The organism is Tropicimonas sediminicola (genome assembly GCF_900188335.1).
GTDB classification, from domain to species: Bacteria; Pseudomonadota; Alphaproteobacteria; order Rhodobacterales; family Rhodobacteraceae; genus Tropicimonas; species Tropicimonas sediminicola.
The window spans coordinates 1-57256 of sequence record NZ_FZOY01000004.1 but is presented as its reverse complement, the minus strand read 5'-3'; the positions used below and the strand labels follow the sequence as shown (position 1 = coordinate 57256).

52 protein-coding genes and 1 pseudogene (1 of these 53 cut by a window edge) are annotated in these 57256 nt (G+C 64.2%); 30 read left to right on the top strand and 23 right to left on the bottom strand.

Translation table 11 applies throughout. The features are described 5' to 3' along the window. A protein-coding gene (locus CHB86_RS11250; RefSeq protein WP_245837916.1) for a LysR substrate-binding domain-containing protein crosses the window boundary here: on the top strand, positions 1-488 show its 3' portion. The gene continues 400 nt to the left of window position 1, outside the view; 488 of the gene's 888 nt are visible here — the last part of the coding sequence; its start codon lies beyond the left edge, outside the window; its stop codon occupies positions 486-488. A gap of 13 nt (positions 489-501) precedes the next feature. Here the strand turns inward: CHB86_RS11250 and CHB86_RS11245 are convergent, their stop codons facing one another. From CHB86_RS11245 to CHB86_RS11225, 5 genes are read right to left on the bottom strand one after another with little or no spacing between them, the layout of a single operon-like run. Beyond that, positions 502-1389 carry an SMP-30/gluconolactonase/LRE family protein gene (locus CHB86_RS11245; protein WP_089233154.1) on the bottom strand — a complete coding sequence of 296 codons (888 nt, stop codon included), beginning with the start codon at positions 1387-1389 and terminating at the stop codon, positions 502-504. Positions 1390-1395: 6 nt separating this feature from the next. Next, entirely contained in the window at positions 1396-2895 is a 1500-nt protein-coding gene (locus tag CHB86_RS11240) for a tripartite tricarboxylate transporter permease (RefSeq protein ID WP_089233153.1), read from the bottom strand. Position 2896: 1 nt separating this feature from the next. Further along, entirely contained in the window at positions 2897-3433 is a 537-nt protein-coding gene (locus CHB86_RS11235) for a tripartite tricarboxylate transporter TctB family protein (RefSeq protein WP_089233152.1), read from the bottom strand. Between the two features lie 29 nt (positions 3434-3462). Then, complete coding sequence (locus CHB86_RS11230) at positions 3463-4461, bottom strand: Bug family tripartite tricarboxylate transporter substrate binding protein (RefSeq protein WP_089233151.1); 999 nt, start codon at positions 4459-4461, stop codon at positions 3463-3465. 51 nt (positions 4462-4512) lie between these two features. After that, complete coding sequence (locus CHB86_RS11225) at positions 4513-6093, bottom strand: sulfatase (protein WP_089233150.1); 1581 nt, start codon at positions 6091-6093, stop codon at positions 4513-4515. A 137-nt stretch (positions 6094-6230) separates the two neighbouring features. Here CHB86_RS11225 and CHB86_RS11220 point away from each other — a divergent pair, with 137 nt between their 5' ends. Further along, complete coding sequence (locus CHB86_RS11220; RefSeq protein ID WP_089233149.1) at positions 6231-7154, top strand: LysR family transcriptional regulator; 924 nt, start codon at positions 6231-6233, stop codon at positions 7152-7154. Positions 7155-7179: 25 nt separating this feature from the next. Here the strand turns inward: CHB86_RS11220 and proC are convergent, their stop codons facing one another. From proC to CHB86_RS11190, 6 genes are all read right to left on the bottom strand, one after another. After that, the gene (proC, locus tag CHB86_RS11215) at positions 7180-7992 is read right to left on the bottom strand and encodes a pyrroline-5-carboxylate reductase (protein ID WP_425445420.1); all 813 of its coding nucleotides are present in this window, start codon (positions 7990-7992) and stop codon (positions 7180-7182) included. A 2-nt stretch (positions 7993-7994) separates the two neighbouring features. Next, positions 7995-8924 carry an aminotransferase class IV gene (locus CHB86_RS11210; protein ID WP_089233148.1) on the bottom strand — a complete coding sequence of 310 codons (930 nt, stop codon included), beginning with the start codon at positions 8922-8924 and terminating at the stop codon, positions 7995-7997. A gap of 2 nt (positions 8925-8926) precedes the next feature. After that, the gene (locus CHB86_RS11205; RefSeq protein WP_089233147.1) at positions 8927-9673 is read right to left on the bottom strand and encodes an amino acid ABC transporter ATP-binding protein; all 747 of its coding nucleotides are present in this window, start codon (positions 9671-9673) and stop codon (positions 8927-8929) included. A gap of 10 nt (positions 9674-9683) precedes the next feature. Continuing rightward, entirely contained in the window at positions 9684-10754 is a 1071-nt protein-coding gene (locus tag CHB86_RS11200; protein ID WP_089233146.1) for an amino acid ABC transporter permease, read from the bottom strand. Positions 10755-10763: 9 nt separating this feature from the next. Beyond that, entirely contained in the window at positions 10764-11933 is a 1170-nt protein-coding gene (locus tag CHB86_RS11195; RefSeq protein ID WP_089233145.1) for an amino acid ABC transporter permease, read from the bottom strand. 74 nt (positions 11934-12007) lie between these two features. Next, the gene (locus CHB86_RS11190) at positions 12008-13021 is read right to left on the bottom strand and encodes a transporter substrate-binding domain-containing protein (RefSeq protein WP_089233144.1); all 1014 of its coding nucleotides are present in this window, start codon (positions 13019-13021) and stop codon (positions 12008-12010) included. A 158-nt stretch (positions 13022-13179) separates the two neighbouring features. Between CHB86_RS11190 and CHB86_RS11185 the strand changes: the two genes are divergently transcribed. Next, entirely contained in the window at positions 13180-13914 is a 735-nt protein-coding gene (locus CHB86_RS11185) for a GntR family transcriptional regulator (RefSeq protein WP_089233143.1), read from the top strand. 22 nt (positions 13915-13936) lie between these two features. Here CHB86_RS11185 and CHB86_RS11180 read toward each other — a convergent pair whose 3' ends face one another. Both CHB86_RS11180 and CHB86_RS11175 read right to left on the bottom strand, forming a co-directional pair. After that, complete coding sequence (locus tag CHB86_RS11180) at positions 13937-14974, bottom strand: Ldh family oxidoreductase (RefSeq protein WP_089233142.1); 1038 nt, start codon at positions 14972-14974, stop codon at positions 13937-13939. Positions 14975-14981: 7 nt separating this feature from the next. Beyond that, positions 14982-15617 (bottom strand): helix-turn-helix domain-containing protein, encoded by a 636-nt coding sequence (locus CHB86_RS11175; RefSeq protein ID WP_089233141.1) that lies wholly within the window; start codon positions 15615-15617, stop codon positions 14982-14984. A 123-nt stretch (positions 15618-15740) separates the two neighbouring features. Here CHB86_RS11175 and lhpI point away from each other — a divergent pair, with 123 nt between their 5' ends. Further along, positions 15741-17435, top strand: a complete 1695-nt coding sequence (gene lhpI / locus CHB86_RS11170; RefSeq protein WP_089233140.1) for a cis-3-hydroxy-L-proline dehydratase — start codon at positions 15741-15743, stop codon at positions 17433-17435. Positions 17436-17577: 142 nt separating this feature from the next. Here the strand turns inward: lhpI and CHB86_RS11165 are convergent, their stop codons facing one another. Next, entirely contained in the window at positions 17578-19680 is a 2103-nt protein-coding gene (locus CHB86_RS11165) for a bifunctional rhamnulose-1-phosphate aldolase/short-chain dehydrogenase (RefSeq protein ID WP_089233139.1), read from the bottom strand. 186 nt (positions 19681-19866) lie between these two features. Here CHB86_RS11165 and CHB86_RS11160 point away from each other — a divergent pair, with 186 nt between their 5' ends. The 9 genes from CHB86_RS11160 (at position 19867) to rhaD (ending at position 29144) form a co-directional block, all read left to right on the top strand. After that, a complete protein-coding gene (locus CHB86_RS11160) occupies positions 19867-20673 on the top strand; it encodes a DeoR/GlpR family DNA-binding transcription regulator (RefSeq protein WP_089233138.1) in 807 nt (268 codons plus the stop codon). Between the two features lie 49 nt (positions 20674-20722). Beyond that, the gene (rhaS, locus tag CHB86_RS11155) at positions 20723-21715 is read left to right on the top strand and encodes a rhamnose ABC transporter substrate-binding protein (RefSeq protein WP_089233137.1); all 993 of its coding nucleotides are present in this window, start codon (positions 20723-20725) and stop codon (positions 21713-21715) included. Between the two features lie 117 nt (positions 21716-21832). After that, positions 21833-23335: a sugar ABC transporter ATP-binding protein gene (locus CHB86_RS11150; protein ID WP_245837915.1), complete on the top strand. Its 1503-nt coding sequence runs from the start codon at positions 21833-21835 to the stop codon at positions 23333-23335. Further along, complete coding sequence (locus CHB86_RS11145) at positions 23332-24315, top strand: ABC transporter permease (RefSeq protein WP_176442846.1); 984 nt, start codon at positions 23332-23334, stop codon at positions 24313-24315. Before CHB86_RS11150 ends, CHB86_RS11145 begins: the two co-directional genes overlap by 4 nt. Continuing rightward, positions 24312-25307: an ABC transporter permease gene (locus CHB86_RS11140; RefSeq protein WP_089233135.1), complete on the top strand. Its 996-nt coding sequence runs from the start codon at positions 24312-24314 to the stop codon at positions 25305-25307. The genes CHB86_RS11145 and CHB86_RS11140 overlap by 4 nt, the downstream gene beginning before the upstream one ends. Before the next feature lie 3 nt (positions 25308-25310). Then, positions 25311-25625: an L-rhamnose mutarotase gene (gene rhaM / locus CHB86_RS11135; RefSeq protein ID WP_245837914.1), complete on the top strand. Its 315-nt coding sequence runs from the start codon at positions 25311-25313 to the stop codon at positions 25623-25625. Beyond that, positions 25622-27028: an FGGY-family carbohydrate kinase gene (locus CHB86_RS11130; protein WP_089233134.1), complete on the top strand. Its 1407-nt coding sequence runs from the start codon at positions 25622-25624 to the stop codon at positions 27026-27028. The genes rhaM and CHB86_RS11130 overlap by 4 nt, the downstream gene beginning before the upstream one ends. 18 nt (positions 27029-27046) lie before the next feature. Next, on the top strand, positions 27047-28294 hold the full coding sequence (locus tag CHB86_RS11125; protein WP_089233133.1) for an L-rhamnose isomerase: 1248 nt from the start codon (positions 27047-27049) through the stop codon (positions 28292-28294). 10 nt (positions 28295-28304) lie between these two features. Then, positions 28305-29144 carry a rhamnulose-1-phosphate aldolase gene (gene rhaD, locus CHB86_RS11120; RefSeq protein ID WP_089233132.1) on the top strand — a complete coding sequence of 280 codons (840 nt, stop codon included), beginning with the start codon at positions 28305-28307 and terminating at the stop codon, positions 29142-29144. Between the two features lie 81 nt (positions 29145-29225). Here the strand turns inward: rhaD and kduD are convergent, their stop codons facing one another. Genes kduD through CHB86_RS11105 form a run of 3 tightly spaced genes read right to left on the bottom strand, consistent with a single transcriptional unit; the run spans position 29226 to position 31110 of the window. Then, positions 29226-29954 (bottom strand): 2-dehydro-3-deoxy-D-gluconate 5-dehydrogenase KduD, encoded by a 729-nt coding sequence (kduD, locus tag CHB86_RS11115; RefSeq protein WP_089233131.1) that lies wholly within the window; start codon positions 29952-29954, stop codon positions 29226-29228. Continuing rightward, positions 29951-30775: a 5-dehydro-4-deoxy-D-glucuronate isomerase gene (gene kduI, locus CHB86_RS11110; RefSeq protein WP_089233130.1), complete on the bottom strand. Its 825-nt coding sequence runs from the start codon at positions 30773-30775 to the stop codon at positions 29951-29953. The genes kduD and kduI overlap by 4 nt, the downstream gene beginning before the upstream one ends. Positions 30776-30786: 11 nt before the next feature. After that, positions 30787-31110: a cupin domain-containing protein gene (locus CHB86_RS11105; RefSeq protein ID WP_089233129.1), complete on the bottom strand. Its 324-nt coding sequence runs from the start codon at positions 31108-31110 to the stop codon at positions 30787-30789. Positions 31111-31222: 112 nt separating this feature from the next. Here CHB86_RS11105 and CHB86_RS11100 point away from each other — a divergent pair, with 112 nt between their 5' ends. From CHB86_RS11100 to CHB86_RS24180, 7 genes are all read left to right on the top strand, one after another. After that, positions 31223-31933 (top strand): GntR family transcriptional regulator, encoded by a 711-nt coding sequence (locus CHB86_RS11100; protein ID WP_089233128.1) that lies wholly within the window; start codon positions 31223-31225, stop codon positions 31931-31933. Positions 31934-31958: 25 nt separating this feature from the next. After that, complete coding sequence (locus tag CHB86_RS11095; protein ID WP_089233127.1) at positions 31959-33065, top strand: ABC transporter ATP-binding protein; 1107 nt, start codon at positions 31959-31961, stop codon at positions 33063-33065. Then, complete coding sequence (locus CHB86_RS11090; RefSeq protein WP_089233126.1) at positions 33062-34051, top strand: ABC transporter permease; 990 nt, start codon at positions 33062-33064, stop codon at positions 34049-34051. The genes CHB86_RS11095 and CHB86_RS11090 overlap by 4 nt, the downstream gene beginning before the upstream one ends. 10 nt (positions 34052-34061) lie before the next feature. Then, a complete protein-coding gene (locus CHB86_RS11085; RefSeq protein ID WP_089233125.1) occupies positions 34062-34955 on the top strand; it encodes a carbohydrate ABC transporter permease in 894 nt (297 codons plus the stop codon). Positions 34956-35028: 73 nt separating this feature from the next. After that, positions 35029-36597, top strand: a complete 1569-nt coding sequence (locus CHB86_RS11080) for an extracellular solute-binding protein (RefSeq protein ID WP_245837912.1) — start codon at positions 35029-35031, stop codon at positions 36595-36597. Positions 36598-36673: 76 nt separating this feature from the next. Continuing rightward, a complete protein-coding gene (locus tag CHB86_RS11075; protein WP_176442845.1) occupies positions 36674-39004 on the top strand; it encodes a heparinase II/III domain-containing protein in 2331 nt (776 codons plus the stop codon). Positions 39005-39345: 341 nt separating this feature from the next. Then, positions 39346-39582: a hypothetical protein gene (locus CHB86_RS24180; protein WP_141134876.1), complete on the top strand. Its 237-nt coding sequence runs from the start codon at positions 39346-39348 to the stop codon at positions 39580-39582. Between the two features lie 156 nt (positions 39583-39738). Here CHB86_RS24180 and CHB86_RS11070 read toward each other — a convergent pair whose 3' ends face one another. Next, entirely contained in the window at positions 39739-40353 is a 615-nt protein-coding gene (locus tag CHB86_RS11070; protein ID WP_089233565.1) for a TetR/AcrR family transcriptional regulator, read from the bottom strand. Positions 40354-40451: 98 nt separating this feature from the next. On the opposite strand from CHB86_RS11070, the gene CHB86_RS11065 reads away from it, so the two are divergent. From CHB86_RS11065 to CHB86_RS11030, 8 genes are all read left to right on the top strand, one after another. Further along, positions 40452-41624: an efflux RND transporter periplasmic adaptor subunit gene (locus CHB86_RS11065; RefSeq protein WP_089233123.1), complete on the top strand. Its 1173-nt coding sequence runs from the start codon at positions 40452-40454 to the stop codon at positions 41622-41624. A 1-nt stretch (position 41625) separates the two neighbouring features. Next, positions 41626-44766, top strand: coding sequence for an efflux RND transporter permease subunit (locus CHB86_RS11060; RefSeq protein ID WP_089233122.1), 3141 nt, complete (start codon positions 41626-41628; stop codon positions 44764-44766). 641 nt (positions 44767-45407) lie between these two features. Next, entirely contained in the window at positions 45408-46667 is a 1260-nt protein-coding gene (locus CHB86_RS11055; RefSeq protein WP_089233121.1) for an ABC transporter substrate-binding protein, read from the top strand. Between the two features lie 90 nt (positions 46668-46757). After that, the gene (locus CHB86_RS11050; protein ID WP_089233120.1) at positions 46758-47627 is read left to right on the top strand and encodes a carbohydrate ABC transporter permease; all 870 of its coding nucleotides are present in this window, start codon (positions 46758-46760) and stop codon (positions 47625-47627) included. Next, the gene (locus tag CHB86_RS11045; protein WP_089233119.1) at positions 47617-48441 is read left to right on the top strand and encodes a carbohydrate ABC transporter permease; all 825 of its coding nucleotides are present in this window, start codon (positions 47617-47619) and stop codon (positions 48439-48441) included. The genes CHB86_RS11050 and CHB86_RS11045 overlap by 11 nt, the downstream gene beginning before the upstream one ends. Before the next feature lie 35 nt (positions 48442-48476). Beyond that, positions 48477-49244 (top strand): glycerophosphodiester phosphodiesterase family protein, encoded by a 768-nt coding sequence (locus tag CHB86_RS11040; protein WP_089233118.1) that lies wholly within the window; start codon positions 48477-48479, stop codon positions 49242-49244. Continuing rightward, positions 49241-50263, top strand: coding sequence for an ABC transporter ATP-binding protein (locus tag CHB86_RS11035; RefSeq protein WP_089233117.1), 1023 nt, complete (start codon positions 49241-49243; stop codon positions 50261-50263). Before CHB86_RS11040 ends, CHB86_RS11035 begins: the two co-directional genes overlap by 4 nt. Before the next feature lie 55 nt (positions 50264-50318). Continuing rightward, positions 50319-51188 (top strand): MurR/RpiR family transcriptional regulator, encoded by an 870-nt coding sequence (locus CHB86_RS11030; RefSeq protein WP_089233116.1) that lies wholly within the window; start codon positions 50319-50321, stop codon positions 51186-51188. Between the two features lie 491 nt (positions 51189-51679). Here the strand turns inward: CHB86_RS11030 and trpS are convergent, their stop codons facing one another. The 5 genes and pseudogenes from trpS to CHB86_RS11005 all read right to left on the bottom strand — a co-directional run. Then, on the bottom strand, positions 51680-52681 hold the full coding sequence (gene trpS / locus CHB86_RS11025) for a tryptophan--tRNA ligase (RefSeq protein WP_089233115.1): 1002 nt from the start codon (positions 52679-52681) through the stop codon (positions 51680-51682). Between the two features lie 443 nt (positions 52682-53124). Beyond that, positions 53125-53589, bottom strand: a complete 465-nt coding sequence (locus CHB86_RS11020; protein ID WP_089233114.1) for a hypothetical protein — start codon at positions 53587-53589, stop codon at positions 53125-53127. A 250-nt stretch (positions 53590-53839) separates the two neighbouring features. Next, a complete protein-coding gene (locus tag CHB86_RS11015) occupies positions 53840-54625 on the bottom strand; it encodes a GNAT family N-acetyltransferase (protein WP_089233113.1) in 786 nt (261 codons plus the stop codon). Positions 54626-54920: 295 nt separating this feature from the next. After that, the gene (locus CHB86_RS24620) at positions 54921-55295 is read right to left on the bottom strand and encodes a hypothetical protein (protein WP_176442843.1); all 375 of its coding nucleotides are present in this window, start codon (positions 55293-55295) and stop codon (positions 54921-54923) included. Positions 55296-55324: 29 nt separating this feature from the next. Next, positions 55325-55591, bottom strand: a pseudogene (locus CHB86_RS11005) (MarC family protein); the annotation flags it as partial. A gap of 236 nt (positions 55592-55827) precedes the next feature. On the opposite strand from CHB86_RS11005, the gene CHB86_RS11000 reads away from it, so the two are divergent. Both CHB86_RS11000 and CHB86_RS10995 read left to right on the top strand, forming a co-directional pair. After that, positions 55828-56637 carry a MarR family transcriptional regulator gene (locus CHB86_RS11000; RefSeq protein WP_089233111.1) on the top strand — a complete coding sequence of 270 codons (810 nt, stop codon included), beginning with the start codon at positions 55828-55830 and terminating at the stop codon, positions 56635-56637. Positions 56638-56717: 80 nt separating this feature from the next. Further along, entirely contained in the window at positions 56718-57164 is a 447-nt protein-coding gene (locus CHB86_RS10995; protein WP_089233110.1) for a tripartite tricarboxylate transporter TctB family protein, read from the top strand. Positions 57165-57256: the final 92 nt, after the last annotated feature.

Here is a 57256-nt window from a genome sequence, read left to right as displayed (position 1 = left end):
ATATCCGTTACGGCACCGGGCATTGGGACGAGCGCGACATCTGGCAACTCGGGCACGAGTTCGCCACCGTGGTCTGCCACCCAGACCATGCGCACGCCTTTGGCGATCCGCCGCGGATCCACGACCTGCTGGGCGCGGGCGTCGTGCCGGTTTTGGGGTCCGAGGTCGAATGGGGCCGGCTGTCGGATCATTTCGGGCTGGAGTTGCCGGCGCCGCCGGTCTGGATCACGGCCGATTCCTCGCTGATCGCGCTGCAGACGATCTCGGCGGGGTTCGGGGCGGCGCTGATCCACGAGAGCTTTTCACAGTCGTTCCTGGATCGTGGCCTCCTCGTCTCGCCCTTCGAATACCGTCTGCCAATCCGCGAGGCCTATTTCCTGGTGGCGCGCGAAGGGCTGAGGGAGCGTGAAGAGGTGGAAGCGTTCCGAAACTGGATCGTCGGGCCCGATCCGGTCGAACCCGACATGGAGCAGGCTCCGGCCAGCTGAGCCCCGGGATGCCCTACAATCCGCCGACGCGGTGCACCGGGCTCGCCCGGACGCCGAGCTGGATCGCGTGCAGCCCGCCGGCTCCGGAGTGCCGGGCAAGCTCAGACGGCGGCAGAAAGCGACGCTGATCCGTGACAAAGAGGGTCCGGTCATCCGGCCCGCCGATGACGACCGAGGTCGGCCGCGTGACCGGCGTCCGGAGCCGTTGCAGGCAGCGGCCGGAGGGGCTGATGCGGAGGACCTCGCCAGGTCCGACGATAGCCACCCAGAAATTGCCGTCGGCATCCATGCAGGCGCCGTCGGGGTTGCTCCCGTCCGGTATGCGCAGGATCTCCCGCGTGCCGGTGATGTCGCCGCTGCGCGGATCGGTGTCGATCAGCTCGATGCGCCGGCGCGCCGTGTCGGTGAAGAGCAGCGAGCGGCCGTTGCCGCAGGGCACGATCGCGTTGGGGATCGCGACCCCTTCGCGCATCGCCGTGACCTCGCCGCCGGGATCGCGCCGGTAGAGGCGGCCGATGGCCTTGCCGGTGTGGGTCATGTCCATCGAGCCGAACCAGAGGCGCCCGCGCGAATCCGGCTTGCCGTCGTTGAGGCGCACCGTGGGCCGGTCGGCCTCCGTCTCGCTGACCTGCTCCCAGGCGGCGCTTTCGGGCGCGTAGGTCCAGAGCCCGTTCTCCAACCCGAGCACCAGCCGGCCACTGTCGGCCAGCGCCACGAACCCCGGCTGGGAGGGTACCGGGATGGCGGTCGTCTCGCCGCTCTCGCGCGTTCTCAGAAGGCGCTGTGCCTGGATGTCGATCCACCAGAGGCAGCCGCGCGTCTCATCCCAGAGCGGCGATTTGCCGGTGATCGCCATCGGCTGGGCGATGCGCCTGAACCCTGTGTCGGCCTTCTGAAGCATGGCGGATCACCCGGCGCGGGAAGGCACCAGGCGGCCCTTCACGCGGCGCGGCAGGAGTACCCAGAGGATGACCAGCAGGTCGATGGCGAGGATGGTCAGCGCGATGGGCCTTTCGGCAAAGATCGACAGACCGTCCTGGCTCAGAAGCAGCGAGCGGCGCAGGTTGCCCTCGGCGATCGGCCCGAGGATGATCCCGATCACGATTGGCGACAGCGGATAGTCGAACTTGCGCAGCACGTAGCCGACGATCCCGAAGATGAAGGCGAACCAGAGGTCGTAGACCGAGGACTGGATCGCATAGACGCCGATCATCGACAGCAGCAGGACGCTCGGCACGAGGTACTGCTTGCGCAGCTTCAGCACCGAGACAAAGACCGGCGTCAGCAGGATGCCGAGCACGAAGAGGAATACGTTCGCCAGCAGGTAGGCGAGGAACACGCCGCCCACGATATCGCCGGAGAACGTGAAGAGCTGCGGGCCGGGCTGCAGGCCAAGCAGCAGGAGCGCCCCCATGAGCACCGCGCAGGCGGCGTCGCCGGGGATGGCGAGCGCGAGCGTCGGGATCAGCGCACCGCCGCAGCAGGCGTTGTTGGCCGATTCCGTGGCCACCACCCCGCCGACGGCGCCCTTGCCGTAGTTCTCTTCCGGCCGGGCCTGCGCCTTGGCGATGGCATAGGCGGTGAAGGAGGCGATGATGCCGGAGGCCCCCGGCAGGGCGCCGAAGAAGGTGCCGATGGTCGAGGAGCGCAGCAGGTTCCAGCGGTGGCGCAGGGTCAGGAACAGCGAACGGAAGGAGACCTTCACGTTCAGCACGTCCGGGCGGGCGTCGAGCTTGCCTTCCTCGATCTGGAACGCGGCCTCGGAAAGGGCGAAGAGCCCGACCACCACCGCCACGATGTGAATGCCACCGAACAGGTTGTGGTTGTCGAAGGTGAAACGCATCGCGTTCGACATCGTATCCGTGCCGACCGCGGCGATCAGGATGCCGAGGCAGCCGGTCATCAGGCCCTTCACCGTGCTCTCGGAGGAGACGACGGCGATGGACATGAGGCCCGTGACGGCAAGCGCGAAGTACTCCGGCGGGCCGAAGTTGACCGCGATCTGGGCCAGCATCGGGGCGAAGAGGATCAGGATGATGCCGCCGAACATGCCGCCGATGGCCGAGGCGGCGATGGCCACGCCGATCGCGTCGCCGGCGCGGCCGGCCTTTGCCATCGGGTAGCCGTCGAGCAGGGTGGCGGCGGCCAGGGGCGTTCCGGGAATGCGCAGCAGGATCGCCGAGATGGCGCCGCCGCACGAGCCGCCGACATAGATGGCGATCAGCATGCCCATACCGGCGACGGGCGGCAGGTAGAAGGCGGCGGGCAGCAGCAGGATGATCCCCATGAGCGGCCCGAGCCCGGGCAGGGCGCCCACGAGCAACCCGCCGGTGCAGCCAAGCGCCACGAGGATGATCACGAGGGGCGAGGCGATCAGGCCGGCGCCGGAGATCAGCAGGTCGAACATGTCAGAGCCCCAGCAGGTGGTAGGGAGGGGTGAAGCCGAGGAAGCCCACCGGCAGGATCACCTTGAGCAGCCCCTCGAAGACGAAGGAGGCGGCGAGCGTCAGCGCGGCGCTGGCGGCGACCGCGCGCCAGACCGGGCGGGCATCGAGCACGAGGAACATCGCGCCGATGACCAGGAACGTGGTGAGGTGGAAGCCCACCGGCTCCAGCATCAGGAGGTAGATCAGGGTCAGCCCGGCGATGGCGATCTCCTGCAGGCGCAGGCGGGAGCGCGGCTCGGGCGGGCAATCCTCGGCCTCCGCCGCGCTCTCGCCCTTCGGATACCGGCCCATCAGCATCTGCCCGGCCACGATCAGCCCGAGCCCCGCGATGGTGATGGCCACCCAGCGGGGAAACAGGGCGGCGTTGGACAGCGCGTCACCGGAGGCGGCGCGCTGATCGGTCAGCGAGGTTGCGATCTGCTGGAAGACGAGGGCGACGATGCCGAACATGGCGCCGAGTACGAGCCAGTGGCCCAGGGCATTCGGTTTCCTGTCCATCGTCGTCGCCTCCCGCGTTCCCAATCAGATCACTTGCCGGCGATCTTGTCGGCTTCCCAGGCAATCGCCTCCTTGGCGGAGATCAGCTGCTCGCCAACGGTGCCCACGATCTCGTCGTACTGGTCGGGCGAATACATCGTCGGCACGAAACCCGTCGCCTTCAGCTTCTCCTGGATATCGTCGCGGTCAAGCGCGGCCTTCATGGCGGTGCGGAGCGTCTCGACCACGTCGTCCGGCGTACCGGGTTTCACGACGTACCAGTGCCATCCGGTCGGCGAAAGGCCGGTAAGGCCCATGTCGGTGCCGAAGTCACCAACCAGCGGGGCGCCGTCAAACATTTCCCTGTCTGCCTCGTTCTCGGTCATGATCGCGAGCACCTGGAAGGCGTCGGAATTCGAACGGTAGGTGGTCGGGTTGTTGAAGGTGAAGTCCAGCAGCCCGCCGCGCAGATCCTTGAAGGCGTCGCCGTCCTGCGGATAGGGGATGTTGCGGGCGTAGACGTCGTTGGCCTGCATGACCTTGGCCATCACCATGTGGGGGATGTTGCCGATGGAGCCGGAGGAATAGCGCAGCTCGCCCGGATGCTCCTTCATGTAGGCGATGAGGGAGGGGAAGTCGCTCCAGCGCGTCTCGTCCTTGCGGGACACGATGGCGAAGGGAACAGCCGTGGCCGACCAGAGGGGGACGAAGTCCTCGTGCGTCCAGTCGGCATTTCCGACCAGCGGCTGCAGCACCAGCGGCGCCACCCAGCCGTCGATGAAGGTGTAGCCGTCGGCGGGCTTGTCCAGCGCCGTCTCGAAGCTCTTCACGCCGGCGGCGCCGGGGGTCGAGACAACGGTGATGTTCACGCCAAGCTCCTGCGCCATCGCCTCGGAGATGATCTGCGTCACCGCCATGGCCGAGCCCGGTCCCCAGGGAAAGATGTTCTGGATGTTCCGTTCCGGATATTCCGCGCTGGCGGGCATCGACAGGGCGGCCAGCGCCGCGCCGGCGATCACGGCCGATTTCAGGTGGTTGAAAGGTTTCATGGATTCCTCCGTTGGAAATGGCCGCCTCCTCGCGGCCGTATGGCTCCGGTTTCAGGCGACCGCTTCCGCGGCGCGCCGCTCCAGCCCGTAGAGATCGAAGATCTCCGAAGGCGCGTCGTGACGTTTCATGTGTACGGCGATCTCGGCACGCAGACGGGCGAGCACCTCCGCATCCTCGATCGGCGTCTTCTGTCCGGGGTCGGCGGCAAGATCGAACAGCTGGATCCGGTCCGGCCGGTTGCGGACCGCCTCGAGCCCCGCCTCGCCGTTGTCCGGCGCCATCGGCACGCGCAGAACCGGCGCGCCATGGGTGAAGTCGAACCCTTCGACCAACTCGGCCTGGGCCAGTTCCTCGGCGTTGAACATCCGCACCATGTGCGAGGGCGCCAGCGTATAGAGGTTGAACCCCTCGCCGTCGGCCTTGACCGGGTAGTGGTAATAGACGTGGCTGCCGTCCGCGATTCCGATCGGTCCGGCGAACATGCCGAAGATGACCGAACGATAGTCGTCCTCGCGCTCGCCGCGCAGCGCCGGCAGCAGCGATTGCCCGGTGGCCTCGTCCGGGGTGGGCAGCCCGAAGAGGTCGAGGAACGTCGCGGCAAGATCGGGGGTCTGGGTCACCGCGCGACGGCGCTCGCCGCCCATGTCGGCGCACTCCGGATGCCAGACCAGGAGGGGGATATGCGAGATCTCCTCGTAATAGGGCATCTTGTTCTTGCCCCACCACTCATGCTCGCCCAGCAGGAAGCCATGGTCGGTCGTGACGATCAGGCAGGTGTCGCCCCAGGCGTCGTTGTCGTCCATCCAGTCGAGCAGTCGGCCGAGGTAGTAATCGCATTCGGCAACCGAGGCGGCATAGTTCGCACGTATCTCGGCCATGTCCTCCGGGCTGTCGGTCGCCTTTTCGTAGGAGGGCCAGTCCAGAACGCCGCCGTTGCGGCCGGTGGCGTATTCCTTGTGGAACCGCTCGGGCGCGCAGAAGGGCTCGTGCGGGTCGAAGCTCTCGATCTGCAGGAAGAAATCCGTGGACGCCTTGTTCATCTCCAGGAACTCGAGGGCGCTGGCAAAGACTCTGGGCGTTGGGAAATCCTCTTCTTCCTTGACGAAAAGCGTGTTCACCGCGTGCCGCATCCGCCGCCAGGCGATGATGTCCGAGGTCTGCAGCGTCGCCGGCCGGTCGCTCGGCAGCTTGTCGAGCGGATAGTGCCGCGGGTCGAACTGCGCCGCCAGCGCGTCCAGCGGCGGCTGGACGAGCGCCTTGGCCGTGTCGTGCTCCTGCCCGCGCACGACCTCCCAGCTTTCGAACTGGGTGCAGTATCCGGTGCCGCCGTTCTCGATGTAATGCATGTGGTCGGTGACGAGGTGCGAGTAGATGCCCGCCTCGCCCATGCTTCGGGCGAAGGAATTGTCGAAGGGTTCCAGCGGGCCCCAGGGGCGGTGCATGAAGTTAAGCCGCCCGGTGTGAATGTCGCGCCGCGCCGGCATGCAGGGCATGGAGCCGCAGTAATGGTTGTCGAAGGTCACCGCGCGGTCTGCCAGTCGCTGGAAGTTCGGAGTGCGGATCGCGGTGCCGCCATAGGCCTCGAGGGCCTCGCGGTTGAGCGAATCGAACATCACGAAAATGGTGCGCATGGCGGCTTTTCCTCCTTGAAGCGGTGCAGCGGCCCTCATCTCCTCCCGAGACCCGGTGCTGCCAAGCTCCTTGACCCAATCGCTACCAACCGCCAGAAATAAAGAAAAATAGAAAATTAGCGCATTGGATATTCCAAATGGCTATGGATAAGAACCTCGTCGCCTTTCTCGTCGTGGCCGAGACGGGCAACCTGACGGAGGCTGCCAAGCGCCTCGGGCTCGCCCAGCCATCGCTCACCAAGCGATTGAAACTGCTGGAAGATGAGTATGGAACGCGGCTGTTCGACCGGCAGCCGAGGGGTATGTTCCTGACACCGATCGGGCGGGAATTGCTCGACCACGCCAAGCGGATCGAGCAGCGCTACGTGCAGGCCCGCGAGGCCATCGAAGCCGAGAAATCGAACCGGCTCGACGTGCTTCGCGTCGGTGCGGGGCCGCTGTTCCGGCGCGCCTTCTTGGTGCCGGCCTTCGAACGGTTGCGGCAGGAGCACCCGGAAACCCGGCTGGAGATTCGCGCCGACGTTCACCTGCAGAACCTGCCGCATCTCCGGCACGGCGAGCTCGACATCGTCTTCGGGGCGCTCGCCTCCGATATCGACGAGGAGGACATCGACACGGTGGAGATCGTCTCGGCGCATCTGGGCGCGCTGGCGAGCGTCGATCATCCGCTCCACCGAAAGGACCGGGTGAGCGCCGGGGATCTGGCCGGGATTCCCTGGGTCCTCTACTCGAACGACGCGGAGACGACGGCCATGGTGCGGGGCTTCTTCGTGCGCAATGCACTGAACCCGCCGGAATTCGCGGTGACGACCAGCTCCTACGAGTTCGGGCTCGATCTCGTCGCCACCGGGAAGTTCATCATGCCGGCGCCGATGGAGCTCGACCCCAACCTGAGCGCCCTGGGCATGCGTTCCCTGCCGCTTGCCGACCCTATCGACAGCTTCCTCGCCGGGGCCTACGTCCGCCGTTCGTCGCTGTCCTACCCGGTCGTGCGCCGCCTGCTCGATCTGGTGTGCCAGATGGCGAGCCGGCATGCCCCGCCGCCGGACAGGCAAGGCTGAGGCCCGCCCGGCGAACGCTGCTCCGCTAGCTGCGGCTGAGCTCGGCGCTGCGGTTGCGCGAGGCGTCGACGGCGGCGCGGGCCAGGTCCGCGATCCCGTCTGGCGTGCGCATCAATTGCTCGAGCGCCTTCGCCGTGGTGCCGCCCTTGGAGGTGACCGCCTGTCTCAGGGCGGTCGGATCGGCGCCCGGCGTGGCGAGCATATGACCGGCCCCGGCCACTGTCTGGATGGCGAGGGCGCGGGCCAGCTCCTTGGGCAGGCCGAGTTCCGTGCCCGCTTGGGCCATCGCCTCCGCCAGCGCGAAGACATACGCCGGGCCCGAGCCGGAAACGCCGGTCACGAGGTGCATCATGCCCTCGTCCTCCAGCGTCACCGAGGTGCCCACCGCGCCGAAGAGCGTCTCCACCAGCGCCAGCGCTTCCCCGGAAGCGGCGGCATTGGCGCAGAGCGCGGTCACACCGCAGCCGACAGAGGCCGGCAGGTTCGGCATGGTGCGGATGACCGGCGTCTCGGGGCCGAAGTGGCGCTCGTAGTAACTGACCGGCGCGCCGGTCGCGATCGTCACGACGATCGTCCGGCCACCGCCGAAGCCCGCCAGGTCCGGCATCACCTCGTCCAGCACTTGCGGCTTGACCGCGATGACCAGCACGGCCGGGGCTTCCGGCAGCGGCGCGTTCAGGCGGAAGCCCGGCTGCGCGGCCAGCCATTCGGACGGCGTCGGGTCCTGCACGGTCACTGCCTCGGGCGACAGGCCGGCGGCGATCCAGCCTTCCAGCAGGGCCTTTCCCATGAACCCGCAGCCGATCATCACCAGGCCGCGTGCGTTGATGTCGTCCATCCTCAGGCTCCGGTGTTCTCGGCAACGAGCTGCTTGTAGAGCTCCCGGATGCGCATGGTGATCGGCCGTTCGCCATTGCCGATGGGCTTGCCGTCGATCTCTGCCACCGGGGTCTGCGCGCCGAAGGTGCCGGTGAGGAAGGCCTCGTCCGCGCCGTAGGTCTCGAAGAGCGAGTAGTTCTTCTCGAAGACGGGAATGCCGTCGGCGCGGCAGAGGTCGATCACCTTCTGGCGGGTGACGCCCTTCATGCAGTAATCGCCGGTCGAGGTCCAAACCTCGCCGCGCCGCACGATGAAGAAGTTGCAGGCGTTGGTGGTGTTCACGAAGCCATGCGGATCCAGCATCAGCCCCTCGTCGGCGCCGGCCTGCTCGGCCTGGATGCAGGCGATGATGCAGTTGAGCTTGGAATGCGAGTTGAACTTCGCGTCCTGGCTCATCGGCAGGCCGCGCACCTGCGGCACGGTGGCCAGGCGGATGCCCTTGCTCTGCAGTGTCTCGACGGGCTTGGAGTGCTCGATGATCGCGACGATGGTCGCGCCCCAGCGGCTGAGCCCGGGATGCTGGAACGGCTTGGCCTTGCGGCCGCGGGTGATCATCAGGCGGCAATGCGCGTCGGTGGTCATCCCGTTGGCCTCGGCCGTCTTGTTGAGGATCTCGAGGATGTCGTCCGGGCCGATGTCGAGCTCGATGGAAACCGATTTCAGCGAGTTGAAGAGCCGGTCCATGTGCTCGTCGAAGAAGGCCCATTTGCCGTTGTAGAGCCGCATGCCCTCCCACATGCCGTCGCCCAGCATGAAGCCCGCATCATAGACGGAGACCACGGCTTCGGCCTTGGGCTTCAGCTCGCCGTTGACGTAGATCAGGATCTCGTCGTTGCGGGGATCGTGTTCGGAATCGTGGGTGGTTTTCTTGTTGAGATCGATCGTCGTCATTTTCAGTGTCCTAGGATTTGGCCAAGGAAGGCCTGGGTACGTGCGTGTTTGGGGGTTTCGAAGAATTCGGTTGGCGGGGCCTGTTCGACGATCTCGCCGTCGGACATGAAGATCACCCGGTCGGCCACCTGGCGGGCGAAGCCCATCTCATGGGTGACGCAGATCATCGTCATCCCGTCGTTGGCGAGGCCCACCATCACGTCCAGCACCTCCGAGATCATCTCGGGATCGAGCGCGGAGGTGGGCTCGTCGAACAGCATGATCTCTGGCTTCATGCAGAGCGCGCGGGCGATGGCGACGCGCTGCTGCTGGCCGCCGGAGAGCTGGCCGGGATACTTGTCCGCTTGTTCGGGGATCTTGACCCGGGTCAGGTATTGCATCGCGACCTCTTCCGCCTCCGCCCGAGACTGCTTGCGCACCAGCATCGGCGCCAGCGTGCAATTGTCGAGGATCGTCATGTGCGGGAAGAGGTTGAAGTGCTGGAACACCATGCCGGTTTCACGGCGGATCGCATCGATGTTGTCGATGTTGTCGTCAAGCTCGGTGCCGAGGACGTTGATCGAGCCGCCCTCGTATTCTTCCAGCCGGTTGATGCAGCGGATGAGCGTGGATTTGCCGGAGCCGGAGGGACCGCAGATGACGATCCGTTCGCCGCGGGCGACCTCGAGGTTGATCTTCCTCAGCACGTGAAAGGTGCCGAAATACTTGTCCATGTCGCTGATGCGGATGGCGGGGGTCTGGGTGGTCATTGGCTGTTCCTCAGCGCGCGGCAACCGCAAGGCGGCGCTCCAGGTAGGCGCCGTAGCGGGACAGCGCGAAGACGAAGGTGAAATAGATCAGGGCGACGAAGCAGTAGACCTCGATATGGGCGAAGTTCCATTCCGCGGTCCCGTAGGCGGCGTTACCGGAGGCGAGCACTTCGAAGAACCCGATGATGACGACGAGCGAGGTCTCCTTGAAGGTGATGACCAGCTGGTTGATCGTCGGGGGCAGGGCGTTCCGGAAGGCCTGGGGCAGGACGATGTACCCGATCCGGTGCCAGTAGCCCATGCCGAGTGCCTGGGCTGCCTCTTCCTGGCCGGCGGGAAGCGCCTGCATGCCGCCGCGGATGATCTCGGCCTGGTAGCAGGCAAAGAACAGCGCATAGCCCACGATGACCCGGTAGAGCTTGTCGCCCACGGCCCAGCCGGGCAGCACGAAAGGCAGCACGATGGCGAAGGTGAACATGATCGACAGCAGAGGCAGCGAGCGGATCGTGTCGATGATCACGCCCATTGTGCCGGCGATCATCGGCAGGTGAGAGCGGCGCAGCAGCGCGAAGACGATCGCCATCGGCATGCCGATCAGCGTGACGCTGGCAAAGATGAACAGCGTCAGAGACAGCCCGCCCCAGTTCTGCTCGGAGACCGGCGTCAGCCCGAACAGGCCGCCGCGCATCAGGACGTAGAAGATCGCGAAGCCGACGAGCCACAGCACGGGCAGGCGGCGGGCGCTCCAGAACCACGGCACGCAGGACAGGGCGCCGGTCACCACCATCGCGATACAGGCGATGGCCGATCGCCATTGTTCCTCGAACGGGTAGAGCCCGAAGAAGATCAGCCGCCAGCGCGCGTCGATCACCGCCCAGCAGGCGCCGCCGGAGCCGTGGCCGCATTGCTCGCGCTCTGCCTCCGACCAGACGGCGTTGAGAAACGCCCAGTCGAAGAGCCCCAGCAGGACCCAGAGAACCAGCGCGCCGAAGCCCAGCGTCAGCGTCGTATCGAGCCAGGTGGAGAAATAGTTCGCCCGGATGCGCTCTATGAAGGTCGGCTTGTGATAGGTCTTTGCCATGATCCCGCTTCAGCCCCGCAGTTGCGTGCCCTTGAGCCGGATCGCGTCGTTCACGCGGTTCAGCACCCAGGCCATGGAATAGTTGATGGCGAGAAAGCCCCCCATCAGGATCGCGATCAGTTCGAGGGTCTGGCCGCTCTGGTTGATCGAGGTGGAGATCACGAAGAAGAAGTCGACGAAGCCGATGGCGATGCCGATGGTCGTGGCCTTGAAGAGCCAGACGTACTGGTTGATCAGCGTCGGCATGACCGCGCGGATTGCCAGCGGCAGGCGGATACGTGAGAAGATCTGCCAGGTGCTCAGCCCGAGCGCCTGGCCGGCCTCGCTCTGGCCCTTGCCGACGGCGTTGAAGCCCGCGCGCACGATCTCTCCGATATAGGCGCCGCCGTAGATCGAGATGGCAATGATACAGGCGAGCAGTTCCGGCGAAATGCGAACCCCGTCGCGAAAGTTCAGGCCCTTGAGGTAGGGGACGTTCAGAAGCGGCGTGTCCGGGATGCGGCCGGCCAGCAGCAGCACGACGATCAGCAGGACCAGCCCGCCCCAGAGCGCCTGCCGCGAGGCGCGCTTGCGACCGGTCGACATGTGGGCAAAGCGGCGGGCGGTGTTCAGCCAGATCGCCAGCCCGATGGCGGCGCAGGTGGCGATGGCGCAGAGAAAGGCGGATGTGCCAGTGACGTTCAGCCCGGGCAGATAGGTGCCGCGGCCCGAGATGAAAGCGACGCCGGCGATGTCGATGGCCTGCCTCGGCTGGGGCAGGGAGGTCAGGATCGCGTACCAGAAGAAGAGTTGCAGCAGCAGCGGCAGGTTACGGAAGATCTCGACATAGACAGTGCCGATCAGCCCGGCCATCCGGTTGCCCGAGACCCGCATGATGGCGATGCCGACGCCGATGAACGTCGCCAGCGTCAGGGAGATCGCCCCGAGAAACATGGAATTGAGCAGCCCGACCCAGATCACCCGCAGGTAGGTGTCCGACGTGTCGAACGGGATCAGGGAGAAACTGACGCCCCAGCCGGTGGACCGCTGCAGGAAGCCGAAGCCCGAGGTCATCCCCTGAGCGTCGAGATTGATGGCGGCCGTCACGGCGAAGGTCACGACCATCGCGATCAGCGTGCCGACAAATCCCGCCTGGTAGGCGAGATCCCGAAAGGATCTCTGCTTGAGAAGTGTCATCATGATGGGGGTATCCGGGGGGCAGTCTGGGGGGGCGCGGAGGAACGGCGCCCGGGCAGGCCGGGCGCCGAGCCGCGTCAGTCGACCATCAGCGGGTAGAACAGGCCGCCATTGGTGTAGAGGTTGTTCAACGCACGCGGCAGCGCGTAGGGCTCGCCGATGTTGCGGTCATAGATCTCGGCGTAGTTGCCGACTTCCTTGATCAGGTTGTAGGCCCAGTCGTTCGACAGGCCGAGGCGGTCGCCGTAGCCGGGCGTGACGCCGAGGAACTTGCCGATCTGGTCGGACGGCGGGTTGTCGCGGAACTCGTCGACGTTCTCGCTGGTGATTCCGTGGAGTTCGGCGAACCAGAGCGAGGTCAGCATCCAGTTCATCACGTCGAGCCACTTCGGGTCGCCTTCGGGGACGATGATGCCCGAGGGTTCCAGCGCGATCACGTCCGGCAGGATCACGTGGTCTTCGGGGTTTTCGGACGTAGCGCGCGCGGCTGCCAGCGGCGGGGCCAGCAGGGTGAGGCCGTCGCAGCGGCGGTTGAAATAGGCGGTGCGCACCTCGTCGCCGGATTCGAAAACGATGATCTCGGCCTCGATGCCGAGGTTCTCGATATATGCAGCGAGGAAGCGCTCGGTCGTGGTCCCGGCGGAAACGCAGATAGAGCCGCCGTCGAGGTCCGCGACCTTTTCAACGCCGAGGTCGGCATGGGCCATCACGTGGAAGCCGGCGACGAAATATGGCTGGGTGTAGGCGAGGTTCAGCTCGGCGTCGCGGCTCTGGGACCAGCCCGCGAGCTTGATGATCACGTCGACGTCGCCGGACTGCAGCGCCGGCCAGCGCTGGGCCCAGGAAATCGGCACGATGTCCATCGTGCCTTCGGACGAGCCGAAGAGCGAGGCAGCGAGGCCACGGCAGAGATCGATGTCGAGCCCCTTCCAGTTCCCCTCGTCATCGACCTCCGCGAAGCCGAGGAAGCTGCCGTTGTGCCCGGTGCACAGGAGCTTGCCCCGTTCGAGAACCGTATCGAGGCGGCCCTCGGCCGCGGCGGCGCCGGCCATCATCCCGAGGGCGGCGGTCGCTGAGAGGAGGTATTTCATCTGTCAATCTCCGAGTTGGTGTGGTGTTCTGCCGACACGTTGTCGACAAGAATGTGATACGGTGTCTGACGGCAGGTCAATATGGTTTGTGAAGACAGCCGGATTCCGCGGGGCGGTGCTGAAAATTTCAGCAGAATGCATAGAAAAGGACAGATGCGATGCAGGGTGCAGGAAAGAGCAAGCCGGCCGGGACGGATCGGAAGCGTGGCGACGGGGCGCGACACGTCTACGACACGCTCCGGGACGAGATTCTCGAGCTCATTCTCGCGCCGGGCGAGCCATTGGACGAAACCGCGCTGGCGGCACGATTCGCGATGTCACGGTCTCCGATCCGCGAGGCGCTGATCCGGCTGTCGGCCGGCGGGCTGGTGCGGACCCTGCCGAACCGCTCGACCATCGTGGCCCCGCTCGACATTGCCACGCTGCCCCGGTTCGTGGAGGCGGTCGACTATCTCCAGCGTGCGGTGACGCGACTGGCCGCGCGCCATCGCACGGAGGCCGACATCGCGGTCATGTCGCAGGCGGCGGTGGATTACGACGCCGTCTGCCCGACGGGCGAAGCGCTGGCGCTGTCCGAGGCGAACAAGGTCTTCCACATGTCCATCGCCCATGCCGGGGCGAACCCCTACCTGGCGCAAAGTTACGAGCGCCTGCTCGACGAGGGCCGGCGCATCCTGCATTTCCACTTCACGCATATCCGCAAGCACGGCTCCGTCTTTCCGCTCAGCCCGGAGCATCACCAGATGGTCGAGGCGATCGCCGCGCGTGACGAGGCGGAGGCGGATCGCCTCGCGCATCTTCACACGCGGGTGTTCGACGACCGGATCAAGGATTTCATGAAGGTGACCTACCTCGAACAGCCCGATCCGCTGTTGAAACGCGAAGCGGGCTGAGGGCCGGGCGGCCGGGGGCTGTTCAACCGGAGAGGGCGTCGAGCCCGAGCGCCTCGAACCTTTCAAGCCGTTCGAACTCGTCCGGGGTCAGCGCGATGCCATCCGCCATCGCCATGGCCCTCGCAGCGAAGCGCCGTTGGGAGGGCAGGCGGGCGCCCTGGCCGGCAATCGCCTCGATCAACCGCTCTCCCTCTGCGATAGGGTCGCGGCCGGAGCGCCGTGCGAAAACGCTCGGGTCCATCGCCAGGATCAGGGCGCCGTGGCGCGGCAGGAGTGCGGTGGTACCGGTGAAGTCCAGCGCCTCCCGGCTCATGAACTCGCCCAGCATCGCCCCCGAGAGCAATTCGATCATCGTCGAGATCGCCGACCCCTTGTGCCCGCCGAAGGGCAGCATCGCCCCGTCGAGTGCGGCTTGCGGGTCCGTCGTCGGCTGGCCCTGCTTGTCCACGGCCCAGCCCTCGGGGATCGGAGTCCCGGCCCGCCGATGCAGTTCGATCTCGCCCCGCGCGGCAACCGAGGTCGCGAAGTCGAACACGTACGGAAACGCGCCCGCACGCGGCCACCCAAAGGCGAATGGGTTGGTGCCCAGGAGCGGCGTCTGCCCGCCGGAGGGCGCGACCGTCGCGTAGCTGGGACACATCGAGAGTGAGGCGAGGCCGTGGCCGGCCAGAATTTCGACCTCGTACCAGAGCGCCGAGAAATGCAGGCAGTCGCGGATCACCAGCGCCGCCAGCCCCGTTTCGCGGGTCCGTGCCACCAGCGCATCGCAGGCATCCTCGAACGCCACGTTGGCAAATCCGCCGCCGGCATCGACCTCGATAGCCGAGGTGCCCGCGTCATGCACCTGCGGCACCGCGTCTAGGACGACCTTGCCCGCCGCCAGAACGCGCAGGCAGCCCTCGATGCGGTAGACGCCATGGGACTTGCACGCGTCGCGCTCGCCAGAGGCGATCACGCGCGCAACGGCGGCGGCCGTTTCGCGGCGCACACCGGCCATTTCGAAGATACGCTGTATGCGCCCCTTCAGGTCGTCGAAAGTAAGCGTCACCGTTTCGGTCATCCTGTCCTCAGCCGTCCACGTCGATATAGGTGCAGGCCCAGAATACCCTGGCCTCCGCGTCGCCCAGTGCCCGCAGCCCGTGCTTGAGCGTGCTGTCGAAATAGGCGCAGTCACCGGGCTCCAGCGTCACCGGCGCGTAATGCTGGACCACCAGCTCGACCTGCCCGGACAGGACAAAGATCGTCTCCTCGCCGGGATGCGCTTCGAGATCCTCCGGCTCAAGCGGTGCTCGGCGGGTCACGACCGTGACGAGCGGCATGATCCGCTTCTCCGACAGGCTGTTGCACAGCACCTCGTATTCGAACTTGTCGGTGCGCACCTTGCGGCCCTGTCCCGCCTTGGTCACTGCCATGCGGGTCGTCGGCTGCGCGGTCGCCTCCGCCGAGAACAGTCGTTCCATCCCGATCCCGTAGGCGCGCGCGATGCGAACGATGTTCTCGTAGCTGGGCGACACCCGGCCGTTCTCGATCTTGTGGATTGTCGACAGCGCGAGGCCGGAACGCTCAGCGGCCGCGGCCAGGGTGAGGCCACAGGCCAACCGCTCGGATTTCATCCGATTGCCAAGCTCTTCACGGAGATGCAGGCGCTCGGCTTCCCAGTTGCCCTCATCCAGCGCGGCTTCGATTTTCTCGTTCGCGGCCATATTTTTCTTTTCTTACCAATGTTGCTGGTATAGGCAAAACCACATCGCCGAGGCAAGCCTGAATGCACGGCCTTTCCCGAGACGGCGATCACTGCCCGCACAACGACACCAGAAGGACACCTCATGGCGACAGTATTGGTAGCCGCATCCGTCTCCGGGCCGATCCTGGTCTGCGACGAGGGGCTCAGCTTCTGGGGCGGGGTGCACCCGGAGACGGGCGTGATCATCGACCAGATGCACCCGCAGTGCGGGCAGAGCCTCGCCGGTAAGACGGTTCTGATGCCGACCAGCCGGGGATCCTGCACCGGAAGCGGTGTCCTGCTCGGGCTGGCATTCGCCGGGAATGCGCCCAAGGCGCTGGTCTTTCGAGAGGCGGAAGACATCCTGACGCTCGGGGCGGTTATCGCCGGCAAGCTCTTCGATCACGGCATCGCCGTGCTGCGGCTGTCGGCCGAGGAATACGACGCGCTGGCGCAGCAGGAAGCGGCGACGATCACCGCGCGGGATCTGGTGGCTGGCCCGCTGAGCCTTCCCCTCTCGCAGGCTGCGCGGGCGCCGCTGGAGCTGGCCGACAGCGACCGCGCCTTCCTTGAAGGCGCCCACGGCAAGGCGGCCCAGACTGCCATGGAAATCATCACCACGATGGCGATAGCCATCGGCGCCACGCGGCTGATCGACGTGACGCGGGTGCATATAGACGGCTGTATCTACGCCAGCCCCGCCTTCCTGACCTTTGCCCGCGCCATGGCCGATCTCGGCGGGCGGGTGCGTGTCCCGACGACGATGAACGCCATCTCCGTGGACCATGCGAACTGGCGCACGCAAGGCGTGGCCGAGGCGTTCGGCCTGCCGGCCTCGCAACTGGCCAATGCCTATGTGGAGATGGGCGCCCGGCCGTCCTTCACCTGCGCGCCCTACCTGCTCGAAGACCGCCCGGGCGAGGACGAGGCGATTGCCTGGGCGGAGAGCAACGCGGTGATCTATGCTAACAGCGTGCTCGGCGCGCGCACGGTCAAGCATGCGGATTTCATGGACCTCTGCGCCGCGCTGACCGGTCGGGCCGCGATGTCCGGCGTCTATCTCGACGAGAACCGCGCGCCGCGCCGGATCCTGAATGTCGAGGCGCCGGCCCAGCCAGACGATGCCTTCTGGCCGATGCTCGGCTGGCTGGCGGGGCAGGCCGCGCCGGACCGTATCCCGCTGATCACCGGGCTTGAAGGCACGCATCCGAGCGACGACGACCTCAAGGCGCTCTGCGCCGCCTTCGGTACCACGTCGGCCGCGCCCATGCTGCATGTCGCGGGTATCACCCCCGAGGCCTCCCGTCCGCCAAGCCCGGACGCAGACGAGGTCCGGATCCCTGCTGCGGATTTCGCCCGGCTCTGGGACCGCTTCAACAAGGGCGCTGAGGCGGTGGACCTCGTCGCCCTCGGCAGCCCGCATTTCTCCGCCGCGGAATGCGCCGTGTTCGCCGGGCTGATGGAGGGCGCCAGGGTGCATGACGCTGTCACCGCGATCATCACCCTGGGGCGGGACACGTTGGCGGCGATCAAGGCAAATGGCGTGAAGGCGAGACTGGAAGCAGCCGGCGTCAGGATCATCCCGGACCTCTGCTGGTGCTCGATCTCCGAACCCGTCTTCCCGCCCGACGCCCGTGTCCTGATGACCAACTCGGGGAAATACGCCCATTATGCGCCGGCCCTGTCCGAACGCGCCGTGCGTTTCGGCTCGCTTGCCCAATGCGCGGAAACCGCCCGAACAGGCCGCGCCAGCACCACGCCGCCAGCCTGGCTGAAGGCTGACAGGGTGGTCGCGTGACGCGCAGCCTGCGTGCGGTCGTTCGCGAGTGCGGGGAGCGGGTTTGCCAGAGAGCGGGTTGACCGGGGAGTGCACCTCGCTGCCGTCGGGGCTTGTTCCGTCGCCAGCGGCAGGGGGCGTCCACCCGGTGGCGTCTGGCTCCCTACCGCGTGAAGGCCTGAACGTTCCCTGCATCCACGTTCAGGATGTTTCCGGTCGATTTCGCAGACGCCTCCGACACGAGGAAATACGTGGCTTCGGCGATATCTTCCGGAAGTACGGTGCGTTTGAGCAGCGAGCGTTGGCGGTACATCTCCTCGAGCCCTTCCTTGTCCGTGTCGTAGGTGCTCGCGCGCTGATCCAGCCATTCGCCGGACCAGATGCGCGACCCGCGCAACACCGCATCCGGGTTGACCACGTTGACACGGATTCCATCGGATGCGCCTTCGAGGGCCAGGCATCTGGCGAGGTGGATTTCGCTCGCCTTGGCGGTGCAATAGGCCGAGGCGTTGGGAGAGGCGGCGAGCCCGTTCTTTGACGCAACGAAGACCACCGCGCCGCCTATCCCTTGCGACTTCATCAGCCTGAAGGCTGCTCGCGACACCAGGAAGTAGCCCGTCGACAGGATCGACATGTTGCGATTCCACAGATCGAGGCTCGTCTCCTCGATCGGAGCGGAGGAGGCGATGCCGGCGTTGGAGACCAGCAGGTCCACGCCGCCGAACTCCCGAGCCGCCTTGGCAAAGGCGGCCTCGACCGCGGCTTCGTCGGTCACATCGAGCGCCACGGCTTTCACCACGTCCGCCGAATGGCGGCGGGCCAGCTCAGCCTTGGTTTCTTTCAGGGCCTGTTCATCGATATCGGTCAGCACGACGCAGGCGCCTTCGCGCAGGAACCGTTCGGCGGTCGCTGAGCCGATGCCGCCAGCCGCCCCGGTGACCAGTGCGACCCGCCCCGCGAGCGACTTGGGCTTCGGCATCCGTTGCAGCTTGGCTTCCTCGAGCAGCCAGTACTCGATGTCGAAGGCTTCCTGTTCCGGCAGGCCGCGATACTCGGACACCGCCGAGGCGCCGCGCATCACGTTGATCGCGTTGACATAAAACTCGGCCGAGATCCGCGCCGTCGCCTTGTCCTTGGCAAAGGTGATCAGGCCGACACCCGGGACCAAATAGACCACGGCGTTGGGGTCGCGCATCGCGGGACTGTTGTCATGTTTGCAGCGCTCGTAATAGGCGGCGTAATTTTCCCGGTAGGCGGCAACCGAACTCGCCAGCCCGTCCAGCAAGGCTTTGACATCCGGCGAACCGGGGTCGAAGTCCACCACCAGCGGGCAGATCTTGGTGCGGAGGAAGTGGTCGGGGCAGCTTGTTCCGAGCGCGGCCAGCGCGGGCATGTCAGCCGTGTTTACGAATTCCAGGACCGCCGGCTGGTCGTCGAAATGGCCAACCATGTGCTGGGCGCCCGAGACCATGCCGCGGATCGCGGGCATCAGTTCGGAGGCGATGGTGTTACGTGCATCCTCATCGAGCGACGTATGGATCGCGCCGCCGAACGCAGCATGGCCGGCCGTGCGGTTTTCGAACCAGGCGATGGCGCGATTGATCGTCTCGATGGTCAGCTCGTAGCACTCCTTGGCCGTGTCCGCCCAGGTGAAGAGCCCGTGGGATTCGAGAATTACCCCCTTGGCGTCCGGGTTCTTGCGGCAGAAATCCTCAAGCCAGAGGCCGAGCTCGTAGCCGGGCCGTTTCCAGGGGAGCCAGCCGATCTCGTCGCCGAAGATTTCCTGCGTGATGGCCCAGGAATCGGCAGAGGCGGCAATCGCGATGATTGCGTCGGGATGGACGTGATCGACATGGGCTTTCGGCACGTAGGCGTGCAGCGGCGTGTCGATGGAGGCGGCGCGCGGGTTCAGGTTGAAGGTGCAATGGGGCAGGTAGCCCACCATCTCATCTTCGTGCTCGGGGCCGCGGTAGAGACCTTTCAGCGCCTCCAGCTTGTCCATGTAGAGCGTCGAGAAGCCCGAGAGCGTGATGGAGCCGAGATCGCCTCCCGAGCCTTTGACCCAGAGAACGTCGCAGGGCTTGCCGGTCAGGGGATCTGTCTCGGTGACCTTGGCCGAGGTGTTTCCTCCGCCATAATTGGTCACGCGCTTGTCAGACCCGAGCAAGTTCGATCGATAGAGCAAACGCTCCGACTCGCTCATCGGTCCGGCGCGTACCTCGTCCCACAGGTTCTGCAACAGCTTATTTTCCGGCAGTTTTGTCATGTACTCTGCTCCTCCCGAGCGCACGCGAATGCTGTATCTTCTGAGGGGAGGCTGATAATCTGGCTGCGCAAAGTCAATCAAAAACGATCATATTTGCTGAATTCTGCGCTGCAGAAGATCGTATATGATCGAAATTGATTGACAGTGAGTGTTTTGAGGATCAACGTATCCAGCAAGGAGGACGTAATGCACGAGTCGGAGCGCCACAGGGTCATTCTATCGGCCGTTCAGGACAGGCCTGTGGTCACCGTGGCCGATCTGTGCACGTTGACCGGGGCTTCCGAGGCAACGGTTCGACGCGACATCGCGGCGTTGCACATGCAAAAGAAGCTGCGCCGCGTGCGCGGTGGCGCCGAAGCGATCGCTCCGCCGAAGTTCGTTGGCCTGGCAGGCCATCCCTTCGCCATGAACCAGACGCGCAAGATCGCCGAGAAGCAGGCGATCGCGCTGGCGGCTGCGGATCTGTGCGAGGACGGCGAGTCCATCATCATCAACGGCGGGACAACGACCTTTCAGATGGTGCATCCGCTGGCCAATCGTCGGCTTCAGGTCTTCACCAACAGCTTTCCGATCGCAGAACACCTGCTGAAGAATTCCAAGAACACGGTGATGGTGCCGGGCGGCGTGATCTATCGCGAGCAGAACATCATCCTGTCGCCGTTCGACAATGACGTATCGAGCAACTTCTACGCCCGGCGCATGTTCATGGGTATCCACGGGATCGGGCGGCTCGGCCTGATGGAGGAAGACCCGCTGCTGATCCAGGCGGAACAGAAGCTGATCGGACAGGCCGACGAGCTCGTCGTGATGGTCGACTCGTCCAAGTTCCGAAACCGCTCGAGCCTCGTGCTCTGTCCGCTGGACCGGATCGACACCGTGATCACCGACGATGGCGTCGATGACGAGAGCGCCGCGCTGTTGGAGGCAGCCGGTGTTCGCCTGATCGTCGCGACGGTGGATGCGCAACGCAACACGACCCCGCAGGCCGGATAAAGGACGGGCTGCGGGCAGGAAACCAGAAGCTCAAGGGAGGAAACCAAGGATGAGCATCTTCAAGAAAGCCCTGACCACAGCCACTGTTGCGGCAACGATGTTTGCCGGAGCAGCCCATGCCGACGACATGCGCATCGCGCTTGTGGTCAAGGCGCTCGGGATCGGATTCTTCGAGGCCGCCGCGAAAGGCGCCGAAGAGGCCGCGGCCGAGCTTGGCGGCGTCGAGGTCATCTATACCGGACCGACCGACACCACCGCAGAGGGCCAGATCGAGGTGATCAACTCCCTGATCGCCCAGCAGGTGGACGCCATTGCCGTCTCCGCCAACGACACCGACGCCCTCGTGCCCACACTCAAGAAGGCAATGCAGCGCGGGATCACCGTGATCTCCTGGGATTCCGGGGTGGCCGAGGACGGCCGCCAATTGCACCTGAATCCGTCCTCCAATGCGCTCATCGGCAACATGATCATCAAGCTTGCCGCCGATCACATGCCCGATGGCGGCGACGTGGCCATCCTCTCCGCCACCACCACCTCGACGAACCAGAACATCTGGATCGAGGAAATGAACAAGGTCATGGGCAACTACCCGGGCATCAACGTGGTGGCGACGGTCTACGGCGACGACCTGGCCGACAAGTCCTACCGCGAGGCCACGGGCCTGATGCAGACCCATCCCGACCTCAAGGCGATCATCGCGCCGACCTCGGTGGGCATCGTGGCCGCGGCCCAGGCCGTGGTCGATGCCGGCAAGGTGGGGCAGGTGAACGTGACCGGCCTCGGGCTGCCGTCGGAGATGGCGGGTGCCATCGAATCCGGCGCCTCCAAGTCCTTCGCGATCTGGAATCCGATCGACCTCGGCTACTCTGCCACCATGCTGGCGCATGCCCTTGCCTCCGGTGCTGCCGAGGCAGCCCCCGGTGCCGAGATCCCGATGGGGCGCATGGGCACGCTGACGCTTGATGAGAACACCAATGGCGCGATGGCCGATCCCTTCGTCTACGACGCCTCCAATATCGAAGAGTTCAAGAGCATCTTCTGATCCTCTTCCTCCCGGGTTCGGCGCGTCCGGCGCCGGACCCATCTCTCATCACACATTGAACGGCTGGACCACGAAATGTACCTCAGCCCTGATGTCAGCAAGGCTGCCGATGCCCTCATGACAGACCCGATCCTATCCCTCGACGGCATCACCAAGATCTTTCCGGGCGTCCGTGCGCTGTCCGATGTCAAGCTGGACCTCTATCCCGGTCAGGTGACCGCGCTGGTCGGAGAAAACGGCGCCGGCAAGTCGACCATCGTCAAGGTGCTCACCGGCATCTATCAGCCCGAAGAGGGCACGATCCGGGTCGACGGCAAGGAAACCCGCTTCCCGACCGCGCAGCATGCCGCCGACGCCGGTATCACCGCGATCCACCAGGAAACAGTGCTCTTCGACGAGCTCTCCGTGGCCGAGAACATCTACATTGGCCATGCCCCGCGCGGCAAATACGGGTTGATCGATACCGCAAAGATGCGGCGCGACGCAGGGGAGTTGCTCGACCGGATCGGCGCCGAGATCGACCCGGCGGTCCTGCTCAAGGACCTGGGTATCGCCAACAAGCACCTCGTCGCAATCTCCCGCGCCCTCAGCATCGATGCGCGCGTCGTCATCATGGACGAGCCCACCGCTGCGCTGAGCCAGAAGGAGATCGAAGAGCTCTACGAGCTGGTCGACCGTCTCAAGGCCGAGGGCAAGGCGATCCTCTTCATCAGCCACAAGTTCGACGAGATCTTCCGCATCGCGGACCGCTATACCGTGTTCCGCGATGGGCAATATGTCGGCGCGGGTGCGATGGCCGACGTGACCGAGGACGACCTCGTGCGCCTGATGGTCGGCCGCTCGGTCGAGAACATCTTTCCCGAGCGCGCCTCGACGGCGGGAGACGAGATCCTGAAGGTCGATGGCTATTGCCACCCGACCGAGTTCGAGAACATCTCCTTCACGCTCCGCAGGGGCGAGATCCTCGGCTTCTACGGGCTGGTCGGGGCAGGGCGCTCCGAGGTCATGCAGGCGCTCTTCGGCATTACCAAACCCTCGGCGGGGACGATCTCGGTCGACGGGCGGGCACGCAGCATTCGCTCTACCGCAGAGGCCGTGGAGGCCGGCATCGTCTATGTGCCCGAGGATCGCGGCAAGCAAGGTGCGGTCATTGGCATGCCGATCTTCAAGAACGTGACCCTGCCGTCTCTCGGCCGCACCTCCAGGAATGGCTTCACCCGGCTGGCGGAAGAGTTCGCCCTGACGCGGAAGTACACCGAGCGGCTCGACCTGCGGGCGGCCTCGCTCGATCAGGATGTCGGAAACCTCTCGGGCGGCAACCAGCAGAAGGTGGTGATCGCCAAGTGGCTCGCCACCGAACCCAAGATCATCATCCTCGACGAGCCGACCAAGGGGATCGATATCGGCTCCAAGGCGGCGGTCCATGCCTTCACCGCGGAACTGGCCGCGCAAGGGCTGGCCGTGATCATGGTCTCCTCGGAAATTCCCGAGATCGTCGGCATGTCCGATCGGGTGATCGTCATGCGCGAGGGGCGCATTGTTGCGGAACTCCAGGGCGACGAAGTTACCCCCGAAACCCTCGTGCGCCACGCGGCGGGCATCTCGGAGGGCAAGCAATGATCTCCCAGTTCCTGAAATCCCGCGAGGCTATCCTCGTGGCGGCGATCGTCTCGCTGCTGGCGCTGATTGCAACCCGGTTCCCGGCTTTCGTGGAGCCCGGAAACCTGGTGAACGTGTTCAACGACACCTCGACGCTCATCATCCTGGCGATGGGCCAGATGTGCGTGATCCTGACCCGCTGCATAGACCTCTCGGTCGCGGCGAACGTGGCGCTGACCGGCATGGTGGTGGCCACGCTCAACACGCTGATGCCGGGGCTTCCGGTTGCCGCCATCCTCCTGATCGCCCTCGTGCTCGGCGCCTGTCTCGGCGCGATCAACGGGCTGCTGGTCTGGAAGCTCCAGATACCTGCCATCGTGGTCACGCTCGGCACGATGACCATCTTTCGAGGCATCGTCTTCCTGATCTCCGACGGCAAGTGGATCAACGCGCACGAGATGAGCGCGGGTTTCAAGGACTTCCCGCGGATGGAGCTTGCGGGCCTCCCGATGCTGTCCTGGTTCGCGATCGTCGTGGTGATCTGCTTCGTCGTCATGATCAACCGGACGCCGCTCGGCCGTTCCTTCTTTGCCGTCGGCGGCAACCCGAACGCGGCGGTCTATACCGGCATCGACGTCGGCCGGACGCAGTTCCTCGCCTTCACCATCTCCGGCATGATGGCCGGGCTGACGGGCTACCTCTGGGTGTCGCGGTTCGCCGTTGCCTACGTGGACATCGCTGGCGGCTTCGAGCTCGAGGTGGTCGCGGCCTGTGTCATCGGCGGCATCTCCATCGCTGGCGGCGTCGGCTCCGTGGCAGGCACGCTGCTCGGCGCGCTCTTCCTCGGCGTGATCAAGAACGCCCTTCCGGTCATCAACATCTCGCCCTTCTGGCAGCTCGCGATCTCGGGCAGCGCGATCATCATCGCCGTCGCCTTCAACGCGCAGCAGGGCCGCACCAAGGGCCGGGTCATCCTCAAATCCGCGGAGCATACGGCATGACCGACGCAACCCATCACCATGTTCCCGACCGCCTGACCACGCCGCTTCAGCGTACGTTGAAAAGCTGGGAGGCCTTGTTGCTGGCGGTCGCGGTGGCGATCTTCCTGCTAAACTCCTTTGCCTCGCCCTATTTTCTCAACGCCTGGAACCTGAGCGACGCGACCTTCAACTTCACGGAAAAGGCGATGATCGCCTTTGCCATGGCGCTGGTCATCATCTCGGGCGAAATCGACCTCTCGGTCGCCTCGATCATCGCGCTGACCTCGACCGCGATGGGGGCGGCGGCGGAGTTCGGCGTCGGCACGCCCGGCATCGTCGCCATCGGGCTCGCCGTCGGGCTCGCCTGCGGTGCCTTCAACGGTGCGCTGGTCACCGGGCTCGGCCTTCCGTCCATCGTGGTCACCATCGGCACGATGAGCCTGTTCCGCGGCATCTCCTACATCGTGTTGGGCGATCAGGCCTTCATGAACTACCCCGACAGCTTTGCCTGGTTCGGCCAGGGCTATGTCTTCTGGGTGATCACGGTGGAGCTCGTCTTCTTCTTCGTATTCGCGGTGATCTACGGCGTGGTGCTGCACAAGACGAACTTCGGCCGCGCCGTCTATTCCATCGGCAACAACCCCGTCGGCGCGCTGTTTTCGGGCATCCGGGTCAAGCGGGTGAAGTTCATCCTGTTCCTTTTGACCGGGGTGATGGCAGCCATTGCCTCGATCTGCCTGACCTCGCGGCTCGGATCGACGCGGCCTTCCATCGCCTTCGGCATGGAACTCGAGGTGGTCACGATGGTGGTCCTCGGAGGCGTCAACATCCTCGGCGGGTCCGGCTCGATCCCCGGCGTGGTGATCGCAGCCTTCGTCATGGGCCTCGTGACCTTCGGCCTCGGCCTGCTGAACGTGCCGGGCATCGTGATGTCGATCTTCATCGGCCTGCTGCTGATCGGGGTGATCGCCCTGCCGCGGCTCTTCGCCCAGATCCGCCAGTCGAGGAGCTGAGCCGTGGAGAAATACGCCTTCCGCATGCGCCTCAACCCTGGCTGCAGGGACGAGTACAAGCGCCGACATGACGAGATCTGGCCGGAGCTGGAGGCGCTGCTGCGCGAGGCCGGCATCTCGGATTACTCGATCCACCTCGACCCGGAGACCAACCTGCTCTTCGGGGTTCTCTGGCGCGAGGACGACCACGGTATGGAAAGCCTGCCTGAGAGTCCGGTGATGCAGCGCTGGTGGGCGCACATGGCTGACATCATGGAGACCGGAACCGACAACAAACCGGTCGTGACCGAGCTGGAAACGGTGTTTCACTTGCCATGAGCACGTACCGACATGTCGCCGTCATCGATATCGGCAAGACCAATGCGAAGCTTGCCATGGTCGACATGGACGCGCTGGCCGAGATCGATGTCCGCACGACCCCGAATACCGTGCTGGACGGTCCACCTTATCCGCATTTCGACACGGATCACCTTTGGGCGTTCATCCTCGAAGGACTTGGGGCGTTTCAGGCGAAATACGGGATCGATGCGATCAGCGTGACAACGCATGGAGCTTCCATCGTGTTGCTCGACGCCCACGGAGGGCTGGCGGCGCCGGTGCTCGATTATGAATACACCGGACCGGACAAGCTGGCGGCGGACTATGGCGCCATCCGTCCGGGGTTCGAGCGGACCGGTGCGCCGCGTCTCCCCATGGGGCTGAACGCGGGGGCGCAGCTTTACTGGCTGCTTCGGACGCAGCCGGGATTACGCCAGCGGATCGACAAGGTCGTGACCTATCCCCAGTTCTGGGTGGCCCGTCTGACCGGCATCGCCTGCACCGAGGTCACTTCGCTCGGGTGTCATACCGATCTCTGGGAGCCGGAGGCGGGTCGGTTCAGCACCTTGCCGGATCACCTCGGTCTCTCGGACAGGATGGCGCCTGTCCGGATGCCGACGGACGAGGTGGGTCAGGTCCTTCCGATGCTGGCGCGGGCCACCGGACTTGCCGAGGGCACGCCTGTCTTTTGCGGCATCCACGATTCCAACGCCTCGCTTTACCCGCACCTCCTTGCCCTCGACGCGCCGTTCTCCGTCCTGTCGACCGGCACCTGGGTGATCGCCATGGCCATCGGACGACATGCTGCGCAGCTCGATCCGTCGCGCGATACGCTGATCAACGTGAATGCGCTCGGGCAACCGGTGCCTTCCGCGCGGTTCATGGGCGGGCGGGAATACGAACTCCTGATGCAGGGTCAGCACGTCACACCCGCGCCCGAGGAAATCGACACGGTGCTGTCGCGGGGAGCCATGCTCCTGCCATCGGTGGTGTCTGAGAGCGGGCCGTTCCAGGGGCGGCGCCATGAATGGACCGTCCCGGAAGACGTCCTCTCGTCGGGAGAACGGGCGGCCGTCATCTCGCTCTACCTGGCGATGATGGCGGAGACCTGCCTGGGAATGATCGGTGCCGCGGGCCCGACGCTCACGGAAGGGCCATTCGCCCGCAACCGGCTCTTCCTCGACATGCTGGCCGTAGCGACCGGCCGGCCCGTTCTCCTGCCGGGCGGGTCAGCCACCGGGACAAGCATCGGGGCCGCGCTTCTGACCCGCGGGCCGGGAGCGACGCTCTCCGAGAAACCGGGGAGCCATGCGCCACTTGAGAAGAAACAGGCTGAGGCGCTTCGAGCCTATGCCGAGACCTGGCACATGGCCTGCGCGGAACCGCTGGCCAGCAGCGCCTGAATACAAGGAAACAGAGCAATGACCCGTCCCGAATACACCGCCGCGCAGGACGCATTCGCGCAGTGGGGTGTCGACACCGAAGCCGCGATGGAGCGGCTCGCCACGATCCCGATCTCGGTGCATTGCTGGCAGGGCGACGACGTGGTGGGCTTCGAGGGTGTGACCGCGGGCAGCGGTGGTGGCATTCAGGCCACCGGCAACTACCCGGGCCGCGCCCGAACGCCCGACGAGCTTCGCGCGGATCTCGACTTCGCCTATGCCAACATACCCGGTTCGCACCGTCTGAACCTTCATGCCTGCTATCTCGACAGCAACGAGACGCCCGACCGGGATGCGCTCGAGTACCGGCATTTCGCGTCCTGGGTGGACTGGGCGAAGGAGAAAGGGCTCGGGCTCGACTTCAACCCGACCTTCTTTGCCCATCCCAAGGCGGACGACAACCTGACGCTCTCCCATCCCGACAAGGGCATTCGCGAGTTCTGGATCCGTCACGGCCAGATCTGCCGCGAGATCGCGGCGCAGATGGGCAGGGAGCTGGGTTCTCCCTGCGTGAACAACATCTGGGTGCCGGACGGCTACAAGGACAACCCGGTGGACCGGATGGCGGCGCGGTCCCGGCTGGAAGCGTCGCTCGATGTGATGCTGGACAAGCGCTTCGACAAGGCGCACCTGCTCGACGCCGTCGAAAGCAAGCTCTTCGGGCTGGGCGTGGAGGCCTGCACGGTCGGCAGCCACGAATTCTATCTCGGCTACGCGATCCGCAAGAACACGTTGCTTTGCCTCGACATGGGTCACTTCCACCCGACGGAGAACATCGCCGACAAGCTGTCTTCGGTCGCGCTCTCGGTGGACGAGATCCTGCTCCATGTCAGCCGCCCGATGCGGTGGGACAGCGACCACGTGATCCTGCTCAACGACGACATCCTCGCCATGGCGCAGGAGCTGGTTTTCGGCGATCTTCTGGATCGCACACATATCGGGCTCGATTTCTTCGACGCCACGATCAGCCGCACCGCGGCCTGGGTCGTCGGTACGCGCAACATGCAGAAAGCGCTGCTGCGCGCGCTGCTGCAGCCGTTCGAGATGCTGCAGGCCAAGGAGGCCGAACTGAACTTTTCCGACCGTTTCATCCTGACCGAAGAGCTCAAGGACCTGCCTTACGGCGCGGTCTGGGAGGCTTTCTGCGAGCGCCAGTCCGTCCCGAGCGGAATGACCCTGCTGAACACGCTCAATACCTACCAGGCCTCCGTGGCCGATCGCATATAAGGAGGGCGAAATGCCCGAATTCGCTCACGCAATCTCTTTCGTCGAAGAGGCCGCGCCCTTCGTCCGGCTGTGCTGGGACATGGGCTGGAACGAGGCCAACGGCGGTAATTTCAGCTGGCGCCTGCCGACCGAGGAGATCGAGGCCATCCTGCTCCGGCGCTTCCCGAATGCCCGGCGTCACCCGAGCGTCCAGTTGCAGCAGCCACAACCGGAACTGGACGGGGACTACTTCCTGGTGACCGGGTCCGGCCAATTCTTCCGCCACGCTCTGGAGCATCCGGACGAGGTGTTCGGGATCGTTCAGATCGTCGAAAACGGAACCGCGTATCGTCGGGTCTGGGGCTACGTGATGGGCGGGCAACCGACCTCGGAATTCGCCACCCACCTCGTCGGCCATGCCATCCGGAAGGAGGTCTCCGGCGGGCGCGAGCGGGTGATCCTGCATTGCCATGTGCCGGAGTTCATCGCGCTCAGCTTCCTGATGCCGCTGGATTCCCGCGAGCTGACCATGGCGCTCTGGCAGAAGATGCCGGAATGCATCGTGATCTTCCCCGATGGGGTGCGGGTGGTGACCCCCTTGCTGCCCGGAACGGTCAAGATCGCGGAGGCGTCGGCGGTCGAGTTGAGAAAGAGCCGCGTGATTTCCTGGAGCCACCACGGGATTTTCGCTTCCGAAGAGAGTCCGGAGAAGGTCTTTGCTCTCGTCGAGACAATCGAGAAGGCATCGGCGATCCAGCGCCGCGTTCTCTCGGCGGGCGGTCCCCTGCGCGGGATCGAGCCGTCGCTGCTCCGGGAGCTTTGCGACAAGTTCAGACACATCATGGTCTCGGAGCCGGCCTTTCTCGACTGACCGAACCGCGACGTCAGAGACGCTCTACTGATCGACAGTTCCCGGCGACATTCGGACGCCGGGAACTCATGCGGGGTCGTTTCAGCGCGCCAACCAGCCGCCATCCACGTTGAGGATGGCGCCGTGGACATAATCCGCCGCCGGAGAGGCAAGGAACACCGCGGCGCCGGCGATGTCCGAGGCATCGCCCCAGCAGCCGGCAGGAATGCGGCCGAGGATCTCGGCCGAGCGCGCAGGGTCTGCCCGAAGATCGGCGGTGTTGTCGGTGGCGATGTAGCCCGGTGCGATGGCGTTCACGTTGATCCGGCTGGAGGCCCATTCGTTCGCCATCAGCTTGGTGATCCCGGCCACGCCGTGCTTGGAAGCGGTGTAGGAGGGCACGCGAATGCCGCCCTGGAAGCTGAGCATCGAGGCGATGTTGATGATCTTGCCGCCTGTGCCGCGCGCAATGGCTGCGCGCGCGAAGGCCTGGCAGGTGAAGAACACCGCCTTCAGGTTCACGTCCATCACATCGTCCCAGTCCTGCTCCGGGAAATCCACGGTATCGGCCCGCCGAATGATGCCGGCGTTGTTGACCAGGATGTCGACCTGCCGGTCCGCAAGGACGTCCTTCGCCGCCATCGGGTCGGAGAGATCCAGCTTCATCGATTCCGCACTGGCGATCATGCCGGCCGTTTCGGTGCAGTCCGAACGCCCGGCGCAGATGACGTGCGCTCCGGCGCCACCGAGGCCCACGGCCAGTGCCCGGCCGATTCCCGCATTGGCGCCGGTGACGAGCGCAGTCTTTCCTTCGAGCGAGAAGGAGATCATTTCAGATCCTCGATAGCGACCATGTCCATGTCGGTGAAGCTCATGTTGTCCCCCGCCATCACCCAGCAGAAGGTGTAGGAGCCGGTGCCTGCACCGGAATGGATCGACCAGGGCGGGGAAACCGCGATCTGCTCGTTGCCGACGACGAGGTGCCGGGTTTCCTGCGGCTGGCCCATGAAGTGGAACACGCGCTGACCCTCGGCCACGTCGAAATAGAGATAGGCCTCCATCCGGCGGTCATGCAGATGCGCCGGCATGGTGTTCCAGACCGAGCCGCCATGCAGCTGGGTGTAGCCCATCATGAGCTGGCACGACTTCACGCCGTCGGGGTGGATCGACTTGCAGATCGAGCGGTGGTTCGACGTTTCCTGCGCGCCGAGCGTGACCTGCTCCGCGTCCTCGGGACGGATCAGGGTGGCCGGGTGGCTCTGGTGCGCAGGCGCGGAAGCGATGTAGAAGCGCCCGTCTCCCGCGAAGGTGACCGGGCCCATTCCCATGCCGAGATAGAGCATGTCGCCCTTGTTCAGCGTCCAGCTTTCGCCGCCAGCCGAAACGGCTCCGGTGCCGCCGATGTTGAGGATGCCGACCTCGCGGCGGTCGAGGAAGGAGGCGGTGCCGGTTTCCGGCACCGCGTCGAGGACCAGTTCCGCGCCGGCGGGTACGGCGCCGCCGACGATCAGCCGATCGTAATGGGTATAGGTGAGGCGGATTTCCCCGTCGGCGAAGGCGCTTTCCACGAGGAAGGCCTCGCGCAAGGCGGCCGTGTCGAAGGATTTGGCGGTCTCGGGATCAACCGCGTAGATGGATCTGACGCTCGGCATCGGTGGTCCTCTCAGAGAAAATCGTCGCGGCGCGGCGTGAAGCAGTCGACCAGCAGGCCGGCTTCGACGCAGACGCAGCCATGTTCGGCGTTGGACGGAATGACGAAGCAATCGCCGGCAGAGATGCGCCGGGTCTCTCCGTTCATGGTGAAGTCGAAGACGCCCGACTCGACATAGGTCGATTGGGTGTGCGGATGGCTGTGCAGCGCTCCGACGCCGCCTGTGGAGAAGCGGAACTCCACCACCATCAGGTCCTGAGTCTCGGCGCGGACCCTGCGTTCCACGCCTTCGCCGCTGTCGACCCATACGTCGATTTTTGAATTTTTTTCAGTCATTTGCTTCGCCTCCCGGGGCGCTTCTGGGGGTTGTGCGACAGGTTGGTCATTGACGGGATCTCTATAACTGACGTATTAGATTTGCAACTGATACGTTAGGAGTCGATCTGATATGTCAAAAAATGTCTCCGACGCACCGTTGCGGCCGTCCGAAGTCCCGGTGAGCCAGCGCGTCTACGAACAGATCCGAGAGAGCATCATTTCCCTTGAATGGAAACCGGGAACGAAGCTGTCGGAGAAGGACGTTGCCTCGGAGATCGGCGTCTCCAAGACGCCCGTTCGCGAGGCCTTCATCCGCCTGTCGGAAGAGGGGTTGATCGAGATCCGGCCCAAGAGCGGCAGCTACGTCTCCGAGATCAGCTTCGAGAAGGTCTATGAATGCCTGATGCTGCGCCGCGCCATCGAAATGGCGGTTGCGGCCGAGGCCGCCAACCGGCGCACGACCCTGGATCTGGTGAACCTCCAGCAGCTTGTCGAAAGGCAGGTCGAAGCGGCAGGCGCCGGAGACGGCGTGGCATTCTTCGAGCTCGATCGGGATTTCCACCAGGCTCTGGCAAACATCGCCGCGATGCCCTCGGCGATCCGGCTGGTCCACATGGTGCGGGGCGCTGTCAGCCGGGTTCAGCGCCTGAGGATCTCGCGCGGTGAGAACCGCCACCTGCAGGTGATAGAAGAGCACCGGGCGATCGTTGCCGCCATGGAAAGCCGGGACGCCAGCGCCGCGTCGGCGGCAATGGATGCTCACCTCAACTGCGTCGAGATGTTCGCCAAGATCATCCGCAGTCCCGAAGTTCAAGAACACGTGACGCCCAAGGCGTCCTGAAGCGCCCTGGGAGGGGAGGAGACTTATGACAAACGTCGTGCTGGAAAGGGTTGTGAAGCGCTATGGCTCCGTCGAGGTGGTCCATGGCGTGGATCTGGAGGTAAAGGCCGGGGAATTCGTGGTACTGGTCGGTCCTTCGGGCTGTGGCAAGTCCACGATTCTCCGCATGATCGCCGGGCTGGAGGACATCTCCGGAGGCCGGGTCTCGATCGGCGACAAGATCGTCAACCGTGTCGCCCCGAAAGATCGCGACGTGGCGATGGTGTTCCAGAACTACGCCCTCTATCCGCATCTCTCCGTGGAGCAGAATATCGGCTTCGGCCTGCGCCTGCGCGGTTTCGCCAAGGACCAACGGCATGAGCTGGTGCAGGAAGCGGCCTCCATCCTCGGGCTGACCGAGTATCTCGACCGCCGGCCCGCCGACCTTTCGGGTGGGCAACGCCAGCGGGTCGCGATGGGCCGGGCGATCGTGCGGGATCCGGCGGTGTTCCTCTTCGACGAGCCGCTCTCGAACCTCGACGCCAAGCTGCGCAACAAGATGCGGGCCGAGATCAAGCGCCTCCACGGCCGCCTCGGGACCACCTCGATCTATGTCACCCACGATCAGGTGGAAGCCATGACGCTGGCGGACCGGATCGCCATCCTGAAGGACGGCTACATCGAACAGGTCGGCACGCCGATCGAGATCTTCCAGAACCCGGCCAATGCCTTTGTGGCCGGCTTCATGGGCTCCCCGCCGATGAACCTCATTCCGGGCAGCCTCGCCGGCACGGCCCGATCGCCGGTCCTGAAGCTGCGCGATGGCACCGTGGTGACCTTGCCGGCGATCGACCTTGGCGGCTTCAGCGAAGGATCGGAGGTCCAGCTTGGCCTTCGGCCGGAGATCATCCGCCTTGCCGATCCGAACGCGACGGTCGCCCCGGCGGCGCAGGTGCGGGTGGACCTGGTGGAATCCCTCGGGATGGAGAGCCTGATCCACGCAACGCTCGGCGACACAGAGATCGTCATCAAGGCGCCCGGCGTCGTGCTGCTGGAAGCCGGCTCCACCGTCGGGATCGAGATCGAGGCCGAGAACTGCCACCTCTTCACCGGCGCCACCGGCGCTCGCATCGAGCTTGCGAGGGCGGCATGAGCGTCATGACCGACCCGGGCGTGTCACATACATCCATTCTGACGCCGCCGTCCGAATTCGACCTTCCGCCGCTCACGCTGGGGCAAAGGTTCATCGCAAGCATCCTGCGGAACTGGCAGATCTACCTGATGCTTGCGCCGATGGTGATCTACTTCCTGATCTTCGCCTATCGGCCGATGCTCGGGCTCACCATCGCCTTCAAGGATTTCTCGCTGTTCAAGGGGATCTGGGGCAGTCCCTGGGTGGGGCTGGAGCACTTCCGGACCCTCTTCGAAGACCCGTATTTCTGGCGCGCGGTCAAGAACACGGTGATCATCTCCGGCCTCAGCCTGATCTTCGCCTTCCCAGCGCCGATCATCCTGGCGCTGATGTTCAACGAACTGCGGCACCAGGGTTTCAAGCGGATGGCGCAGACCATCGCCTATCTGCCGCATTTCATCTCCATCGTCATCGTCGCCGGGATCGTGGTGAACTTCTTCGCCCCCTCCGGCATCGTGAACCTGATCCTGATGAAACTGGGCGCGGAGGATCCGACCTACTTCCTGACCAAGCCGGAATGGTTCCGGCCGATCTTCATCGGCTCGAACATCTGGAAGGAGGCGGGTTTCGAGTCGATCATCTACCTCGCCGCCATCGCCGGCGTCTCGCCCTCGCTCTACGAAAGCGCCAAGGTGGACGGCGCAACGCGGTTCCAGATGATGTACCTCATCACGCTGCCCTGCATCCTGCCGACGATCCTGATCATGCTGATCATCCGCATCGGCAACCTGCTGGAGGTGAGCTTCGAATACGTGATCCTGCTCTACCAGCCGGCGACCTACGAGACCGCCGACGTGATCACCACCTGGATCTATCGCCAGGGCCTTCAGAACAACAATTACGACGTCGCGACGGCTGCGGGTGTCTTCAACGCGGTGGTGGCCTTCACCCTCGTGATCACCGCGAACCGCCTGTCCAGGCGCCTGTCCAAGACGTCGCTGTGGTGAGGACAGACAGATGAGCATCTCTACCGGATCCTTCGACCTCTACAGCCGCGGCGACAAGTTCTTCGGCTGGGCCGTGACCATCCTGCTGGGGCTTTTCGTGGCCTCGACGCTCTATCCCTTCGTCTATGTGCTATCCGCCTCCATGTCCTCGGGCGCGGCGGTGGCACGTGGCGACGTTGTGCTGACACCCAAGGAAATCACCTTCGACGCCTTTCGCTACGTGATGGCGGACCGGCAGTTCTGGGTCGCCTACGGCAACACCTTCTACTACACGATCGTCGGCACGCTCACCTCGCTCGCCTTCATCATCCCAGGCGCCTACGCGCTGAGCCGGCCGCAGCTGCCCTTCCGCTCGGGCTTCAACCTCTTCGTGGCCTTCACGCTGTGGTTCAACGCGGGCATGATCCCGGTCTTCCTGAACATCCGGGATCTGGGAATCCTCGACACGCGCTTCGCGATCATCATCGCCTTCGCCGTGAATGCCTTCAACGCAATCCTGATGCGGAACTTCTTCGAAAGCGTGCCGCGCTCCTTCGAGGAGGCCGCGCGGATGGACGGCGCCAACGACTTCCAGATCCTCTGGCGGGTCTACATGCCGCTCTCGAAGCCCGCGATCATCACCGTTGCGCTGTTCTGCGCCGTGTTCCGCTGGAACGGGTACTTCTGGGCGATGGTCATCCTGCGCGACCAGGACAAGCTTCCGCTTCAGGTCTACCTCAAGGAGATCATCGTCGAGCTCAACATGAGCGACGAATTCGCGACCGATCTGCTGTCCTCGAGCTACTCCTTCGAGACCGCGATCGCCGCCATCATCGTGCTGTCCATCATCCCGGTCATCATCGTCTACCCCTACATCCAGAAGTATTTCCAGAAGGGCGTGATGCTGGGCGGTGTGAAGGAATAACGCCAACTGCGGGGCTGCCGCCCGGCCGGGCGGCTCCCCATACGACACATCAAATCCTTAGGGAGGAATACAGATGACACTCAAGACCCTTCTCATGGGGGCTGTGGCTTCGGCTGCGCTTTTGACACCCGGCAGTTACGGACCGGCCAAGGCCGAGCCCATCGTCAGCGAGCCTCTCGAGCTCGACGTCTTCATGCACTTCCGCGACAAGTACGGCTGGAACACAGACTGGCCGGTCGCGCAAAAGGTGGCCGAGGCGACCGGCATAACCCTGAACGGCACCGCGCCGGTCGGGGCAGGGGACAGCCGCGAGCTGTTCAACCTGATGATCGCCTCCGGTGACATTCCCGACATCGTGGGTGGCGAATTCAGCGGCGCCGGCGTGAAGGAAGCGTTCGACCAATATGGCATGGAGGGCGCCTTCCTGCCTCTCAACGACCTGATCGCCGAGCACGCGCCCGACATCCAGAAGGTGCTGGATGAAAACCCGACCATCCGCGCCGCGATCTCGGCGCCGGATGGCAACATCTACTACATCCCCTACCTGCCCGACGGCGATGTCGGGCGCGTCTGGTTCGTGCGCCAGGACTGGCTCGATGCGCTCGGTCTGGAGCAGCCCAGGACCGTGGATGAGCTCTATGACGTCCTCGTCGCCTTCCGCGACAAGGATCCGAACGGGAACGGTCAGGCCGACGAGGTTCCGTACTTCAACCGCCACGCCGAAGAAGCGATCCGCCTCGTCAACCTGTGGGGTGCGCGGTCGACCGGGTCGGACAGCTACCACCAGTTCTATATCGAGGACGGCAAGGTGGTGCATCCCTATGCCCACGAGAACTTCAAGGTGGGCATCTCGAACGTCGCGGCCTGGTACCAGGAAGGGCTGATCGACAAGGAGATCTTCACCCGCAAGTCGCGTGCGCGCGACGAGCTTCTGGGCGGCAACATGGGCGGCGTGACCCACGACTGGGTGGCCTCCACCGCGGCCTACAACGACAAGCTCGCCGCTGAGATCGACGGCTTCTCCTTCCTGCCGATGGCGCCGCCGGCCGACATCAACGGCAAAGTCTGGGAAGAGCATGGCCGGATCAACGTGAAACCCTCCGGCTGGGCCATCGGCTACAGCAACGAGCACCCCGAGGAGACGATCAAGTTCTTCAACTTCTACTTCACCGAAGAAGGCCAGCGGATCGCCAACTTCGGCGTCGAGGGGCTGACCTACTACATGGTCGACGGAAACCCGGTGTTCAAGGACAGCGTGCTGAATGGCGACGGTTCGGTCGTGGCGCAGCTGTGGGAGATCGGAGCGCAGATCCCGATCGGCTTCCCGCAGGACTACGAGTACGAGCGCCAGTGGACCAACGACCTCGCCCTGAAGGGTATCGAGATGTACACCGAGGGCGGATACGTCGTCGAGCAGTTCCCGGGCATCGCCATGAACGCCGAGGAAAAGGCCATCTACGACAAGTCCTGGCCGAACATCCTCTCCTTCATGCAGGAAAGCTACGAGAAGTGGATTCTCGGTGCGGCCGACGTCGAGGCCGAGTGGTCCGACTACCAGGCGCAACTTGAGCGACTGGGCTACTCGGATGTCCTGGCAGCCCTGCAGACCGCCTACGAGCGGCAGTACGGCGGCTCAAACTGACCCCCTGCAACACCCTGGCGGCGGGCGCCTTCGTGCCCGCCGCTCACCCCCGCGAGACAAGTCGGTCGAGGATGGCATGGCGAACAAGAACAGCACCAAACACGAGCACGAAGACCTGCCAAGGTCGCCGCTGCTGCAGCCCGACGAGAACGTTCTGACGGTTCGGTATTCGCCGGACGAGCGTCGCGCGGTGATCGAGAACCCGCCGCGGTTCCAGTGGATTCCCCCACAGATCGGACGCCACAGCTATGAGCTTCAGCTCCAGCGCCTCTCCGTGAGCGGGCAGCCGGAAGGCAAGCCGACGCATTTCACCGGGATCGCCTTTCCGTTCTTCACGCCGGCGGAGCCGGTGGAACCGGGCTCCTACAGCTGGAGATACCGGACCGTTTCCGATGCGCGCGGCCCCAGTGACTGGAGCCAATCCCGCAAATTCATCGTGCCGGCCGACGCGATCGTGGCGCCGGTTGCATTCGACCGGAAACGGGCCGCCGGCATTCGCCCGCGCCTTGCCATCGCGGCCGACGGCCACAAGGCGTTGATCTCCAGACTGGACGAGATGCCGGCCTGGGCGGCGTTCGTCGAGCGGAGCGTGTTGCCCTGGGTGGAGAAGGACATTCCCGCCGAGCCCGAGGCCTATCCGAACAACCTGCGCACGGCCGAGCTCTGGCGTCGATCCTACATCACCTGCCAGGAGGCGCTTTATGGCATCCGCAACCTGGCCGTGGCCGGCGTTCTGCAACGCGACGCAAAGCTGACAGCGCGCGCCAGGGACTGGCTCCTCGCGGTTGCCCAATGGGATCCGGAGGGTCCGACCTCGCGCTCCTATAACGACGAGGCGGCGTTCCGCTGCGCGACGGCGCTCGCGTGGGGCTATGACTGGCTGCGTACGGAACTTTCGCCAGACGAGGCCGACGCCGTGCGTTCGGCGCTCAAGGCGCGTGGGGAACAGGTCGCGCGGCACGTGATGCACGCCTCGCGCATCGACTCCTTCCCCTATGACAGCCACGCGGTGAGGGCGGTGTCGGCCGTCATGGTGCCCGTTGGTCTTGCGCTGGCCGGCGAAGACGCGGACGGAACGGAATGGCTCGACTTCGCGGCCAACTACCTTGCCGGGCCCTACAGCGCCTGGGCGGACGAAGAAGGTGGCTGGGCCGAGGGCATCCACTACTGGACCACGGCCATGTGCTACGCGCTCGAGGCCGCGACGCTCCTTCGAAACGCGACCGGATTGAACGTCTTTGAACGCCCCTTCTTCCGCAATACCGGCAGTTTCCCCCTGTACTGCCGCCCGGCCTGGACGCGGCGCGGGACCTTCGGAGACGACTCCACGCTCGGAGATGCGCCAAGCCCGAAGATCGCCCGCAACATGCGCCTGTTGGCCGCCGCGACCGGCACGCCGGAGTTTGCCGGCTACGCCGACCAGATCGAGACCCTCTCCGACAGCGATGAGAGCGCGTTCTACAATTATGGCTGGTGGGATTTCCGCTTCGACGATCTCCTGAGAGAGGCCAGCTTCGGACCCGTTGACGCCGCAAGCATGCCCCCCGAACCTCGGATCAAGCTCTTCTTGGGCGTGGGCTGGGCCTCGCTCCAGTCCCGCATGGATGATCCCGATCACCATATCCACTGCGTGTTCAAGTCCAGCCCCTATGGCTCCATCAGCCATTCCCACGCCGATCAGAACGCGTTCTGCCTCTCGGCCTTCGGCGACGACATCCTCGTGCAGAGCGGTCACTACGTCGCGCACAATTCCTCGATGCACCGGAACTGGCGGCGCCAGACGCTGTCCAAGAATGCCCTGCTGATCGACGGACAAGGCCAATACGCCGATGTCGACAAGTTCCTCGCCCGGCAGGCCTCGGGCGCGATTGTGGCCCATGGAGACCATGAGAACCACCAATGGGCCGTAGGTGACGCCACCGATGCCTATCGGCAGATGATCCCCGACCTCATCCGGGCGGAACGACAGCTGCACATGATCTTTGGATGTGCTTTCGTCGTGATCGACCATGTGGCGGCCAGCCGGGCTGTTCCGGTCTCCTGGTTCGGGCATACGATGGGGCAGGTCGAGACCGGCGATCGTTCGGCGACCATTGATACAGCACACGCGATGACCGGGATCGAGGTTGTCTACAGCAGCGGTTATGTCGAGGGCCTCTCGGTGATCGAAGGTTTCGACGATGTCGATGCTGCGGAGGTTGAAGGGCTGGAGACGTCGCGACGGCTGTCAATCGACTTGGCGCCGGCCAAGTCCCATGTTCTTGCGACCCTGATTCTGCCTGTGCGAAAGCAGGAAACGCCGAAGGTCATGTGCTTCGTCGAAGACCAGGGGTTCGGGAGGATCCTTTATTGTGTACGTCAGCGTTTTGACCCGGTCTGCATTCCTCTGGCTCCGCAACCAGGCTGAACTGGCATTGGCAGAGTTTCGTCGGCCCCTGACATGGCTTGTCGGGCCGAGGTTATCAGGTCGCCCGGGCAGTTCCCCGGCCCTGGCCAAAGGAAGGTTCGATGGCGCCCGTTTACAGAATGGCCGCATCCACGGGAGCCTCTGGCCCTTCCATTGGCGAGATATTCGCCATGGCATGACCGATGTGCCGCGTTCCACGCCAACCTGAACCTGAACCCGTTCGGGGCGATGACGCTGATCGCGCCCGGGGTCCTTATCGCGGGGCCGATCGGCTACACATCGACCCGGGCAAGGGGAGCCTGATCGCAGAGCTGATCGGTGAACTGTTCGAACATGCCGCGATGGACGAGTTCCAGAGCCGCGCCAGGCGCGGTGCATTTATCGCCTCGGGTATCGTGGCGATCGCCGATCCATTTATCATTCCGGGAACGCGCTGGATCCATACCGACCTGCATAAGCAAACTCGCAAAGCTCTGCTCAACGTCCTGCCGGTCCTGTTCCCTCTCCCATTTCCGCGTCGCTCCAACGCCTTATCGGGAGTGTTCGAAGCGCCGCCGGAGACACTTGGGCGTCGATGAACATCACTGCAGCACCCAACCCATCGTCTTCGCGCAACTGCTCCGGCTTAGGTGCCTTCGCGAGGTCGCGCACCAAGAGCTTCAGCTACGATCTGCCAGCCCAATAGACCATCACAACTGGGGAGCTTTACCCGGTTCCCGCGCCCCTACGCGCGTTCAGTCTTCCTGCATTACGCGAACCGCGACCTCTTCGAGTGCCGCTTCGATATCCACACCCATTGAGTCAAGTTTCTGCTTCTTGTCGATCAGGAGAAATGACAGGCCATGCACGAAGGTCCAAAGGAGAAAAGCTCGGCGAATGACATCTTCGTCGATCTCTTCGCGCTTCAGGATCGCGGCAACCTCTTTCTCCACGATCTCCAATGGGCGCTTCTCGCCGATGAGCGCGGCCTTCGCCTCGTCGAGTTCGCTTCGGCTCCCAAAGATCAGGCGGAAAACCCCCGGTTCCCGTTGGGCAAAACCGACGTATGTCCGACCAAGCGCGCGGATTCGGTCAAGCGTTGCCGGTGGGTATTCTTCGACACAAACCCGCATCTCTTCGAAATGGCGTTGCATCCCGTCTGCAAGCACGGCCGCGAGCATATCGTCCTTGGCCTTGAAGTGCCGGTAGGGCGCGGCGGTCGAGACACCTGCGCGGCGGCAGGCTTCCGAAACAGAAAAGTGATCCGGCCCGACCTCCTCCACAAGTTGACGTGTCGCTTCAACGAGTTGCGCGCGCAAGTCCCCGTGGTGGTACCGTTCCTTTTTGAGCGGATTTTTCAGGTTTTCCATGATCCGGGTCATGCCATCGAACGTAACCATTGTCAAAGTTAGAAGTTCTAACATATGTTAGAGTCTCTAACATCGCGAATCAATTGCCGGAGCGTGAGATGTCGAAAACTGCCATTCGAAGATCCCTTGGTCGCAGATTGCTGACCGGTGTTTCGACCATCGCGATGACGGCATTGACCTTTGCTGCGGCGGGGTATGCCGTCGTTCAGGGCGCCGATGGAATTGCGCAGCGCGCTCAAGCTGCACCGCCGCCGCCGGTTGCCGAGGCGCTTCCGGTATCCGTCACGCCTCTCGAAGTCGTGGATGGATATGAGACCGTCAGGAAATTGGTCGGACGGATCGAACCGGAACAGGACAGCACGCTCAGTTTCGAGTTTGGCGGACGCGTGATCGACATTCTTGTCGATGAAGGCGACCACGTCGAAAAAGGCGACCTTTTAGCCCGGCTCGACACGTCGCTTCTCGAAGCGGAACGCGAGCGTCTCGAAGCCGTGCGCGACGCTTTGGAGGCCAATCTTGCGTTCGCCACGCTCTCGGTCGAGCGGCGCCAGGCATTGCAGGAGCGTGGTTACTCATCCACCGAGACGCTCGACCGTGCGCGTTTCGACCGCGATGCGCTGACCGCGCAGATCTCGGAGACCGATGCGGCCCTGCGATCCACCGAACTTCAGATCGAAAAGTCCGGTCTCCGAGCGCCATATGCGGGAATCGTGGGCACTCGATCCACCGACATCGGCTCTTCGGTCGCCGCCGGCACTCCAATCCTGCAGCTCATGATGGATGACGTTGCCAACGTCCGGGTGGGGGTGCCGTTCTGGCTCGATGCCGAGAGCCTGGAACGAGCGTCGCTGAGCAGCGACGGCCGCGCATTCGAGGCACGGCTGATCGCCGTTCGGCCCGACATCGACCCGGCAACCCGTACCCGCACTGCAATTCTGCGTGTCGAGGCGACGGATCTTCCCTTCGGATCGACTGCCACGGTCAGTGTTCCCCGCAAGGTCGCGCAAATAGGCGCCTGGGTGCACGTTCGGGCCCTGCGAGAGGGGGCCGGCGGGGTCTGGACTATCCTCGTTGTCGATTCCGAGGATCGCGTGCGGCCTCTCGCCGTGGATATTCAGGAAGTCGCGGACGATCGGGCCTTCGTGTCGGGTGGGTTCGCGCCCGGGCTTCGGCTGCTGGCGGAAGGGCCGCACCGGGTCGCGCCGGGGCAACGTGTTCAGCCCGTTCTGGCCGGGACGGCGCAGCTTTCGCTCCGCACGGGAGGACAGTGACATGAACCAGGATCTCGCGACCCTGACCTTTCGCCAGCCGCGTCTTGTCGCGATGGTCCTGATCGTTCTGATCTCCGCCGGGATGTCCTCCTTTCTGTCGCTTGGCCGGCAGGAGGACCCCACGATCACGAACCTCTTCGCGACCGTCACCACGAGCTTCCCGGGCGCCGATCCGGCCCGCGTCGAGGCTCTTGTGAGTTCGAAGCTCGAGGAGGAATTGCGGGAGATCGCCGAGGTCGACACGATCACCTCCGTTTCCGGGCAAGGTATCTCGGTGGTTTCGGTCGATCTGCTGGAAACGCTCGACGATGCCACCATCGAGCAGGTCTGGTCGGAAGCGCGCGACGCGGTGACCGATGCCAGCCAATCCTTCCCGGCCGGCGTGGGCACGCCGGAATTCGATGCCGAGGGCGTGTCGGCCTATTCCGCCGTGATCGCCATCGTCGCCGATACCGAAGCAACCCCGGTCACCCTACTGTCGCGCCACGCCGATGCCCTCGCCGAAAGGCTGCGCAACATCCCGAACACCCGGGCCGTGGATCTGTTCGGCGTTCCGGAGGAGGAGGTGCTGGTCACGCTCGATGCCCAGGCCCTCGCAGCCGTCGGCCTCACCGCGGATCAGGTGTCTGCGGCGATTTCCGCTGCCGACGCGAAAGTGCAGGCAGGGCGTCTGCACCGTCAAGGCACCGACCTCGCCATTGGAATCTCGGGTGAAGTGGAGGCCCTCGAGCGCCTGCGCCGCATCCCGTTGCGCGAAGGCTCGGAAGGGTCGGTGCTCACGCTTGGGGACGTGGCCGAGATCAGCCGAGGTCCCCGCACGCCGGCCGAGGAACACGCGCTGGTCGACGGACGTCCGGCGGTTCTTGTCGGCGTACTGGCACAGGACGGGGTTCAGATCGATCGTTGGATGGGGTTCGTCCGCGAAGAGCTGGAAGCAGGCGCTGACGAGGTCCCCGTCGGGTTTTCGGAAGTCCTGCTGTTCGATCAGTCCACATACACGGTCGACCGGCTGCTCGATGTCGGAACGAACATGGTGATCGGCGTCGCAATCGTCGTCGGCGTGCTGTTTCTCACGCTCGGCGTTCGCGCCGCCGCGATTGTCGCCATCGTGCTTCCGGTGGTGAGCCTCGCCACGCTGGCGACGATGAACTTCATCGGCCTGCCGATTCACCAGATGTCCGTGACCGGGCTGATCGTGGCACTCGGCCTGCTCGTGGATGCGGCAATTGTCACGACAGATGAGATCCGCAAACGGCTGGCCGGCGGCATGTCGCGTGCCCTCGCCGTGGGCGACGCTGTCCGGCGCCTCATCGCTCCGCTCATCGCTTCGACCGTGACGACCGCACTGTCCTTCACGCCGATGATCCTTCTGCCGGGACCGGCCGGCGATTTCGTCGGTTCCATCGCCATCGCCGTCGTGCTGATGCTCCTTTGGTCGCTCTTCGTCGCCCTGGCGGTCACCCCGGCGCTGGCAGGATGGCTGCTCGCGGCCGAGACCCCGGGACAGCAACGCGCGCGTACGGGCGGTCTTCCCGGCCGGCTGTTTTCGGCCTCTATCCGCTGGTCGCTTGCGCACCCGCTCAAGAGCATTGCGATTTCGCTGATCCTGCCGCTGCTCGGTTTCGCCAGCTTGCCAACGCTCACGGCACAGTTCTTTCCCGGAGTGGAGCGGGACCAGTTCTATATCGAGTTGGACATGCCGGCCGGAACCGGGATCGAGGCGACCCGCGCCGTGGCGAAGAAGATCGATGCGCTGCTCACCGCAAACCCCGAGATCAAGAACGCCTACTGGACCATCGGGAAGTCCGGCCCGGCCTTCTACTACAACATCACCGGAAACCGCTCGCGCGAGCCGGGCTTTGCACAGGCGATGGTGACAACCACGACCGAGGAAGCGGCCGCGCGCCTGGTGCCCGCGCTTCAGCAACGGCTGGATGCGGAATTCACTTCGGCGCAGGTCATTGTCCGCGGCCTCGTGCAGGGACCGCCCGTCGCAGCGCCCGTAGAGCTTCGCTTCGTGGGACCGGATGTGGACGTGCTGCGCCAGATCGGCGACGAGGCCCGCGCGGTCATCGCCGGGCTCGACTTCACGACGCAGGTGCGCGCCACGTCGAGCGGCGGCGCACCCCGCCTGCGCTACGAGATCGACGAGATCAAGGCACGGCAGTACGGCCTGTCTTTGACCGAAATCGCGCGCCAGCTCGAGGTTGGCCTGGTCGGCACCACCGGCGGGTCCCTCGTCGAGGGCACGGAGACGCTGCCGATCCGGGTGCGTTTCGATGCTCGCCTGCGCGGCGATACGGCCGGGATATCGGATTTGCCGATCCTGCCGCCCAATGCTGCCGACCTTGCAGCGCAGGGCCGTTTTCCCGGCATCCCGCTCTCCGAGCTTGCCGCTCTTCGGCTGGAGCCGTCAGAGAGCGCCATCGTGCGGCGCAACGGCGAAAGGACCAACACCGTTCAGGCCTTTCTCGTCCCTGATCTTCTGCCGGAGGAGGCCTTGCAGAGCGTTCAGGCGGCCCTCGCGGAATCCGGCTTCACCCTTCCCGCCGGGTACCGGCTCGAGCTCGGCGGCGACAGCGACGCGCGATCCAGCACGGTCGGGAACCTGATGGCCTCCGTGGGCCTGATCGTGACCCTGACCATCGCCACCATCGCCCTGACCTTCAACAGCTTCCGCCTGACGGCGGCGGCGCTGGTGGTCTGCGTGTTGTCGGCGGGGCTGTCCATCCTTTCTCTCGCAATCATGCAGTTCCCCTTCGGCATCAACGCGATCATCGGCGTGATCGGTTCTATCGGTGTCTCGATCAATGCTGCGATCATCATCCTGACGGGGCTCCAGGCCGATGTTCGGGCCGCGTCGGGAGATCGTGCGGCCATGGCCGAAGTGGTGTCGAATTCCGCGCGACACATCATATCGACAACAGTCACGACTTTTGGCGGCTTCCTGCCGCTGGTCCTGGAGGGGGGCGGTTTCTGGCCACCCTTCGCGACTGCAATCGCCGGCGGGGTTCTGCTCTCGACCGTGGTCTCTTTCTACTTCACCCCGGCTCTCTACGCGCTGATCTCACGCCGCAAGTTCATCACGAAAACCGAGAAGATACAGCCCGCACCGGCGACGCTGCGTATCGCCGCAGAGTAAGTTCCCTACCCCTGCAAACCCAAGGCTGCCGCCGCCAGCAATGGCGCGCGAGGCAAGCGGCCCTGCGAGACAGGTGGTGACCACGTGAAGCGAGTGATCGGGGCTCGCCGCAGGAAGGATCCCGGGGGCAAGTAAGCAGACCCCTTCATACACTTGCGATGGGTTTCCAAAATTGCGTGAACGGCCCACTTCTGCCGTTCATCATAGACGCCTTTGCTGCGGTGCAGCCTCACCAGACCGGCCATTCGGACGTCGAGCAGCATTTTCGTGGGGTGGAGGTCGGCAGTGCGGAAAAGCTGCCTTTACCTGCCTCCTCCGACTTGTCTGGTTCCGGATCATATCCGACGATCGTCGCGCGATTGCGATACTGCACCGCTGCCGCCAGGACGCCGCAGAGCGGAAAATGGTCGGGGCGGACCGATCTGCGGAGATGTGCAAGTCTCATTGCAGGAAACGAACTTTCACTGACCCCTCCACTGCGTTCACAAACCGCCGAACATCGGTCGCCCAGACCTCGCGGCCCCTGAGAAACGGGTGAGCCGTCAACAAACCTTAATGTATCGTTCGATTTTCCGTCACATACCGCGCCTATCCCGACCACCGAAACAACGTGCAACCCGAATTGCAAAAAGGTGGTCCCCATGAACAGAAAACTTACCCGTATCGCCGGGCTGGGCCTCGCTGGCCTGCTTGGCTCGACCTCACTTGCGGCTGCAGAGGTCACCGTCGAATTCTGGCACAGCTTCGGCGGCTCGTCCGGCGAAGCGCTGGCCGAGATCATCACCAACTTCGAAGAAGCCAACCCCGGCATCACCATCGAAGCCGAGCATGTCGGCAACTACAATGACATCGTCGCCCGCTTGCAGGCCGCCATCCCCGCTGGCCGTGGCCCCGATGCCGTCATCATGGAAGTCACCCGCTACGGCCTGTTCGCCGACCGCGGCGTGCTGATGGATCTGACCGATTACCTTGAAGCCGATCCGCTGAAGGACGAGCTGTTCGACTTCGCCCGCGAGGTCGGTGTCTACGAGGGCAAGAACTATATCGTGCCCTTCAACAGCTCGACCCCGGTGACCTATGTCAACAAGGACATCTTCGAGCGCGCTGGCCTGCCTGAGGACACGCCGCTGACCACCTATGAAGAGATCCTCGCCGCCGCGCAGCAGATCCAGGCAGAGTTGGGCGACGAGGGCATCTATGGCATCGCGGCGCCCGGTCAGTTCGCGCGATGGGGCTTGATCATGGACAACGACAGCGACCTGATCGACAGCGTCTCGGGCGAGATCCTGATCGACGCGCCGAACACCGTCGAGGCCTATGAATGGATGGCGTCGCTGGTGCATGACCACGGCGTCGCCTCGGCCGACAACGTGACCGACGAGAATACCGGCCGCGACGCGTTCTTCGCGGGCAATGTCGGGATCATGCTGAATTCGACCGGCAATTACCGCCAGTCCAAGGCGTCGCTGGGCGATGACCTGATCGTGCGCCCGCTGCCCTGCAACAAGGTCTGCGCCGCGCCGATCGGCGGGGCCGGCATCGGCATCCTGTCGACGGCGGACGCCGAGGTTCAGGACGCGGCCTATGACTTCATCAGCTTCGCCGCGTCGGCGGAATCGAACGCAATCTGGTTCGCGGGCACTGGCTATATGCCGATCAACCGCAACACCGCCGAGCAGCCGCTGGCGGCCGAGACGCTTGAGAACGAGCCGGGAATCCGCGTGTCGATCGAGCAGCTTGATGTCGCCCGTGGCCGTCCGCGCCCGCCGGTCGTGACGTGGATGCGCGCCACCGAGTACGACATGTGGCAGGCGATGGCGCTGGGTCAGCGCGAGGTCGAGGACACGCTTGCCGACTTCGCCGAGCGCACCCGCACCGAGGCGGACCGCATGGGCCAGTAAGCCCGCCCGAACCACCGGTGAGGGGCCCCGCTACGGGGCCCCTTGCCCGTCCGGTCCCGTCGCCCCCGCGCCCAAGGCACTTTTTCCGACATGCTTCGCAAACTGACCCCGTACCTGTTCGTGCTGCCGCTTCTCGGCTTCATGGCGGTCTTCACCTACATCCCGATCCTGCAAAGCGTGAACCTGTCGTTCCGCGAGTGGGATTTTATGTCCCCGACCAAGCCTTGGGTGGGGCTCGACAACTATCGGCTGCTGCTGAGCACGCGCGATTTCTGGAACTCGCTGAAGGTCACCGCGGTCTTTGCGCTGATCTCGGTGCCGCTGCGGCTGGCGCTGGCACTGGCGGTGGCATCCTTCCTGATCCGCGAGACGGCGGTGTCCCGCATCACGCGCGGCGCGATCTTCCTGCCCACCGTTACGTCGACCGTGTCGATCGCGGTGGTGTTCAGCTGGGTGTTCTCGACCGATTACGGCGCGATCAACGGCTTCCTGAAAATGCTGGGCTTCGACAAGGTATCGTGGATGCAGGACCCGGAACTGGCACTGTACGTAATCATCTTCGTGAACACGTGGAAGCAGCTGGGCTACGACGTGATCATCTACACAGCCGGGCTTCAGGCGATCTCTATGGAATACTACGACGCGGCGGCGGTGGACGGCGGAGGCCGGTTCCATGTGTTTCGGCGCGTGACCTTCCCGCTGGTGATGCCTACCACGTATTTCCTGCTGGTGATCTCGGTGATCGACGCATTCCAGGTGTTCACCATCGTCGACGTGATGACGCGCGGCGGGCCCGCGGGCGCCACCGACATGATCGTCAACATGCTGTACCGCGTCGGCTTTACTCTGTTCGACATCGGCACCGGGTCCGCGCTGGCCGTGCTCCTCTTCATCTTCCTGATCGCTCTGGCCTTGGTGAAGGCCCGCGTAATCGGCCGGAGGGTCCACTATGACTCCTGAAACGTCCGCCCGTGCTCTATGGATCATCAACGGCCTCACTCTGCTGGTCGCCGCCATCTTCCTGTCGCCGGTGCTGTACTCCATCTGGATGAGCTTCCAGACATCGGATGCCTATTACTCCGGCGGGGTCGACTTCACCCTACGCAACTACGATGTGGCAGTCGGGCAATACAACTTCGCTCGCTACCTGCTGAACTCGGTGATCGTGTCAGGGATCGTGACGCTGCTGGGCATCTCGTTCGCCACGATGGCCGCCTTTGCCTTTGCCCGGTTCGAATTCCGGGGTGGCAACCTGATGTTCGGCGCGGTGGTGGCGACGCTGATGATCCCCAGCCACATCACGCTGATCCCGAACTACCTGACGCTGGCGCGGGCCGGGATGCTGGACAGTTACGCGGGCCTTATCCTGCCTGCGATCTCGTCGGGCTTCGCCGCCTTCTTCCTGCGCCAGTACATCCGCGGCATCCCCCGCGCACTGGACGAGGCGGCCTACATGGACGGCGCGACGCCACTGAAAGTGCTGTGGCGGGTGATCGTGCCGATCTCTAAGCCGGCGATCTTCTCGATGGCGCTGCAATTGTTCATTGCCGAGTGGAACAACTACATCTGGCCGCTGGTCGCGATCAGCGAAAGTGACCTTTACACCCTGCAAATCGGGCTCGCGCGGTTGTACCGCGTGAACCCGGGCGAGGACGTAATCGACTGGCCGCTGGTAATGGCGGCGTCGACGATCACCATTCTGCCGGTCCTGCTGGGCTTCGTCCTCGTCGAACGCCACCTCGTGCGCGGCATAACGATGGGGGCGGTGAAATGAGCGCGGCCCCGGAACACCAACAAGAAGACACCGCAATGACTGATCTTGCCCCTTTCACCCGTATCGCCTCGCACCGGGGTGGCACGCTGGAATTCGGCGACAGCACGCCGCACGGCTTCCGCACCACCGCCGCGATGGCCGTGGACGAGGTCGAGTTCGACGTCCATCCCACCGCCGACGGCGCGATCATGGTACACCATGACGCCACGCTGGACCGTACCACCGACCGCAGGGGCGCGATCTGCGAACTGCCCGAGGCGGCGGTGCGCGCTGCCGTCATCGATTATTCCGGCGGGCAGCACCCGATCTCGCTGGCCGAGCTGTGCGATATCTACAAGGACAGCCCTGTCACCCTGCGCTGCGAGATCAAGCCGGGACCGGGCGGCGCGGCCTATGCGGATTTCGCCCACCGCGTCGTGGCCGAGATCGAAAGCTGCGGGATGCTGGCGAAAACCGGCTTCACCTCGTTCCTCGTGCCAACCCTCGACGAATTGCGCGATGTCACCGACCGGCCTTTGCTTTGGCTGGTCAGCCCGTCGGTCGTGACCCAGCTTGGCGCCAGCGCCGTAGCGCACCTGGCAAAGACGCACGGCATCCCCGAGATCGGCATCAACGTCGACACCGCCACGGAAACGCTGCGCGATCACATTCGTGGCGAGGGGCTGGAGTTCGGCTGCTGGGCCGCACACACCACGGCGCAGATCGACCACGCCCTGCAGCTGGGCTCCAAGGTGTTCACCACCGACCGCCCCAGCCTTGCCATCGCCCGCCGCGACGCATTCCACAAGGAGACGGCAGCATGAGCTCGATCACCCTTCGCGACATCCGCAAAAGCTATGCCAATGGCCCTCGGGTCCTGCATGGTGTCGACCTCGACATCGGCGACGGCGAATTCGTCGTTATCGTCGGCCCCTCGGGCTGCGGCAAGTCCACCCTGCTGCGCCTGATCGCCGGGCTGGAACGCTGCGAGGAAGGCGAGATCGTCATCGATGGTCGCCGCGCGAACGAGCTTCCGCCGCAGGACCGCAATATCGCGATGATTTTCCAGAACTACGCGCTGTACCCGCACATGTCAGTGCTGGAAAACATCGCCTTCGGGCTGGAATTGCGCAAGGTTCCCCGCAAGACGCGCGAGGCCCGCGCCCGTGAGGTGGCCGAGACGCTTCAACTGACGCCCTACCTCGACCGAAAGCCCGGCGCGCTGTCCGGCGGCCAGCGGCAGCGGGTGGCGATGGGCCGCGCGATGGCGCGCGACACCTCGACCTTCCTGATGGACGAGCCGCTGTCGAACCTCGACAACGCCCTGCGCAACGCGATGCGGACCGAGATCAAGACGATCCATCAGCGGCTGGGCGCCACCATCGTCTTCGTGACCCACGACCAGACAGAGGCACTGTCACTTGCCGACCGGATCGCGGTGATGAAGGACGGCTACCTGCAGCAGTTCGACACACCGGCTGCGATCTACGACCGCCCCGCGAACCGCTTCGTTGCGTCCTTCCTTGGCACGCCGAAGATGAACTTCGTCACCTCCGACGCGGTCACGGGCTGGACCGGGCGACGCGGGGTCGAGGTGGGCCTGCGCCCCGACACGTTGCGGCTGCACCGCAAAAAACCGGGCGCCGCGTCGATCGAGGCCCGGTTGACCCTGACAGAAATGACCGGATCAGAGGTCGTGTTACACTGCCAGACCCAGTCGGGTGCCATGTCCGCCATCGCCCACCGCAGGCAGGATCTGCCCGCACCGGGTGAGCGGATCTGGCTGGAATACGACGTAGCCGCCGCACATCTGTTCGACATGCACAGCGGCGCGCGCGTCTGACGCGGCGCTCCGCTGGGCTGGACTACACGGCCCGTTCAAGAGATCATCCCTGCCGATGCAAAGCCACCACACCGCGTTCTTGGGCGACCTAATCACCCGCCACTCGGACCAGTTGACCGAGGCGGACACCCGCATTCTTGACGTGATGGTCCGCGATCCGATCCGCGCGGCGATGGAGAACGGCAAAGAGGTGAGCTTTCGCGCGGGGGTGCATCCCGCGTCGGCGGTGAGGCTGGCACGGCGGCTGGGGTTCAAGGGCTACCCAGAGTTCCGGGCCTTCCTTCAGCAGCGGCTGGTCGAGGGCAACGGCGAGTTCGAGGACCCCACTGCCCGCATCGCCGCCCGACTGGCCAAGGCGGGGGAAAGCGGGCTTCTGGCCTCGGTTTTGGACAGCGAGATCATGGCGCTGGAAACCTTGCGCGCCAGCGTGACAGATGCCGACATCCGCGGGTTTTCCGAGGCGCTGCTGGGCGCGCGGCGGATTTTCATGTTCGGGCAAAGTCACGCCGCCACGCTGTGCCACCTCGTCGCGCTGCGCTTGCGCCGGTCGGGGTATGACGCGGTCGACCTGTCGCTGATGCAGCACCAATGGCTGGAACAGGTCGCAGGAATGACCGGCGACGACGTGATGTGGCTGATCAACTTCCGCAAGCTACCGGCGGCGGTTGCGCGGATCATGCAGGTCGCCGCCATGCGCGGCGCGACGACGCTGGCGCTGACCGACAAGCGCGGCGCCGCACTGGAACCGTCCCCCGACCGCCACATCGCGGTGTCGCGCGGCGAGGCCGGCGAGTCGCAGAGCCTTGTGGTGCCGATGACGGTGACGAACACGGTAATCCTCGACCTGGCGACCATCGACGACGGCCGCACGATGCGCGCGCTGGCCGAGTTCCGCGACATGCGCGAGCGGCTGGCGCCGTATTGATCGGCGGTTGCGCGGCCAGATCATACAACAAAATAGTGGTTTTCGCGCGCAAGCGTACGGATGTGTTTCATTCTGTACAGTATTCTCTCAGGAGATCTGCACGAATGCGGATATCGCCCGACAGCAGCCAGCCACGACGAGCCAAAAGTCGCCATTTGGACCCAGAAGGTTAGACACCGTCCAGAGCTCACATATCCCTTGTCCGCTCAGTGTAGGTTCGAGTGAAAAGCTGCACTCCGATCACCGGAAACGTTGACGAATTTCGCCACTTGGTGAGGGAGATTTGTACTCTCCTTCGAGCAAAGGTTTGCGCTGCCGTTGCCGACGTTCAGCCGGCGTGAACGGCCCTGACCTGCCTTTCATGCTTAGGGCCGATGCTTCGCTGCTGCCCGTCAGACCAGACTTTCGCCGCAAGCGCGAAGTTGAGGACGACCGAACGAACGCTTGGCGGACGAAACGGACCTCTATCCGGATCGCCCGCCATTGCTCGCCTACATCTGGAACAGCCCCAAGGCACTCACCACTTCGCGCCTCGTCGCCTCGGTGCGCTCTCGCGCGCGTTCCGTGCCCTCTTTGATCACCTCAAGAATGTATCCCCGGTCCTCGGAAAGCTGTGCCCTGCGCTCGCGAATTGGGGCGATGAGCTCCTGAAGTATAGCTTCAAGGCGTGCCTTGATCCTGCTATCGCCAAGTCCGCCGCGCTGATACTGGGCCTTGAGCTCGGCGAGCCTGTCCTGGTCCTGATCGAAGGCGTCGAGATAGGTGAAGACGACGTTGCCCTCGATGCAGCCCGGGTCTTCGACACGCAGGTGCTTCGGATCGGTGAACATCGCTCTGACGGCATTTCGGATCTCTTCAGGCGACGCGGACAGCGCAATGGCGTTACCACCGGATTTCGACATCTTGGCCTTGCCGTCGATACCTGGCAGCCGGCCAGCCCTGGGAATGATCGCCCGCGCCTCGGGCAACACGGAGCGGCCTGCGGTTGCGTTGATGCGCCGCACGATCTCGTTCGTTTGCTCGATCAGCGGGGCCTGATCCTCGCCGACCGGGACGACTGTCGCTCTGAACGCCGTGATGTCCGCCGCCTGTGCTGCCGGATAACACAGGAACCCGGCGGGAATATCGCGCCCGAACCCGCGCACGCGGATTTCGTCCTTGATCGTCGGGTTCCGTTCGAGCCGCGCGACCGTGACGAAGTTCAGGTAGAGCATCGACAGCTCGGCCAGCGCCGGAAGATGCGATTGCAGGCAGATGGTGGCGCGGCCGGGATCGATGCCCACGGCCAGATAATCCAGCGCGACCTCGATCACATTGCGCCGCACCTTCTCCGGATCATGGGCGTTATCGGTCAGAGCCTGGGAATCCGCCAGCAGCAGAAATTGTTCATGGCTGTCCTGATAGCGCAGCCGGTTTGCAAGCGAGCCTGCGTAGTGCCCGATGTGAAGCGGCCCCGTGGTGCGGTCGCCTGTCAGAATGGTTGGTCTGTTCATTTGCGTCTTCTCATGAAGTGAGAGGCGGCGCATCGGGAAGCTCGGAAAACAAAAGGCCGCCCATGCGGCGGCCTCGGAACACGTTTGGTCATCCGGCCACCCTGTCAGGAGGCCAGCCACCAAGTCATAGCGATGGTCTTAGTGTTTTCCATGAATTACCGCCTACAGTCGGCGAGATCGCTCGTCAATCAAATGGTAAAATGGGTTCCTCACCGGCTTTCGCCGCGTCCTGCTCCGACGTTCGTGCCCGGGGTCGACACCCTGCCGAGTCCTTGCTGCACGCGCAAACCTACGAGGTCGGACCAATCACGGCAGTGCGCAGGTTGCCGACATCCGTCACAGTTGGGTTTGTGTAGGTCTCGACCCTGGCATGGCCGGATTCAGCAGTACGGTTACGCCCAGTCCGTCATCGCTTTGGACGGACTAGACAATGTGTCCGTCATCTACTCGACGGTTATGTCGCCAGTGATCGTGTTGACGAACTTCCCAGTGTTGGGGTCCGTCAAAGACGAGAAGGTGCCGCCTCCCGTGGCGCCGGTCCAAGCCCCCGTTCCTCCGGAGACCGACCACTCCCCGGTCAATGCTCCATCGGCCCCTAATCCCATTGCTTTCCAGACCATGACCGCCTTGTCACCGGAGGACGTCTCGTAGACGCAGTTGCCGCCACCCGACACCTCGCCTCCCTTGATTTCGACAGCACCAAAACACGGGCCTTTAGCCCCCTCGAGAGGATGCCCAGCCTCGACCTCGAACATCTCGTAGCTTCCGCTGGTGCGCATAACGATATGTCCCTCGGCGATTGGAATCGGTTCGTTTGAGCTTGTGCCGGTGCCGACAGCGCCGCTGCTGAAGGTTTCCGCAAACGCCGGACTGGCGGCCATGATCGCTGCAAAAAGCACGAAACGCATTACAGGTTCCTCCCCAGAATTGCTCGCCCGGTTCCAATGATTGGGGCCAGGCCTATGGGACATGGTATCACACGATCTTGCCAAACTCGAAAAAGCGGGCCTGCGTCCGATACAGGCAGGTTGGCGCGATGCGCAGGTTGCCGACAAAGGTCGCCGCTGGCTTCCGGTCTGCTGCGCGGCGGCGGATGCCGAACTGCCCGGTCGGAAACGACCGCTTTGCGGAGGAAGGAGGCGTCGAGAACTCGAGTATCTAGACCCGGTCCCGCACCGCCCAATCGGCTCGTGACATCCGATAACTTGCCCAGGCAGGATTGTGAAAACCAAGCCGCAGATCCTCAGCTACTTTGCTGCGAACGTCACCAGATTTCGCCAGGCGAACCGGCAGCGCGGTCAAGATACGCTGTTCAGCATCCCGCGCCTCCAACAAGTCCTCTGCCGCGAGCTGCCCAATTCTTATCGACACCTGGCGAAGCGTTTCGGCGAACCCCTCGCTTTCCAGATTTGATGCCCGCCAAAGATCGAACTCCAGAACCTCACGCATTCGTTGTTCGCCGAAGGTGTCCCTGAGTGTGTGCCGGTCCGCAGGCACAAACCCCAATCGGCGTTGAACGGCGTCGCTGGCGGGGTTCAGCTTGGGCCATACCCGGGTGTAGATCGCATCAGCCTCTGATTTCTGAAACACATGCTGGCAGAGTACTCGGGATGACTCACTGGAGACGCCTTTTCCCCAGTAGGGTCGGGCGATGGCCACAAATGTCGCGACCGAGTTGAGAGGCAGCCCCGGCGCAACGAACACGCCGCGTATCCCTACAAATCTGCCCTCGCCCGCGTCGTCACGGATGGTCCAAAGCCCAATGTGTTCGGCATTCGCTGTGCTCCGTTTCCCATCGACGGCGAGGGTGTCGATCCAGGCGTCGGTCGCCGCCCATACGCCCTTCTGAGTAGAAACATCGTGTACGAGCGTCTTGGAAACCTCCACATCCCCAAAAATGTACGTCGCGATGTCCATACGGTCCGCCACCGAACTTGGCCGCATTCGGTACCCAGTGCGATTGAGTATGGCTTCCACCGTTGTTCTCCTCTTCGCCAAGAGCCTCTCGCAGAAGTCTCTTTGCGGTCAACCACTGGGACATGTGAGGCACCTCTGACGGGCTCCGAGCCGACATGGACCGCGCCGCCGGATCTGCGTTGTAAGATGGCGCACCAAGATCGGCTGGGTGTCGTGGCAGGGGGGGCGGACAGCGGGCGCCGTCATGTCCATCGCCAACGTACCTGCCATTCGCGCCTGCCGCCCAGCCTGGAACAAGGGGCGCGTCATCGGCCAGAAAGGCTCACTCATGCCCAAGCACGTCTGGGCCATCCGCCTGCGCCTGAAACTCTTTGAAAACCAACGCGATCTTGCTCTTTTCAATCTCGCTATCGACAACTGGCTCGGAGGCTGTGATCTGGTAGAACTGAAGGTCGCGGTTGTTTAAGCGGCGGGCCAGGTCAAAGAGCGCGCTGCGATCATCCACAGCAATGCCCGGAGGCCAGTCCGCTTCGAGATCACCGAAGGCGCCCGGAAGTCGCTCGCGCGCTGGATGGATGAGCCACGGATGATCGGGTCGGTCGACATCTGATCGGCCGGGCCGTCCGCCGCGGACGGTCCAATCCTGGCCTCCGACATCCTGCCGAATGCCGCATTGCAGCTGTACCAGAGCGGCCATTGGTTGTCCGGGCTTGCTTTTGAGCGATCTCAAACGGATCTCGCCCAGTCGGCTCGCAATGAGCCACTGCCTGCAAGCTCCAGCAGAGCCGACATCACGGTGTCGGCCGCGACGGAGGCGAGGATCATGCCCATGACCCGATTGGCGATCGCAGCACCTGAATTGCCGATCAGGCGGATGATGGGACCGGCAAGCAACATGAGATTGCAAGTGACGGCGAGGGCGCCTGCCATGACCGCCGCGGTGAAGGCCTGGTCCGCCAGTGGGAAGTGGTTTTTGTCGGTCAGCATGACGGTGGCGAACGTCGCGCCGGAAGTTGCTCCGCCGTTGACACGCTGCGCGCCGCAATGAGCGGCAGCGGCGAAATGGGGCTCGGCATCTTACAGGATCGGCACAACTGACCGAGGCTTTTCGCTTCCTTGGGTTGGCTCGGCGCCGGAAGAAAAGGTTGTCGCTTGACAGACTCGGCACACTCGAATACGAAATCGTAAATTCCAACTTTGGAATTTTGGGTTTCAAATGTGGAGGGTTGATGGACCCGACAGAGCGCACATTGCAAGTCCTGGAATACATCATGGCCGCGGGGCCAGGTCCGGTGAAGCAGGTCGACATCGCGCGACACTGTGGCCTGTCTCCGTCCACGTTGAACCGGATCGTCAAGGCGTTGTCGGATTGGGGCTACCTGTTCCGCACCAGCGAAAAGTATTGCGTGCGCAACTTCCGCCTGGAGCGGAACGTGCCGATGTCACAGACCTACCTGGCCAAGCTTGACAGTACGATGCGGGATCTTTCCCACCGGCTGGGAGTGTCGGCCGAGGTGATCGTTGTCGCCGGCCACGAGCTCCTGTGGCACTCAAAGACAGACCACCCGGACCCGAACGTGCTGATACGCGCGGGGGTTGGGTTTCGCCGTTCGCTCTATGAGCTCGACGTGCTGTCGGTACTGTATCTTAGCCGGCTTGCCTGGAGCGAGATCGAGGCGAGGTTCTTTGCCGACGGCTTCTTCGAAACCCTTCGCAAGCCCGGCCAGCCGACACGCTGGCTATCGGCGGCCAAGGTCCGGGACCGGCTGGAACGTATGCGTTCGGAGGTGTTCGCGGCCGATACCGCAGGCAATCACGTCGGCATTCGCCGGTGTGCCACCGTGATCGAAGACCCGAACGGCAGGTTTCTGCATCTGTTGGCGCTCGCCGAACCGGATGATCGGTCAGATGACCGGATGGACGAGTACCGCGACGCACTTCTGAGCGTGCGCGCCGAATTGTCCGATCTTGCCTACGCAGAAAGCGCAACCAACCGGCTTGTGCCGAAGCATCACTCCATGCCGCTTCGTGGGGGTTAACGGAAGCGGGCCGCATTTAATTCAATGGGAGGAACCATGAAGAATCCGAGAGCACAGATCTCATTCGGGCGTTTTCCTGAATGACCTGGAAAAACCTGAACAGCCTGATGTCGATTGTCTTGATAATCGGCGGGATTGGTTATGCTCTGAACCTCAATCATAGCGCGTCACAGGCGATCTTCTTTTCGTCTTCGGGTGTCGGGCCGACCTACTTTCCCAACATCCTGACCGGGCTGCTTGTCCTGTTGTGCATTGTCACGCTGATCAGGAATGTCCGGGATTCAAGTCCAGAGAACACCACCAAGGTCGAGACCCATAATTCGAGGTACATCCTTGCCACGCTGGGCCTCGCTATTGCGTTCATCGCGAGCTGGCAGAACCTCGGATACTTCTACCTGAATGTTTTTGTCCTCCTGACCATCTTGCTGACGATCTACCGGATCGAATTCGGCATCGGGAACAGTTTGCTCGTGGGGGCGGTAACGTCGGCTTTCACGACCGCGTTTCTGTTCGCGCTGTTCGGGTGAGAACGGCGGTGAGAAAGTCGGCCACGGTAGCGGCGGGATGACCCTGCTGCGGGCGGCGTAAAAGTCGTCCACCTTTGCCCTTCTTGATTTGA

Bases quoted from the DNA above. Each gene is read 5' to 3' on its own strand.
- CHB86_RS11195 (WP_089233145.1), bottom strand. From the start codon at position 11,933: ATGATGACACTTCTCAAGCAGAGATCCTTTCGGGATCTCGCCTACCAG.
- CHB86_RS11050 (WP_089233120.1), top strand. From the start codon at position 46,758: ATGCTTCGCAAACTGACCCCGTACCTGTTCGTGCTGCCGCTTCTCGGC.
- CHB86_RS11245 (WP_089233154.1), bottom strand. From the start codon at position 1,389: ATGCTTCAGAAGGCCGACACAGGGTTCAGGCGCATCGCCCAGCCGATG.
- lhpI (WP_089233140.1), top strand. From the start codon at position 15,741: ATGGCGACAGTATTGGTAGCCGCATCCGTCTCCGGGCCGATCCTGGTC.
- CHB86_RS11240 (WP_089233153.1), bottom strand. From the start codon at position 2,895: ATGTTCGACCTGCTGATCTCCGGCGCCGGCCTGATCGCCTCGCCCCTC.
- CHB86_RS11160 (WP_089233138.1), top strand. From the start codon at position 19,867: ATGCACGAGTCGGAGCGCCACAGGGTCATTCTATCGGCCGTTCAGGAC.
- CHB86_RS10995 (WP_089233110.1), top strand. From the start codon at position 56,718: ATGACCTGGAAAAACCTGAACAGCCTGATGTCGATTGTCTTGATAATC.
- CHB86_RS11000 (WP_089233111.1), top strand. From the start codon at position 55,828: ATGGACCCGACAGAGCGCACATTGCAAGTCCTGGAATACATCATGGCC.
- kduD (WP_089233131.1), bottom strand. From the start codon at position 29,954: ATGATCTCCTTCTCGCTCGAAGGAAAGACTGCGCTCGTCACCGGCGCC.
- CHB86_RS11165 (WP_089233139.1), bottom strand. From the start codon at position 19,680: ATGACAAAACTGCCGGAAAATAAGCTGTTGCAGAACCTGTGGGACGAG.
- CHB86_RS11035 (WP_089233117.1), top strand. From the start codon at position 49,241: ATGAGCTCGATCACCCTTCGCGACATCCGCAAAAGCTATGCCAATGGC.
- CHB86_RS11095 (WP_089233127.1), top strand. From the start codon at position 31,959: ATGACAAACGTCGTGCTGGAAAGGGTTGTGAAGCGCTATGGCTCCGTC.
- CHB86_RS24180 (WP_141134876.1), top strand. From the start codon at position 39,346: ATGGACGAGTTCCAGAGCCGCGCCAGGCGCGGTGCATTTATCGCCTCG.
- CHB86_RS11175 (WP_089233141.1), bottom strand. From the start codon at position 15,617: ATGGCCGCGAACGAGAAAATCGAAGCCGCGCTGGATGAGGGCAACTGG.
- CHB86_RS24620 (WP_176442843.1), bottom strand. From the start codon at position 55,295: ATGGCCGCTCTGGTACAGCTGCAATGCGGCATTCGGCAGGATGTCGGA.
- proC (WP_425445420.1), bottom strand. From the start codon at position 7,992: ATGGACGACATCAACGCACGCGGCCTGGTGATGATCGGCTGCGGGTTC.
- CHB86_RS11090 (WP_089233126.1), top strand. From the start codon at position 33,062: ATGAGCGTCATGACCGACCCGGGCGTGTCACATACATCCATTCTGACG.
- CHB86_RS11230 (WP_089233151.1), bottom strand. From the start codon at position 4,461: ATGAAACCTTTCAACCACCTGAAATCGGCCGTGATCGCCGGCGCGGCG.
- CHB86_RS11085 (WP_089233125.1), top strand. From the start codon at position 34,062: ATGAGCATCTCTACCGGATCCTTCGACCTCTACAGCCGCGGCGACAAG.
- CHB86_RS11190 (WP_089233144.1), bottom strand. From the start codon at position 13,021: ATGAAATACCTCCTCTCAGCGACCGCCGCCCTCGGGATGATGGCCGGC.
- kduI (WP_089233130.1), bottom strand. From the start codon at position 30,775: ATGCCGAGCGTCAGATCCATCTACGCGGTTGATCCCGAGACCGCCAAA.
- CHB86_RS11220 (WP_089233149.1), top strand. From the start codon at position 6,231: ATGGCTATGGATAAGAACCTCGTCGCCTTTCTCGTCGTGGCCGAGACG.
- CHB86_RS11235 (WP_089233152.1), bottom strand. From the start codon at position 3,433: ATGGACAGGAAACCGAATGCCCTGGGCCACTGGCTCGTACTCGGCGCC.
- CHB86_RS11185 (WP_089233143.1), top strand. From the start codon at position 13,180: ATGCAGGGTGCAGGAAAGAGCAAGCCGGCCGGGACGGATCGGAAGCGT.
- CHB86_RS11225 (WP_089233150.1), bottom strand. From the start codon at position 6,093: ATGCGCACCATTTTCGTGATGTTCGATTCGCTCAACCGCGAGGCCCTC.
- CHB86_RS11080 (WP_245837912.1), top strand. From the start codon at position 35,029: ATGACACTCAAGACCCTTCTCATGGGGGCTGTGGCTTCGGCTGCGCTT.
- CHB86_RS11180 (WP_089233142.1), bottom strand. From the start codon at position 14,974: ATGACCGAAACGGTGACGCTTACTTTCGACGACCTGAAGGGGCGCATA.
- trpS (WP_089233115.1), bottom strand. From the start codon at position 52,681: ATGAACAGACCAACCATTCTGACAGGCGACCGCACCACGGGGCCGCTT.
- CHB86_RS11140 (WP_089233135.1), top strand. From the start codon at position 24,312: ATGACCGACGCAACCCATCACCATGTTCCCGACCGCCTGACCACGCCG.
- CHB86_RS11200 (WP_089233146.1), bottom strand. From the start codon at position 10,754: ATGGCAAAGACCTATCACAAGCCGACCTTCATAGAGCGCATCCGGGCG.
- CHB86_RS11075 (WP_176442845.1), top strand. From the start codon at position 36,674: ATGGCGAACAAGAACAGCACCAAACACGAGCACGAAGACCTGCCAAGG.
- CHB86_RS11145 (WP_176442846.1), top strand. From the start codon at position 23,332: ATGATCTCCCAGTTCCTGAAATCCCGCGAGGCTATCCTCGTGGCGGCG.
- CHB86_RS11040 (WP_089233118.1), top strand. From the start codon at position 48,477: ATGACTGATCTTGCCCCTTTCACCCGTATCGCCTCGCACCGGGGTGGC.
- CHB86_RS11055 (WP_089233121.1), top strand. From the start codon at position 45,408: ATGAACAGAAAACTTACCCGTATCGCCGGGCTGGGCCTCGCTGGCCTG.
- rhaD (WP_089233132.1), top strand. From the start codon at position 28,305: ATGCCCGAATTCGCTCACGCAATCTCTTTCGTCGAAGAGGCCGCGCCC.
- CHB86_RS11105 (WP_089233129.1), bottom strand. From the start codon at position 31,110: ATGACTGAAAAAAATTCAAAAATCGACGTATGGGTCGACAGCGGCGAA.
- CHB86_RS11070 (WP_089233565.1), bottom strand. From the start codon at position 40,353: ATGGAAAACCTGAAAAATCCGCTCAAAAAGGAACGGTACCACCACGGG.
- CHB86_RS11130 (WP_089233134.1), top strand. From the start codon at position 25,622: ATGAGCACGTACCGACATGTCGCCGTCATCGATATCGGCAAGACCAAT.
- CHB86_RS11020 (WP_089233114.1), bottom strand. From the start codon at position 53,589: ATGCGTTTCGTGCTTTTTGCAGCGATCATGGCCGCCAGTCCGGCGTTT.
- CHB86_RS11065 (WP_089233123.1), top strand. From the start codon at position 40,452: ATGTCGAAAACTGCCATTCGAAGATCCCTTGGTCGCAGATTGCTGACC.
- CHB86_RS11150 (WP_245837915.1), top strand. From the start codon at position 21,833: ATGACAGACCCGATCCTATCCCTCGACGGCATCACCAAGATCTTTCCG.
- CHB86_RS11100 (WP_089233128.1), top strand. From the start codon at position 31,223: ATGTCAAAAAATGTCTCCGACGCACCGTTGCGGCCGTCCGAAGTCCCG.
- CHB86_RS11060 (WP_089233122.1), top strand. From the start codon at position 41,626: ATGAACCAGGATCTCGCGACCCTGACCTTTCGCCAGCCGCGTCTTGTC.
- CHB86_RS11030 (WP_089233116.1), top strand. From the start codon at position 50,319: ATGCAAAGCCACCACACCGCGTTCTTGGGCGACCTAATCACCCGCCAC.
- CHB86_RS11205 (WP_089233147.1), bottom strand. From the start codon at position 9,673: ATGACCACCCAGACCCCCGCCATCCGCATCAGCGACATGGACAAGTAT.
- CHB86_RS11125 (WP_089233133.1), top strand. From the start codon at position 27,047: ATGACCCGTCCCGAATACACCGCCGCGCAGGACGCATTCGCGCAGTGG.
- CHB86_RS11015 (WP_089233113.1), bottom strand. From the start codon at position 54,625: ATGCGGCCAAGTTCGGTGGCGGACCGTATGGACATCGCGACGTACATT.
- CHB86_RS11045 (WP_089233119.1), top strand. From the start codon at position 47,617: ATGACTCCTGAAACGTCCGCCCGTGCTCTATGGATCATCAACGGCCTC.
- rhaS (WP_089233137.1), top strand. From the start codon at position 20,723: ATGAGCATCTTCAAGAAAGCCCTGACCACAGCCACTGTTGCGGCAACG.
- CHB86_RS11210 (WP_089233148.1), bottom strand. From the start codon at position 8,924: ATGACGACGATCGATCTCAACAAGAAAACCACCCACGATTCCGAACAC.